Consider the following 57,671-nt stretch of genomic DNA (forward strand, 5'->3'; position numbering starts at 1 on the left):
CCACATTTGCCAAAGGCCGCTGCGGGGCTTTTACCGTGGCTGTTACCGCCGCCGGAATCGCTGCATCAGCCTTCTGCTTGGCCGTCGATGATTCGGCTTTCGTCACCGGGAGCGTCATCGGCATTCTCCCTGACCGCCAAAACCACCCAACTCCAAGAAGAAGAAAGAAAGCAACAATGAAGATGGATCGTCTCGCAGTCATAAAGAGGTTGGTGGTGACTCGTCTTTGGTTTTTAACAAAATCGGCCGACGGGGGGCAATCAGTAAACGGCTTACACCATCGGTTAACTCTGAATCCCGCAGACAGAAGCCAATGCGATCCCTGACCCGCTTCGCGGCAGGATTAGTTGCAGATGCGCTAACAAGGTCTGGCACACTCGCTGACCACAAAAGCCATCCAGCGCATACAAAAACGAAAAAGACAAAGTCGATGATCGATCGTTTCGGAGTCATAAATCAGAAGAGTGGCTGGGGAACTTTGAACTTATCATAAAGGCAACATCTGTTTTCTGAATGTCCTCGTTTAAACATCTCCTTAATGACCGTTACTCTCAGAGCAATGAAGCCCAAACGCAGTGCCAAGCCCTCCGATGACCGCCGCTACTTCAAGGAAGTGCGGTTTCGCCAGATCCGCGCCCTGTTTGAAATCGCCAGGCACGGCACCTTTGCGGCGGCGTCACGCAGTCTCGGCATGGCCACGCCCTCGGTCTGGCGGCAGGTGCGGGCGCTGGAGGACGACTACGGCGTGCAACTCGTCACCGCCAAAGGCCATGACGTGCGCCTTACCGAGGACGGCGAGCGGCTGCTGGACCTCGCCGCGCCGCTGGTGGAAGGCTTTGACTCGCTCAAGAAGGTCTTCCACGACCAGCACGGCAAGGCCGAGCGGCATCTCCGCATGGCTGCGCCCGCCACCGTGCTCAACAGCACCCTGCGCCATGTCATCGCCCGCTATCGTGAGTCCCATCCGCAGGTGCGCCTCTCGCTCATCGACGCGCCATCGCGCATCGCTTGGCAGCTCCTGGAGGCCGAAAAAGCCGACCTCGCCATCGTTGGCACGCCGCAGGCCGTGACGTTGCCCACACGCTTCGAGGCCACACCACTCGTGCGCTACCCCTTTGAGGTCGTGTGCCTTGCCAGCCATCCCTTTGCCCAGATCAAAGCCCCCAAACTGCGCGACATCGTCAAGCAGCCGCTCATCCTCGCCGGGGAAGACTCCAGCTCACGCATACAGTTTGATCACCTCGTCGCTAAAGCCGGCCTGAGCGCCCAGGTGAACGTCATCATGACGGCGGGCAACGTCACCTCCATTCTCAACTACGTCGCTCTCGGCATGGGCGTGGCCATTCTCACCCGACCCGCAAGTGAAGCCCTGCCAGTGCCCGCCGATGTGAAAGCCCGCTTCATCCACCGCGATGTCTCCAGCTTCCTCGGCCACGACCAAGTCGCCCTCCTCCACCCCAAAGGCCGCCACGAACTCGCCCACGTCCGCGCCTTTCGCGAGATGGTGATGAAGGGCCTGAAGGCGGAAGGTTGAGGACGACCACTCGGAAGCGCCATGCCAAGCGCAAAGCTGGCGCAGTTGCGGTGCTAATCTCATCGCTGCGCGCCATGTTCAACCTCCCACTAGGCCATCGACACGGAGAGGAAGAGCACGTCGGTGGCGGGGATGTCGAAAGGGGGGCGGGATTCACCCCAGGTCAGGTAGATGAAGCCGCCTTTGATCCTGCGGATGTATTCCCGGCTGATGCCACTCTCACGAGCCCCGGCTGACGTCGCTCAAACCCATCGCTTCCCGGAGTTCCTGCAAGCGCCACCGGTAGCCGCCAGCGGATGCGCTCGGCCTGATCGTGGGCGTCGTTTCGTTGAGTGAGATCGGCCATAGGTGTGCCGAATCATGGCACAGAAGGCTGGAGCAGGTGGAGCAGGCCTATTTGAACAAATGCAGTGGATTCGGGATAAGCGTTCCAATCCAGTGTGTCTTCCATTCCGTCATTGTCGGTGTCGGTGACGCGGTTGTTCACGGCACCGAGTTCGTTGATCAAACGAACGTGGAGTGGGTTGTTACCGCAGTAATAGGCGAGGATGGCGTTGGCGCGTCCGGCATAGCGCGGTTCATTTGTTGCTGAATGAAGGACTGCGAGCGCGTGCAGCCAGTGCCCGCCAATGTAGAGGGAAACATGCGCATGCTCACTTTTGCCAAGATGAAAGGTCAGTCCTCCCTCTTTGGTCATGTGACCGAACATCGGTGTTGGTGTGGGTCGCTCTGACGACACCGGTTTCAGGGCGAGCCAAACATCAGCGGCTTTCATGGCAGCCGCTTTCCAAATCGGCGCGTTCTTTTCGGAAGCGAGCACCCGCACTCCTTCTGCGAGCGCGGCAATGTTCATGGCTGTCGCATTGGCGTAGCGTGACCAGTTGCCGTCGGCTTGTGCCGATTCCGCGAGCGCGTTGAGAGCGTCAATCGTGATGAGCCGCAAGGAACGCGGAGCCTCATGCTCGCCAAGTTGGACCGGCAGATCAGGCCTGACTTCGCAGGCGGCCAGCATGCCCAGCAGGAGGTAGGCGTGTTCGCCGGCGGTGCGGCTCCACAGTGGCAGGCCGGACTTGCTGCGCAGGGTGTAGCCGTGCTCGAAACCATCGTGCAAACAGAAGCGCAGGGTCAGCGCGATGGCATCGCTCACTTTGTCTGCAATCGGGCCATGCGGATCGGCCTTCAAGGATTCCCCGAGAGCCCAGACGGCGCGACCGTTGAGGACGCCACCCCGGGCGAAGTCGCGGAATGCTGGATTCGCAAACCAGCCTTTCCCTTCCGTCAACCACTCACCCGTCTCGAACATGCCGTAACGAAAGGCACCTGCGGTGTAGTGCTCCTGTTTCCCGGAAGCTTCCCGCAGGGCAAAGTTATCCGCGTCGCGATGCTGCATGGCGAGAAGGTTGGCAAGCACCTCGTCCGCGAGCAAACGCCGGTTATCGACCACCGACGGGCTTAGGCGTTGGCGCATCCGGTAGAGCACGAGAATGTCCGCCGGGTCATTGGTGAAGGTGTAGGGCCTGTAGTTTTTGGGATCACGGTTGGCGGGATTGCCATCCCACGGATGGTCGTTGCTCGGGTTGAACCAGGGATTCCAAACGGCCTGCCAAAAGCCGCGGGCAACGCGATGATTCATCGGCTGGGACCAGTCGCGGTCGCGGTGGTCGAAATCATAAAGCGTGGCGTGCTCCTTGAACCAGGCGAGGTCGCCGGGACGAGCGAGGTCGAAGGCTGGCTGTTGAATGCGCATGAGCTTAGCCGCGCGGCTGTGCATGAACAGGTTCACCAGACCGCGCATTTGCGGCCAGTGCGCAGACTCGGCATCCTTGCGGGCATTGGCATCAATGAAGTCATCCATGAATGCGAGCGGCAGATCGGGTTGTGCGCCGTGTCCGCCTGAAACAATGAGCAGGGCCTCCGCCTGGTGGTGCACGAAGTCTTTGCCGCCGAAGTCAGCGGCATCCGTCGCGTCCACATAGAGCAGCATCGGCGAAAGCACTGGCGCACCGGCAAAGTCCTGCGGGAAGCGGCAGGTGAAGCTCTTGTTGCTCACGGGTGCACGGGTTTCGAAAGTCTGGCCGGATGAGGTTGTCACCCGCACCCGAACAAACGTTTGGTTAGCACTATCCGCAGTGCCACGAATCGTCACCGCACCGGTCGCGACATCCGTTATCGGTGATGGCTGCAAGCTCGGGCGGAGATCCACACTCGGAGTGACCAACGGCGCGGTTGCCATCGACCGCGGCTTCTCCGCAGACCACTTCACCGCATTGCCAAGGATCTTGGCGAAGTCAGCGTGCTCGTGGGCTTCTTTGCCGTGGCCGAGGGCGATGCTGATGATGCGGGCGGTGGGGTGTGGAGTGAGCCAGACGCTGGGATGTCTGGCGCTGGTGATGGTGGACACGGCTTCGGCGAGCACTTCGCAGCGAGGGTCGAGGTTCACGAGGTAGAGTTCGTCTTTGATGGTGAAGGGGCTGCTTACGCCTTGCATCACGGGGTGCTGGGGCTTGAGGGCGTGGACTTGAAATTCACGATACGGCTCGTGCTTGCTGGCTCCGCCGCCGACGAGGTCTTGGTTGTAAGCGGGCCAGCCGGGCCAGTTATACCAGGTGCCTGGGTGCAGCAGCACGAGGCCGCCTCCACGTTTCACATGCTGCATGAGCGCGGCACGGAAGGGCAGATGCGCGGAGTAGGCCTGGTCATTGGCGCTGAGCACGACGACTTCGGCAAACGGAAGTTCGGCGGCGGCGACCTGTGGGGCACTGGTGTAGGCGAGGTGATAGCTGCCGGAGTCGGCGAGAATGCGGCGGTCGTGCGTGTCGAAGAACTTCGCGAAGTCATGCGAAACACCGCCGCCGATGAGCAGGACGCGCGGCTTGCCGTTCTCCGCGTTGCGCGGCAGGAGGGGTGCAGCAGGTGAGGCGGACGAAGGGCTGGCCGCAGCCGTCGTGGCGATGTTCACCGGCCCTCCATCGAAGGGTGCGGGACTGGCTTTGCCATCGGTGCCGACACTTTCCAGGGTGATGGCGGCGATCATGGGCGCGGCTTTTCTCGCTGTGCTGGCCAGCGTGAGCTTCGTGATGGTTTGCGCGGGCTTGGAGAGTGGCCGCCAGAGGTAGCGCATCTGGCCACGGGCGACGAGCTGCGTGTTGGCGGAACCGGGGACATCGATGGGGCCGGCGTGGTCGGCGATGTCCACACCGTTGATGAAGGTGAGCGCTTCGTCGCTGCCGTCGGCATAGTGCACGGTGATGGTGAAAAGCGGTTCTTTTTCCTTCATTGCTGGCCAGCCCCAGCCTGCGACGGCACCGAGCAGGTGCAGGCGCGCGGCGGTTTGATTCACGGGCAAGTCCACGCTCTGCGGCATGGTGCGGCTGACGGCTGCTGGCTGGGCTCCGCCTTTGAGGACGATGACGTTTTTTGCCGACGGCAGGCTGGCGGGATTTGGGAGTGTGAAGGGGACGCCGTTCACGAGCGTGTCGCCGTAGCGACGGATGGAGACGCGGTCCATCTCCGTAGCGTTGGTGAGATAGACGCCCTGGCGGCCATCGGCGGTGGCGGCTGTGCCAAAGGTGAGCGGATGAAAGCTCTGCAAGCGCCGCTTTGACCAGGAGACGAGTTCATCGTGCGTCCACGGCTGCTTGCGATCCGCGCTGGCCTGGCGAGCGCGGGTGATCTCGCGCGCATCGGCTGGCTGCGGCCAGGCATGCCAGCTCGTGCCGATGTAGCTGAGCACGGCGGCGATCTGTTCGTCACTGTGGGTGCCCTCCAGCGGCAGCATGAGCCCTTCGCCGAAGGTCTGACCTTCGATGGGGCCGGTCTGGCCTTTGAGCACGAGGCGCGCGAGCGCGGGCACGTTGCCACCATTGGCGAACCACGCGGACTTCACCAGCGAGGGGGCGAGCATCTTGTCGCCTTGCTTCACGCCGTGACCATCCGGGCCGTGGCAGGCGATGCAGAGTGTCTCATAGACTTGTTTTCCCTTCTCGGCGGCCTGGCTGAGATTCTTGCGCAAAGCGTCGCGGTCCTGTTTCAAGATGAGATCCACGAGTGGCAGCCGGCTTCCCGCGCTGGCAAGCGACTGTGGCAGAGGGAGGCTCCCGGCCTGATCGGCAGCGCGGAAGGCAAGGAAGACTTGCAGGGCCACGTGGGCATCCGCATCCGATGCCATCGCGAGCAACCGCTGCTGGATGTCGATTTCCTTTTTGATCAAAAGAGGCTCCGCGAGCTGCACGGCGGCGCGTCGCACACGAGGATGCGAATGAGCGAGCGCGGTGATAATTTGCCCGCGCTGCAAGGCCCCCAGCCCCTGCAAACTCCAGAGCGCACAAATGCGCGCATCGGGCGATTCGTGCTCCGCGGCCATGCGATTCAAGGCAGGCACGGCTTCATTGCCGCCACGCGTGACGATGAGTTTCTGTGCCTGATCACGCCACCAGCCATTTGGATGCGCCAGATGCGCGACGAGCTGCTCGGTCGTTTCATCGAGCATTTTCGGCGCGGGCTGTTTCGGTGCATCGTCCGGCACAAGGCGGTAGATGCGGCCATGGCGCACCACCTTGGTCATGCCCCACTTTTTTACGCGCTCATAGCGTGCCACCCAGCGCTCGAGCTTCTCATCGCGCCAGTCGCCATGCTTTTCCGCGAGCGCGGTGGGGAACCACGTCTTCTCCTGGATGATGCCGCGATACATGTCCGCGAAGTAGAAGGCCCCATCCGGTCCGGTCTCTGTCCACACAGGCCGAAAATACGCGTCACTGCTGCGGATGAATTCGCTGCCGGGAAAAGCATTGTGTGCGATGCCGAGGCCGTCCTTCCACTCCACGCGCGTCATGCGCAGCAGGCGGCCCACCGGCTCGCAAGTGACCGCGCAGCCATACCACTGCGGCATGAGATGCGAGCGCAGCACCGTCTGGCCACAGGAGGCCGTGAAGCGCTTCAGCACGGCGCGGCGCTCCACGTCATACTCGCCATCGCTCTCGTCCCACACCGGACAGATGCCCCAGGTGCGGTCGTAATCCGGCGCGTGCTCCTGCACATTCAGCACCGGATAACCTGAAGGAAGCTGGAAGGAGTGCGCCGGATTGTTTCCGCCGCCATAGCTGCAGAACAGCCGCCCATCGTCGTCACGCGCCAGACCATACTGGCTGAGGCGGCCGCGAGCGTGAGGCTGCGCGGTGAGCTTGCCTGCATTCCATGTGAGGCGGCGGTCATTAGTGCAGATGGTGTTGTCCAGATTCCACAGGAAGCCGCTTTGCTGGTGCTCGTTGTTGCCGTGGTCGTCCGCCCCCTGCCACGCGACCTCGAGGCGATCGGCGACACCGTCGTGGTTGTCATCGTAATAAGCGTAGATGGTCGAGGACTCCGTGAAATAGACCAGCACACGATCCTGCATCGGCATGATCGCGCGCGGCAGGATGACGTTGTCGATAAACACCGTGCGCTTGTCCATGACGCCATCGCCGTCTGTGTCCTCCAGCTTCACCACCCGGCAGATGGGCTTGAGCTGATCCGTGCCATGCTCGTCCTGCATGTAGGTGCGCCATTCGCAGACGTAGAGCGCCCCGTTTCCATCAAAGGCAAACATCACCGGCTCCTCCACCATCGGCTCCGAGGCCACGCATTGCAGATGATGGCCCTTTGGCACCTCGAACGTCTTCATCGCCTCCGCAGGTAGCAGCGGTGGATAAGTCACATCCGGGTTCCATTCGCCTTCAGCCTGGAGCGGCGAGAAAGGCAACGTGAGAGTGATCAGCAGCGAGCCGAGACAAGCGAAAGGAGAAGATGAAAAGTGCGAGGCGATCATGACGTGGAGCATACGGATGCCAACCTGACATCTCCATGAGCACAGCGGGCGAGTGCATTCGCAAAACGGGCATTTGTGCAATGGGAGGAGAGCGGCAGGCGAATGGGAGCAGCATGATGGGCCGTTTTCCTGCCCTCATTTTTCCGCTTACTTGCGCTGCCGTTTCCGAGCACCGTCTGCATCATTCCGAGCCGCATAACTCGAAGGCGGCCAGCCGATGACTTTCTTGAACGTGGTGGAGAAAACGAACGGGTTAGCGTAGCCCACGACCTCGGCGATGCGTTTGATCGGCCAATCCGTGCTCAGCAGCAGTTCTGCCGCGCGTTTCATCCGCAGGTGCATCAAATGCGCATGGGGTGAGCGTCCCGTTGCTGCACGCGAAAGCCTGCGCAGATGCTCTGCACTTAAAGACGCCACCTGCGCCATCTCTGACATCGTCCACGGCTCCGCCAAATGCTTTTCCACCGCCTCCCAGAGCCGCACGACACGCGCATCAGGATCAAACGAACGCCGAAACTCCTCCACGCTGACCAGCACCAGCTCCGCCCAGCGATGCAGCACCGGCGGTGGCGCACCCGCCAGCGCCGCCTCGCGCAGCCCCAGCACGGCATGACTCAGCGGTGCCGCATTCCACCGCGTCATCACCTGCATTCGATCCGCTGGCCCGCGAAGCACCTCAGCCCCCTCTGCCACACGCACCCAACAGTGGCTCCACGGGCGGCCTTTCTCAGCATAAAAAGCATTCAACACACCCGGCATCAGCAAGACAGCCTGCCCCTCGCCGCAGGCCTGCCAGCGGCCATTCAAAAACACCTGCCCACCGCCCGACAGAGTGGCCATGAAGTAAGCGCCGCTCAACTTCGTGCGCACAATGCGGTAAGGATGCGAAGTCGTCAGCACGCCCGCATGAGCCAACCCCAACGCCCCAAGTGCCGCCACCACGGGCGAACCTGCCAGCCACGAGCGGGAATCCCCTTTGGCACCCCGCACCCCCAGCGTGACCGTCTCCGCCGGACGAATGTCCTCAGCCTCCCAGAGTTCTGGATTGCATGAGGCTGAAGAACGGGCTGGCATGGGGTGACAAATGAATGCGCACGGGAAACAACGACCCGCAAGACACCGCACGATCACGGAGAATCATTTTTGCTTCAAGCCAGACGATTTCGCCATCGGGCCAAACTCCTTGTCCAACATGCCGTGCAGGCGTTTCACCAGCGAGGCGTGGTCGGGGTTGGCTTCCGTCTATTTACGTTCGCTCCGAACCGGTGTGATGACAAATACATCGCCTTCCACCGTCAGCTTGCAGCCGGCGACTTCGGCGACGTAGCGCAGGGCTTCGTAGGCGGGAACATCTTTGAGCTGCATGGTGATCTTGGCCATGGGATCGCCGCCGGGTTTGATGAGGATGTTCAAGCCCTTCTTTTCAGGATCGAAGTCTCGGCTTTTGATGCGCAGAAATTCACCCGCTTCTGCCAAGGTGGCCTCATGGAACTGCACCTTGGGGATGATGATTTCGCCGGCGGCGGATTTCGGTCTGGTGTTCGATTTGATCGCGGCCTTTTCTGCCGAAATTCTCCCCTGAGGAGTTTCGAACTTCACATCGCCAACCGCTGTGACCACTCCGGAAACCTTGTCATGGGTGAGGGAGTCTGAGGTAACAACCATGCCTTGATTGCCGGAAACGGGCGCCCCCGCCTGGTTTTGCTGCGCTTCAAAGTCGGCCTGCGAGATCAGGGTTACGGCGTAACGCTCGACCACGAGGCGCAGGTTGGAGAGCTGGGCCACATACTTCAGTGCCTCACCCAGAGGGATGTTTTTCAGATCCAGTGTGATTCTTGCCTCCGCGATGTTGCCGCCCGCTTTGACGATCATGTTCACCCCTTTCTGGTTCGGGTCCGTCGTGGTGGTATCGAGATCAAGGCTCTTGTGTCGAAGGAACTCCACTGCCTCGGAGAGCGTGGCGTCAGCGAAAACCACGCTGGGCAGAATGATGGAGTCGAGCTTGGCCTGAAGCGGGCTCATCCCGGCTGCAGTTTTGGGATCAACCGGTTTGCCGGTGGCGGGATTGAACAGTCGAGCGGTGACAAAGACCAGCGCGTGCCTGGTGACGTTTTCCGTCTTTGCGGTGACGCGCCCTGCCGAGCGGTCTTCGGTGTTTTGCTTCGTGGAGGTGGAAGCCAAGCCAAGCACGACGGTTTGCCCGGGCATCATCGTGACGCTCGCCGTCGCTTTGCGTTCCTTGAAGACAGGTTGCTCCACTCCGCTCTTTGCATCCTTGATCATGCCTTCCAGCTCTACGATTTGCGGTGACAGCTCAAGATCGATGTCGTTCTCTCCACCCTTCGTGGCAACCATCGTGAGCGTGGTGCCGAGTTGTTTCGTGGCAGGCTTGCCGGTGGCGTCCTTGTAGGCGAACTCGCGACCAATCTCGATCCTGGCCTCCTGGCCGGATCGGGTTGTCACTCGCGGCATCGAAAGGACATCTACCCCTTTAGTTGTCTCGATCTTCTTCCACAGAGCGCTGAGTTGCTCGTCATTGAGCATTCCGCTGACACTGGGTGACTTCCCAGTCGTCGCAAAGGAATCAAGCAGGTCCGTCGCCCCATCAGTGACCTCGATGAACTTGGCTTCGATCAACATCTGAGGAGCGTTCTTGTCAGGCGGCGCGGCTTTGGTGATGCCGAGGAAGGTGAGAAGCGCAATGCTGAGACTGAGCGTGGTTTTCATTGTTACCGTTTGGGTGGGTGATTTGGCGATGGATTGAATGCGAGAACGAAGCGCGCTGCCGCGCTGGAAGATGCCGACAAAGCCGAGGCTGAGACCGTGGTGGCTGAAGGTGCTCTGCACTTTCAGCAAGGTGTGCCCGTAGGCGACTCGCTCGGCCTGCGGCTCGCGGTCGAGCACCTGGGCATCGCACGCGGCCTCGCGGTCGAGCCGTACTTTGAAGAAGGCGAGCCAAAGCAGCGGATTGAACCAATGCAGCGAGAGGAGCAGGCAAAGCAGCGCGTTGAGCCGCAGGTCGCCGCGCTTGAGGTGAGTGAGTTCATGCCTGAGGACGAGCCGCGCCTCTTGAGCCGAGAGGGATTCATCGAACCCCACCGGCAGCAGCAGCACGGGTCGCCACAAACCGGTCACGGCAGGACTGCGGACGACCGGCGACATCCACACATGCGGCACACGGCGAAGACCGATGACCTGGGCCAGCGCAGCGATTTCATGCAGCAAAGCATCGTTCACCGGCACGCGGTTGTGTTTGATCCGCCAAAGCGCCAGCGCATAGGAACCGAGACAGATCACGATCATGCCCGCAGCACCGAGTAGCCAGGCCGGGAGCATGATTTGGCTCCAGGAAATGGGTGCAGATGTTTCAGCTGCTCCGACAGCTGATGGCGCGACGCTGAAAGCCGGCTCCTGCGCCACCCTCACCGGCGCGGGTAATGGCGCGGGCGCTGTGCGAACGATGGAGCCGACACTCCACTGACTCTCAGGGAACGCGGGTGTCAGAAGCACCAACAGCACCGGCAACCACAGAGCATAGCGCCAGCGGGCGGGCACGCGATGGCGCAGCAACACCTGCAAGCCCAGCACCGCGACAGAGAGCAACGAGGCACGGGCGCTGGCGGTGAGGAGCCAGTCAAAGAGATGTGCGAGTGTTTCCATGGCAGGTCAGGAGTTCAGGGATTGATCGAGGATTTTCTTCAACTCGCGCACTTCCTCGGCGGTGAGTTTGCTGTTCTGCGCAAAGTGGACGAGCAGAGGCTTGGCCGCGCCGCCGAAGATGCGCTGCATGAAGGACTCGCCCTCCGCACGGACGCAGGCCTCGCGCTTCACGGCGGGCAGGTAGGTGCGTGTGCCAGAGCTGTTCTCGCCCGTCTTGATAGCGCCCTTGTCGATCAGGCGTGTGAGGAGCGTGCGCACCGTGTTCTCCGCCCAGTTCATGGTCGGGCGCAGGGTTTTCGTTAGCTCAGAAGCGGTCTGCGGAGAAGACTCCCACAGAGCTTCCATCAGGCTCCATTCGGATTCGGAAATGTCAGGCAGGGATGGCATAATGGAAGCACATCACTACATTTGTCGGGGTTTGGCAACTACAAATGTAGGGATTCGAAAAGAATCTTACATCAGCGCTCCGTCTGCCGCTGCGCCACCAGCCACTCCATGGCTTTGAGCTCGCCATCGACCTGCACACGGCGGGTGTATTGGCGCAACTCCGACTCCGTGAGCGTGGGCAGCAGTTCCGTGTGGCTTTGGATCACCGATTTGATGCGGGCGATGCGCTTGTCCATCTCGCCCAGCCTCTCCACGACGATGCGTTGATCGCCCGGCACGAAATCAAAGACATGAAGCTGGTTCAGCAGCTTGCGCTCCATGGAGACACTGATGAGCTGGTTGATGAGCAAGTCTCTATCCCCGCGTCCGCCCACCAACTCGGCGGCCTTCACGCCGGAGCGCCCCAGTGATTCCGCTTTGGTTCGATCACCCCGCTCTTTGGCGGCCACCATCGCCTCCGCGATTCCTGCGCTTAACTTCATCACCTCGCCACTCATCACGGGCGTTTGCGCCATGCCCAGCCACTCGGCCTCCATTCCCTGGTAGCCCGCACTGTGATACGCGTCGGTGATGCCGGACTGCCATGTTTCACGAAAATCATTCATGCGTGTCGATTCGAGTGCCGACAGCTCCTTCATCGCCCCATCGAGATCCCTGCCATCGAGGGCCGACTTTGCAGCCAAAAGATAGCCCAGCGAGTTGCCGGGATCGTGCTCTTTCAGGCGTGCGATCCATTCCCCGGCCTCTGGTCTGCCGCCACGCTTGATGAGCATCGCCGCGGCGACTCGCGGATCGTCAGGAAAGCGCTCCACAGCCTCGTCCAACCACTTGTCACCGCCGTCACCGAGCATGGAGGCCACGATCAAACTCAGCGCATCGCGCCCACGCGACTCCACATAGTGCTCGATCTGCTCCGGCGTGAGTTTGGCGATCTCACCGTTCAGCATGCGCTTCAGGAAATCCGGCGTCTGCCCTGCGGAGACCGTGTGGTTCACGTCCACGGTTTTTCTCGACGATTCGGGCTTCGACCGCCGTTCTTCCATCTGTGGACGAGCGGCAGGCCAAAAGACGACCGCCGCGCAACTGAGAGCGCACAGCACAGCAAGACCCAAGTAGAAGCGAGGAGACATGTTCACGAAGCAAGGACGGATGAGCGCAAGTTTATTGTCTATACCGCCGAGGTTTCGATCTCAAGGCTTGATGCTCGACTCCACCTTCACGCTGAAGTCAGGCGCTACGGTCGCGGTGACCCGGTAGTGCGGCGATGCCTCCAGGTACCCATTCTCCGGTGGGCTGTATCTTGTTCCGTTTGCTTCAAAGGCAAGCCGCAGGCCCGAATCAGCTGTCGGGCGCACTGCCGTTCTCTCGCTACCGCCTGAAACGATGTCGCGCAGCTTTTCCGAAAAGCCTTGGCCGGAGATCACCACATTCGTGATCGTAACGCCCGAGTTGTTGCGCACCGTCACCTGCGGATGTCGCGAGCAGCCCGGCACTCCCGATACCAGCAAGAGCGACAGACAAAAGCAGGCGAGGGATGATGCGTTCATCCTATTATTTTACTGCGGCCTTTCGAGGAGACAACGCTGTCATTGGGCCGAACTCCTTGTCCAACATGCTGTGCAGGCGCTCCACCAGCGGGGCATGATCGGGGTTGGCGATGACGTTGTGATACTCGGCCTCATCGGTGCTGTGGTCGTAGAGTTCCGCGGTGCCTTCGCGGCGTTCGGTGAGGCGCCAGCGTGAGGTGCGGACGGTGCGGCCGTTGCCCCATTGGCAGAAGGCACCGGGTTTGCCTGCGGCTTTCGGGTCCATGAGCAAGGGTAGGAAGCTTTTGCCATCGAGCGTTTCAGGCGCGGGGAGTGCGGCGAAGTCGCAGAAGGTGGGGAAGAGGTCGAGCAGTTCGACGATGCCGCTGGCCTTGGCGTTCTTTGCGCCCTTCGGATGGCGCACGATGAGGGGGACGCGCATGACTTGCTCATCAATGCTGTGTTTGCACCACTGGCCGCGCCAGCCGAGGTGATAACCATGATCGCTGGTGAAGACGACGAGGGTGTTGTCGAGCTGGCCTTTGGCACGGAGGTGATCGAGCAGGCGACCGATCTGCTGGTCGAGCGTGGTGACGGCGGCGTAATAGGCGCGGAGACCTTCGCGGTGATGGGCCTCGCTCATTTCCATGCCGGGCTCTTGCAGCAGAGAGCCGGGCGGCAGGGGAGTGGCATCGGCGGGTGTCGTTTCAGGGGTGAACTTCGCCGGATCATGCTGGTCGTAAATCGCGCGGGTGCTGTCCCAGGGCACATGCGGGGTGTGGAAGCCGATGGCGGCAAAGAAGGGCTTTGAGGCATCGCGTTCCTTGTCGAAGAACTGGATCAAGCGCTCGGCACGCACCCAGTCGCCCATGGCCTCTTGGGAATCGGCAAGGCGGATGAGCGAGACGCGTTTCCGCTGCTGGCCGAGGTCCTCATCGAAGAAGGTGTTTTGTGTGGGCAGCTTCGGGGCCATGTCCTCACGCTTCACTCGCAAGTCCCAGGCCTTCGGGTCGGTGTAGGCGTCGTTGGGGTCGTCGTGATCGATCTTGCCGATGGCGGCGGTTTGGTAGCCGTGCTCGCGGAACCAGCGCCCCATCGTCATCGTGTCGGGATGCTCGATAAAATGATTCGCCTTCGCATGACGAGTGTTCAGCCCGAGCATGAACGAAGTGCGGCTGGGGGTGCAGACCGCGCCCTGGCAGTAAGCCTTGGTGAACACGACACCTTCGCTGGCGAGTCGGTCGAGGTTCGGCGTGATGGCCGTCTTGTCACCGTAGCAGCCGAGACGCGTGGCGAGATCGTCGGCGATGATGAAAAGTATGTTCGGCTTTGATGGCTCGGCGGCGAGAGGCACCACTGCGGCAGCTAGGAGGAAGAGCAGGCGGAGTGGTGACATGGAAGATGGCAGATAAGTTAGGCAGGAGAATGGGGGTAGAAGAATGGTTCAGATTCTCCTGCCTAAATCCGGTTATTGACCCGCGAGGAGCGGCTTCAGCTTCTCCGCATAATCGAGTGCGGCAGCAGTGGAAATAACGAAGAGAAGGAAAGCGGATCGGATCATCCTGAGAATACGGGGAACCTTTCAAACACTCGACAAAGCGGTTTAGGCAGGAGAGCCAAACGCGATCGTGAGCGCAAGCGGCGACGAGGACCGGCACACCGTAAATGAAAGTTTCCGTTTTAATGATCGTCAAATCCCGCCAGCAGGCCGCTGGTCGCAAGCGCTGCCAGGGCCATGAGGCCACCGGGCATGAACTTTCGACTCACCCACCAGCGGTAGCCAAAGAGGCAAAAGAGACATCCGACAATGAATCTCGCGACCGAGCGGGAAGTGGTTGTGCCGAAAAATCCCCAAGCGGCGAACGCCAGGAGGGCCGCGATAAGGCCACTCGTAAGCAGCGACACCCGACTCCCAGCTTTAAAGTAACCGACCAGCCCCCCAGTGAGAAGCACTGCGATAAACCCCCATAACACCATATCAAAATTGGTCATGGTGGGGAGATTTCCTGTTTCACCAATCCATTGCAAGGAGAAAGGAATGCTGGCCGAAAGGGACTGAAATGAATTGGCTGTCGTCAGCTTGCGGGTGTGGAGTTCATGGTCTTCCGCGTCGGAGAATGCTTTGTCACAGCGGATGCCCACTTACGCCACAAGACCGCGCAGACGGCCCCGGAAACAATGCCGGGAACAAGGAAGGCCGCAGCCATAAGGGCGTGATCGTAAGCAAGGACTTTTTCAGTGAGGAGAAATGCCCAAGCTGCAAGGGGCAGGGACGAAAGAAAACCGGCGCCCGCTCCCACCCGCGCAACGGAGGCCGCGCGATGGACGACATGCGGATGGCGGCCCACGACCCATGAAAACAGCAATCCGGAAACCGCCGATGGAATGAGACCATAAACATAGGCCATGAACAACGCAGCCACCGCAATGCCGATCCCCTGGGCGTCGCGATGGAAGGCGGCGAGAGTGAGGATCGTGATAAGAAACGGTACGGCTGCGGCGGCCGGGCCGATCAATGCGAAGAAGGCGATTGTTTTTGCGCGTGACATATCTTTTCGATCAGGGGCTGGAGCATATAGCCTTCAAGGGTGCGCCCTGCAGAAATGAGGTGAGCGATTTCTTTTCGCTGTCACCTACTGCGTCTCTAACAGCGGCTTCAATCGCAGCGCATACAGGGCGTAGCCTGCAGGTGAGAGATGGATGTTGTCCGGCGTGAAGAGGTCCTTCTTGATTGTGCCATCGGCGTTCGTGAAGTCGGACCAAAGGTCGAGTACCTTCACCTTGGCATCACTTTCGAGCTTTAGCGGATCGAGGGCGGCATTGGTCTTCTTGATGTCCTCGTAGAAACGATTGCCGGGAGCGTGGGCAGGCAGAATCTTCGCGACGATGATCGCGGCGGCGGGGAACTTCTCGCGCAGGTTCTTCACGCACATCTGGATGCCGAGCGCGGCTGCCTCGATGCCGGTCTCGGGGGTGAAGAACATGTTGTTGTTGCCGATCATGAGCACGATGGCCTTGGGCTGGAGTCCCTCGACACCGCCGTGATCGAGTCGCCACAGCACGTTCTGCGTTTTGTCGCCGCCGATGCCGATGTTGACGGCTTTGAGCTCGGGGAAGTGTTTTTTCCATGACTCACCCCATTGGATCGTGATGCTGTCGCCGACGAGCAGCACGTCGATGGGGCCTTGATTGGCCTGCACGGTCTTCACATGGGCTTCGTGAAGCTTCAGCCATGAATCGCCGCCGAAATGGCCAGCGCTGGGCACTTGAGGCCAAAGCTGCGGCAGATGCTTGTTCGACTCGCGACCCGGACGGCGCTCGTATTCGGGCTTGTCGATGACATAAGCACGTTCTTCCGCCGTGAGCGGCCAGCCGGTCTTTTGCGGTTCGGCGGTGACGTGCGGGTAATCGAGAGCGACGGCTGTGGAGGCAAAAAATAGGAGGAAGGTTGGACGGATCATCTTGGGAAATACGGAGAGCCTCACGAAGAATCGACAATTCATTTTAGGTAATAGAATGGGGGCAGAAGAATAAGGGCTAAAGTCTGCTTCACCGTCATTCTACTGCCCCCATTCTTCTGCCTACTGCTGATCTCACCGCTGCACGATGCGCACAGGCAAGGTGGGCTGGGTTTTCAAAGTCAGCTTCACGTTGTCAGCGGAGAGACCATCGAGCTTAGCAGGTCGAAGATTGGGTCGGGCGGCGATTTGGATGACGGCGAAATCAGCTTGAGCAGGGATGAGGCACTTCGCAGTGAGGGTGCGCACACCTTTAGCATCGGAGCCGAGCGTGGTGACCTGGGCACTGCCGCTGGCGAGGGCTTCCGGGATGCTTTGCGGCCAGGTTTGATGCAGGGAGCCGGGATCGCCTGAGAAAAGGTAGAGCTGACCGAAGAAGGACACAGAGGGTCTTGTGTTGGGGGCACGACCATCGCGAAAATCCGCACTAAGTTCGAGCACGGAATCGCCCTCCGGGCTCAGCGCGTGCCGCAGCGGGCGCAGATCGACGAGTTGGAACACATCGCAGGAGATCGCGCGACCTGTAGGATCGCCCGAATCGCTGCCGGGTGCGATGAAGCGCAGTTGGCCATCGCGGATCGCGGCCTCATCACCACTCCAAAAGCCCGCTTGGTGAGGAAAACCATGCTCCAGCCGGTTTTCATCGAACGAGCCGTTCAAGAGCGAAAAGAGCCGCTCGGTCGTCGCTTTCGGCGATGAGATGGCCCAGACAATCGACGCGCTGAAAAGGCCGATGACGAGCCCGGCGGCCATCGCGGCGATCGGGCGGGTGATCCAGGTGGTTCTTCTCTTTGGACCCGGTTCGATGCGGAATGCCTCCTGACGAAACCGATCATGCAGCGCCATCGAGCGGACCTGCATGTCGGCAAAGAGCTGTCGTTTCACCGGATCATCACGCATGGCGGTTTCGAAGGCGAGGACTTCATCCGGCGTGAGAACGCCGTCTTGGTAGCGCATGGCTTGAGCGAGAAAGTCGGTGTCGTTCATGAGGCGGATTCGGTTTGAAGGCGGGCGCGGATGCAGTCGCCGAGGGTTTTGTGAAGGCGGGCGAGCGCTTGATAGACGGTTTCGATCTTGCGGCCCATGATCGCGGCCACGTCGGTGCAATTGCGACGTTCAAAGTAACGCAGGCGCAGCACCTCGCGGTTGTTCGGCGTGATCTGCGTGATGCAGTAATCCAGCGCCTCCTGCATCGCATCGGTCTTCGATTCATTCGGCCAGTCCTCTGCCAGCAGCGCCAGCATTTCATCGCTGAGGCCAACGTAACGACCATCCCGCGCCCGCAGAATGTCGATGGCGCGATTTTTCCCGGCGAGCCGTGCCCAGTTCATGAGATGCGCCGTCGTCTCGAAGCTCTCCGCCCGCGCCACCGCCTTCACGCACACCTCTTGAAAGACATCCTCCGCCAGATGAAAATCCCGCGTCACGCTGGCAAAAAACGCCGTGAGCGGCAGCCGCTCAGCGAGCAAGGTGGCGGTGAGGGATTCGGGTGTGAGCATGGTGGTCCCAAGACTACGAGGCGACCAGACTGATCTCGACATGGCCTGTGAGGAGGATATCTGTGTGCTCTTGTAAGGCTTTGTGCAGGTAACATTATCGGTCACGTAGCAAAGCCAGCGCCTTGTGTTGCGCAATGCCCGATGCCCAGGCGCGGAATTCACGGGTCGGATCGAACTCGCCGAACTTCTGCCATAGAACGATGATCGTCTCCTGAAGCGCCTCGCTGGCGTCTTCACGGGATGGCAGCAGTGGCCCCGCAGCAAGGTGTGCAGTGCCGCCTCATGCTCCGCAAAGAGGCGGAGAAATTGGTCATGGTGCTGGTCGTCGAGGTTCGGCATGGAGTGTGTCTTTCTATTTCCAGGAACGGCGCTCATTTGCCGAAAATAGTTTCAGGCAGAGATAATGAGGTGGCGCGCCTTTGGGACAACCGAGGCGCTGCTTTCGTGAGCTTGTGTGATGCAATCGTGGTTCTCCTGCGGCAGTGTCCCCATCATGAATCCACGCTATATCGCCGAAACCACCAAATCACCGGCCCAGGCCGTGATCGATCTCGAAGCCTCGGTCAAACAGCACGGCTACGGCGTGTTGCACACTTACGACCTCAAACAGACCCTCGCGAGCAAGGGCTTCGACCTGCCGAATGCCTGCCACATCCTCGAAGTCTGCAATCCCCAGCAAGCCGCCGCCGTGCTGACTGCCGACATGGGCATGAACATCGCTCTGCCATGTCGCATCTCCGTTTATCAAGACGGCGGCAAGACTTTGATTGGAATGGTGCGTCCTTCGGCGCTGCTGGCTTCTCTGTCTGAGTCAGCCGAGTTGAAAACCATCGCTGAACAGGTGGAGAAGGACACCATTGCCATCATCGAAGCGACGAAGTGACTCGCCGAGTTATGATTTGAGCCCTCGTCATCGTTTGGGATTGGGTGCTGCCAGTGCGGCGTCAGGGCACATAAAAGCGGCATCCCGTTGCCAGGATACCGCCGTGAATTTTGGGGGTTGGGAGGGAATCAGGGGCGCTTAGTAGCGACCGCCGCCGCCACCACCGCCGCCTTTGCCGCCGTAGCCGCCGCGACCACCACCACCGCCGCCGCCGCCGCCACCTGCATAGGCTGGGCGATCTTCCTTCGGACGGGCTTCGTTGATGGTCAGGTTGCGACCGCCGTAGTCTTTCTCATTGAGGCCACGGATGGCTTCGTTCATGGCCATGGTAGAATCCATGGTGACAAAGGCAAAGCCACGGGGGCGGCCCGATTCGCGGTCCATGGGCAGGTGGACGTCGGTGACAGTGCCGTAGTCGGTGAAGAGCGTGCGGATGTCGTCTTCGGTGGCATTGAAGGGCAGGTTGCCCACATACATTTTCGTGTTCATATCTTTTATTGGGTCGCAGTTCCCCTGTGAGAGGCCAGACAGAGCTCCGATATCGGATTTCAGAACACCAACGAATCAAAAAGAATCACCTGATGAACAACTTAGTTGGCATGCACCAGGTTAACTTGCGGTGCTCCTATCGTCGCCAGGGCCGCAATAGCAAACGATTGCTCAAATGGTTTTGGTTTTCCCCGTGAGCCATGAAAAAGCGGCATCCCGTTGCCAGGATGCCGCCAAGATTGGTTTAAAATAGGATGCGCTGCGAATTAGTAGCGATCACGGCCACCGCCGCCGCCACCACCACCGCCGCCGCCGTAGCCGCCGCGACCACCGCCGCCGCCACCGCCCTTGCCGCCGTAGCCGCCGCGACCACCGCCGCCGCCACCACCACCGCCGTAGCCACCACCGCCGCCGCCACCAGGACGTTCTTCCTTCGGACGGGCTTCATTGATGGCGAGGTTGCGACCGCCGAAGTCCTTGCCGTTCTGGCCGCGGATGGCTGCTTCCATCGAGGAGGCAGAGTCCATGGTGACAAAGGCAAAGCCGCGTGGGCGGCCGGTGTCGCGATCCATGGGGAGGAAGACATCAGTCACCACACCGTGCTCGGAGAACAGGCTGCGGATATCATCTTCGGTGGCGCTAAAGGGCAGATTGCCCACATACATTTTCGTGTTCATTTTCGTTTATTGGGTTCGGTCAGCCTGCGCCAAGGCTTGAGTAAGCTCCGTTATCGGATTTCAGAACACCAAAGAAACGACCTGATGAACGACTTAGCTTAGCCTTTATCAGGTTAACTTGCGGCCCGTATGTCGGTCTAGTCCGGCAAATAGCAAACGATAGTTTCGACGCGCCACAGCGCGTCAAACTCGCAAACTGCCATTGGGAACCCCTGGTTAATGCATCTCCACCTCGCAGTGGCCCAGGCCGCCGCGGTAGTAGTTGAACTGCACATTGGGGTGATCCGCGAGCAAGGACATCGGCACCGAGCTGTCGGCCAGGCGTTTGGAGATCATCAGCGCGGTGAGGCGCTGGCCCAGGGGATTGTCATGCAGGCCGGCGTGCCAGATGCTCACCTTCTCGGCCATCCAGGTTTCCTTCGGGCCGACGGTGATGGCCATCTTGGGCACCATGGTGATGTTTCCACCGCCGGAAGTGCGGGCGTTTTGCGCGAGCGTGATGGGATGCAACTCGACGACGCGAGTGCTGAGCTTGCGGTATTCGGCAGGGGGCGGCGGCTCGTTTTTCCATTTGCCGGTACGCTTGAGGGGGTCGTTGAAGGCCCAGTGCTTGATGTCGCCCTGGCCGCCCTGCATGACGACGCAGCGCACGCCGCTCTGCCAGCTTTTCACATATTCAGCCACGTCCGCTTTTGGGAAATGCAGGTGGGAGTCCGGCATGCAGAGCTTTTTCTGCATGCGGTCGAAGCAGAGCTGGCGGTCCGCCCGCTCAAAGGACAGCGGATGCTCCATGCTGACCTCTTTCTTGGTGTTTTCGTCGTACCACTCGTCCATGCCCCAAAAATGGCCGTCTTTGATGGAAATGCCGAGGTCGTTGATGAGACGCGCCACGAGCGGGAGCTGCTCCGTGGGGCCGATGGGGCCGCAGATGCCTGTGGGATTGTCCGGCGTGGCCTGACGCCAGGCGTGGATGTATTCCAGGGCCTCGGCGAGGTAAAAATCCTCCAGCGTGTCGTACATGACGACCTTGAAGCCGGGCCGCGAAAGCTGGCGCAGATCGCGCTCGGTGAGCCTTGCGGCGTCGTTGATGAGGTCGAAGTCCAGGGTGGTGTAATCCCACCAATCCGGGGCGATGTGACTGAGTTTGCGCGACATGGCTGGTTGTTTGAGTTGAGAAGTGATTCTCAGGGAAAACGTTCCGTTTGCCAAGCCCTCATCATCTGGCGCGGGAAATTTCTTCCATGCGCCTTAAAACTTCAGCGCAAAATGATGACAAGTGATGTCCAGGCCCTTGTGCAGGTAAAACCGATGCGCACCAAAGCGTTGCACGCCGGAATCGATGTGGAGTTGAGCGCAGCCGACCAGTTTCGCCTCCCTGATGAGCCAGTCGAGCAAAGCGCTGCCAAAACCGCCGCCGTGGTCGGCGCCGCAGGTCACGAGATCGTCCACATGCATGATGCGGCCCCAGGCGAGGGTTTCGAGCAGCCGGTAGCCGGTGACGGAACGCACGACGCCCTCGCATTCGAGAAACGCCAGATGATAACCCTGCGCGCGCTGTCGTGCGACTCGCGCGAGGAACTCCTGCCGCGTCAGATGCGGGCGCAGTTCATGCATGACATCGAAGCAGCGCAGCGTGTCAGCCTCAGTTTCGGCGATTTGAATGAGCCGCGTCATGCCAAGACCTCCAACAGCGCTTTTTGGATGCCGTTGCGACCGGATTTCGGAAACGGACGCGGCATCGGCTGAGCGGCTCCGTTCGCATCAATCGTGCGGCAGCGCAGCTCATGCTTGCCGACGGGGATTTTGAGCGGTTTCGCGGTCCAGCGGCAAAGCGTGTGCCGCAGCGGCCATTCGCGTGGTTTTCTCGTCACGGGATCAAACTGCGCCGGATGCAGCGGCGCGCCTTTGAAGCCTGCGATGCCGCCGCCATCGAATGGAACGATCTGCGCGTCCTGCCACGGCGCTTTGGTGAGGTGTGGATCGTTCGCCGGAAGCGGTTGGTTCACATCACGCAGCCAGTATTGCACCTTCTTGAGGCCGGAGATGCCGACTTGGACATTGCCGTGGATCGTCAGCGGCTCACCCGCCTTGATCTGCGATGGCAGGTCGCCGAATCGCGCGAAGGTCTTGAGCCAGGAGTTGATGTCGTTGTTGCCGTTCGCGTAGGTGTCGTCGGACTGATGTTCGTTGGTGAAGCCGACACGTTGCAGCCACTTCACCGATTTGAAGCCGTATGCCTCCGGCACGATCATGCGCACCGGACCGCCGCGCTCGCCGGTGAGGAACTCGCCATTGAGCTTGTAGCAAAGGATCACGGGCTGCTCGCCCGGCGGATCTTCAAAGACACGGTTCATCGGCAGGTAGCATTTGAAGATCTGCTTCGGGTCTTCGTTATGATGCCCATGATACCAGATGTGGCGCAGGTTTTCGACCGGGCCGCAGTGCCACAGCACATCACGCAACGGCACGCCTTCCCACAAACCGTGACCGAGCGGGTCGGAGAGGTTGTTACAGGTGATGACCTTCAAGTAACTCACCGCCTTCGTCTTCGCGATCTCCATCAGTTTCTCGAACGTGAGCGCTGTGCCATCGCTACGCAGCATCGGGCGCTCGATTTTAGAGTTGCTGGCCGGATCGGCGACGATCTCAAGCTGCCACGTCTCGCGCAACATGCCGATCTCACGCTGTTTTTCGACGGGCAGCTTGTACGGCAGCGGATTGCCGCGCTCGACGTTGTAAAAATCACCCGAGGGAGTGATGCAGCAGCCTCCTTCCTCGCAAACCGGCCCGGCCTTCTTCCCGGCGGCCTGCGTTTCCGTTCCAGCCAGCGCCGTGGCGCCCGCGGTGCCGAGTTTGAGCAGATCGCGGCGGCTGAACGATTTTGGTTTCATGGCGGCATTCAAACGACCGCCTCCATGCCTATTTTGCCTGGAAATAGCCGCGCTGCTTCTCGCTGATGGGCAGGCCGAGCTTTTCCATGACCTTGAGCATGTCCTCCCACACCTGGCGCTTGGCGCGAATGCCGTCGCCCATCTTTTCCTCACGCAACAGATACGACGGATGATAAGTCACCATCGTGGGAATGCCGCTGGTGCTGTGAAAACGACCGCGCAGCCCTCCCACACTGCCGGGCATACCGAGTCCTTCCGCTGCCGTGGCACCGAGGGCCACGATGACCTGCGGCTTGATGAGATCGATCTCTGTGAGCACGAAGGGCAGGCACGCCTTCATCTCCTCGGCGGTCGGCTTGCGGTTGCCGCTGCCCTGATTGTCCATCGCAGGGCGGAATTTGCAGATGTTGCTGATGTACACCTGCGGACGATCGAGTCCCATCGCCTTGATGATGGCCGTGAGCTTTTGCCCGGCAGGTCCGACGAAAGGCTCGCGCAGCTTTTCCTCCTCCGCGCCCGGTGCCTCGCCCACAAACATCAATTTCGCGTGTGGATCACCTACCGCAAAGACCATCGTCTGGCGCAGGCTTTCCAAAGCACGCGCCGGTTCCCACGTTTCCGCCATCGTGCGCAGCGCGGCGAGTTTTTCCTCGATGGTGTCACCCGCGACCTCGATCAAACCGGGCTTCTTGGTCTCCGGCGGCGGATTGTCGAGAATCGCTCGTGCTCCGGGCGCGGATTCGACGCTGATCGGCTTTGTCTCAGGAATCTCGCGCGTCACCGGCTTGCGGTCCAGGCCGCTCAATTTATCCAGTGCATCGGGCCGCAGCGGAATGTGCGTCACGCCGAGAAGTTGGCGCTGCTGCAGGTGTTGTTTGAGAAGATTCGAGGCGGCGGACATGTGGGTAAATGACGAAGCCAGAATGGCGAATGACGAATGAATGTCGAATGCCGAAATGAACCATCATTACTGTTGCAGCAGGCTCCATCTCAAAATTTTGATGGGATGGAGAAACCAACCGTTGGTTGTGGTGGGTGCATGAATCTTAATGACCTTCAATTTGCCAGGGTCTGCCTCAATCCAGGTTTCATCGCCAAGATAAGCCATGATGTGAACACCATCATCGGTGACAGCGATGTCTCCAGCCTGCAATTTCTTGTGATCGAGAGTCTTCAGGTCAGGACCGTCGAACAAATGTTTTGTCAGTCCCTGGTGCTCCTCACCCAGGGCTTTGGCACTCGTGTCATTCCACCAAAGCGTCAAACCGTGCTGGATCAGGCCCAAGTCTGCGTTAGCCACACCACTGTAAAAACAAGCGTCGATCAAACCTCTTCTGATCAAACCGGAGCAGTCGATGCCACGGTGAGACTCTCCTCCCCAATAATACAAACAGCCCTCATATGTTTGCAGCCGCTCCACATAACTTGAGCGCAAAGTTTGGATGGGAGTGTGGATGCTCCAAGGCCATGCAACGAGCGACGCCAAAGCACCGAGCCCAGCGAGGCACGCCATTCTTGCTCTTCTTTTGGACCAAAGGCACGCAACACAAGTTACGAGGAGGCCAAGAACCAACCCCACGGTGTTGAGGCGAGATGCCCGGTTTGCTTCCGGCTGGAATGCGATTACAGCCATGGCAACAAGAGCCAGGCACCAAAGGGCCACAAAGACGCGTGAAATGCTGAGCGGCTTGCCTGTGCTCATATTAATGGTGTGAGAATTGTTGCCTGTAACCAAGCCGCATGTCCATTCAAATGGCGAGAATCAACAAGACGTCGCAGGCGATGAATTTGCGCTTTGGAGGCGGCGGACATGTAGGGAGAATGGCGAATGACGCATGAATGTCGAATGCGGAGATGGTCATGTCCGCCGCAGCAGGCGGGTGAATTTTAGCCTTTGCATTTGACGGTAGAGTCCTAACATCCGCTCCAACTATCCACCTACGCCATGAACCGAATCTTCACTCTCGCGGTCAGTGTGCTCCTCATCGTCGTCACCTGCGCATCAGGGGCCGACAAGTCCAAATCGAAGTCGACCAAGCTGCCGGAGTATCCGAAACAGTCGCGCATCAATGGTGCCCTCAAGAATCTAGCCAAAGCCCAGGAACTCGCCAAAGGCAGCGCCAAAGAAGTGGGTGACGCCATCATCTATCTCAAAAAGGCCGAGATTGAATTGTCGAAGGACAAGGGGAACAAGCACGGCTCCTTCAAAGAAAGTGCCCACCGCCTCAGCGGCCAGGCCGCCAAGGATCTGGAGAACGGCCTCTCTGACAAGGCTCTGCACAACATCGAGGAGGCCATCGAAGCCACCCACAAGGCTGGCAAGGCCGGAGAGAACTGAAATCACGCACGGTATGGCCTCGTTTCATGACGCTGGTAGCCTCCAACCCGGCTCAAACATCCTGTGCGCATGAGTAACGATTCCTCCCACCTCAGACCCGTCGGTCGCTGGCAGTCGCCTTTGACCGAGGAAATGCAGGCTTGGTTGCCGCAGTATCGGTTTGAGGCGTTGCTCGGCTGCGGTGGCATGGGGGCGGTGTATCAGGCGGCGCAGATCACGCCGGAGCGCCCGGTGGCGGTCAGGGTGCTGCTGGCGGATCGACTGGACGACGCGAATGAACTGGACGCGTTCAAGCAGCAGGTGCTCGCGCTCTCGGAGTTGGAACATCCAGGCATTGTGAAAGTCTTGGATGCGGGTGTTCTTGAGCATGAGAACAGCAAGGACGGCCACAGGCTGTTTTACCTCGTCATGGAGTACCTGGACGGGACGGATCTGGCGCGGTTGCTCATCACGCTGGGCCGACTGACAGAGGCACAGGCGCTGACGATCACCGCGCATGTGTGCGACGCGCTGGCCTGCGCGCACCAGCAGGGCTTCGCGCATGGTGATCTCAGGCCCTCGAACCTTTTGATCAACCTGTCAGGCGTGGTGAAAGTGGCAGGCTTTGGGCTGGCACGCCTGGTGGACAGCACCCAGGCGATGGCGGACCTCCAGGCCGATCTCCATGCGGTCGGCGTGATGTTGTACGAGATGCTCACGGGCGAGGTTCCGCGCGGCAGCTTTCGCATGCCGAGCGTGTTGTCCGGCACTGATCCGCGTTTCGACGCGATCATCTCCAAGGCGATGGAGACAGACCTCGAGCAGGGTTATCCGACGGTGTCCGACTTTCGGCGCGATCTTGACGCGATTTTGCCCACGCCGCCCATTCAAACCGGCGGCGAGGCGCTCGCGGCGGTGCCGCCATCGCTGCTGCTGACGCTGGATGACCCTGGAGCCACGAGTTCTCCTTCGGCGCGGAAATCGAAGGGACTGCTGGTTTACAGCCTCGCCACTGTCGCCGCGCTGACTGCCTTGGTGGTCGTGCTGTCCGGCGGATCTCAAGAGCAGGAAGTCACCACGCCCGCAGCGCTGATTGCTGAGGCAGTGCCGGAAACGCTGCCTCCGCCCGCGGCCACACCAGTTCCCGTGATCGTCGAGAAGCCATCACCTCCAATCGCTGACATTGCCAGTCCTGCTGCCGCGCTCGTTTTCGGCGGCCATCGCTACCAGTTGGTGGAAGAAAAATTGAAATGGGTCGAGGCGCGGAAGAAAGCCAAGGACATGGGCGGTTATCTGGCCGCGATCACAACTCCGCAGGAGTGGGAATGGCTGCGCCGGACGCTGACGGTGGGCGCGACCGGCCACAAGGGCCATGTGTTCCTCGGCGGCGTCAAAGTGCGTCGTGAATGGTCCTGGGTCACGGGTGAAACCTTTGATTGGAAGTTCGCGGGAGGTCAGGAGGTGAAGGGCAAGGGCCAGGCTCTTTGCTTCCACACCGTGCGGCAAGAACTGGGCGTCGCACCTCAGGCGGGCCAGCCTATGCCTTTCCTCGTCGAATGGGATGCTGCCAAGCCCTGACGGGTGTCATTGCCTGCGGCTCAGCCGCATGTCCATCCACACGGCGAGGATCAGCACGACACCACGAGCGATGAATTTGCGCTCTGGCGGCACGGACATAAGCGTCATGCCGTTGAGCAGGCAGGCGATGATCAATGCGCCGAGCAGCACGCCCAAAACGGTGCCGCGGCCGCCGCGCAGACTCACGCCGCCGATCACACAGGCGGCCACGGCGTCGAGTTCCATCAAATCGCCGACCGTGGTTGTGGAGGAACCCGCATACGCGGTTTGCATGAAGCCGGTGATGGCCACGATGGCCCCCATGCCGCTGTAAGCCGCGATCACTGTGCGTTTCATCGGCACACCGGAGACAAACGCGGCCTCGGTGTTCCCGCCGATGGCATACAAATGCCGTCCGAGGCTCGTGTGCTGCGTGACGGCATACACAATCATCGTCACACCGCCGAGAATGAGTGAGGGCAGGGGAATGCCGCGAAACTGGCCGGTAACGAGCACAAAAAGCGCGATGGCCTGTGCCGTGATGAACAACCGCAGGAAGGCCATCTCTTTGCTGTCCACGGCAAAGCCGTTCTCCAGGCGGCGCTTGCGGGCGCTGATGGTGGTAAAGATCAACGCCGCGACAAGAATGGCGGCCAGCAGCCAGCCGAATCGTTGCGGCAGGTAGTAAGTGGTGAGCAGTGAGTAGAGATTGCTCTGACCACCGGGAGCCACGGGAACGGTGGCGTTGTCGATGACGAGCCAGAACAGCCCTTTGAAAATTAAGAGCGCTCCAAGCGTGACGATGAAGGACGGCATGCGCTCGCGCACGATGAACGCGCCCATCGCCATCCAGATCAGTACGCCGCACAACAATCCCAAGCCGAGCGCGGCGGGCGCAGGCAGTTGATGATGAAACACCAGCACGCTGGCGATGCCGCCCAGCAAACCCACGCCGCTGCCAGCGGACAAATCAATGTGCCCCGGCAGCAGGATGAGCAGCATGCCCATCGCCAGCGTCGCAGTGATGGAGAGCTCCGTCGCCAACATCGACAAATTGCGCGCCCCGAGGAACGCCGGCTCGTTGATCGCGAAAAACACGACAATCGCGAGCAGCGCGATGGCGATGGGTAGTTCTCGGAATTTGAAGTTCACAACGGCTCAGTTCTGAAACGAAAGGATGATGCCCAGGATGATCAAACCGATCACAATCGCGATGGTGATCTTCACCCAGCTCAGCGGATACTCGCCGGTGATCTTGCCGGTGGCCCCGTTCACGGCCACTTGGTAATTCTTGGTGCCGTAGGTGTAAGTCAACAGCCAGACCGGCAGCAGCACATGCTTGAAGGTCTGGGCGCTGTAGTCGGGGGAGATTTTCAGATTGCGGCTCGTGTCTCCAGGAATTTGTGCGGTGCATTGATCCCTCAACTGGCCATCCATGCGGCCGCGTGAATCCTGCGCCGCGTTGATGAGATCAATCTGATACTGCTCCACGACCCAGCCGGAGAGATAGCCGGGGTCATACGGCAGCAGATCGGTCGTGGTCGGGAAGGGTTGCAGTTTTTCGAGCAGGTTCGGATGCACACCCTTCGACGCGGGCACGAGCACGTCGTCGAAGTCGGTGCTGACATGGCCGGAGGCGTATTCCCAGCGCGTGTGGCGCGTGCGCTCGCCCTTGCTGTTGGTCGTGTAGTAATAGTAACCGGCCTCCGCCTCCCACGGGCACTCGGCGTGCGCGTCGAAGGTCCAGTAAGGCAGGTAGAGGCCGTGCAGCGTGTCGGTGAGCGCTTTCTGGCCCAGTTTGTTCGGCGCCCAGAAGTGGCTGCCATACCAGCGGCGGATGTCCTCGCGCACCTGGCTTTGCGCGATCTTGAAGGGAAGCTGGCTGCCGGGCCGGATCGGCGCGCCCACATCATCCACCGCCAGCATCGCAGGCGAGCCGCAGAAATCGCAGTTCTGCGCCACGCGCTTTTCATCGAAGACCGAAATCGCATGGCAGCTCTGGCACTTCACCGTCTTGCGTACCGCCGCCCAGCCGCGTTGATCATCGGGAATGGCCCGCAGCATGGCGACGAGGTCGTTTTCTTCCACCAGCGTGCCATCGCTTTTAAGTTCGGCGGGCGACTCGGTGCCGCAGTAAGGGCAGACCAGCGCGTGTTTCGACGGCGTCCACACGGCCTCCGCGCCGCAGGCAGGACAGGCAAACTTGGAGATGGCAGTTACTTCGGGCATGAATGCTGGGCTTGGGTGAGCTGGCCGCGATTAACCGAATGAAACGGCCTTCTGTCCATTCCAAAAACCGCACGGCAAATTTTCCTGGCTTGCCAACGGGGCGACGACCTTGGCAGAATTTAAAGCATGAAGCCCAAATCACTCGTTCCGGCCCTCTGGCTGACTTTTGCCACGCTCCCTCATGCTGAAACCGTCAAAGACCGCGAAGGCGCGGTGCGCGGCGAGAAGGCGAAGATGGAAAACGACACGCGCTGGAACTGGAATGACATCGACAGCGGTTTCCGTCTTGCCAAGACCACCGGCAAGCCGCTGCTCGTTGTGCTGCGCTGCGTGCCCTGCATGTCCTGTGCCGGGATCGACGCCAGCGTGCTCCAGGAGCCGGAACTCGTGCCGCTGCTGGACCAATTTGTCTGCGTCCGCGTCATCAACGCCAACGCGCTCGACCTCGCCAAGTTCCAGTTTGATTACGATCTCTCGTTTTCGGCGATCATGTTCAACGGCGATGGCACGATCTACGGCCGCTACGGCTCCTGGCTGCATCAAAAAGATCCGCTGAACAAAACCACCGCCAGCTTCAAGAAGGCGCTCGATGCCGTGCTGGCCATCCACCAAGGCTATCCGGCCAACAAAACCACGCTCACCGGCAAGCAGGGCGGTCCCGTGCCCTACCAGAAGCCCGTCGAGTTTCCCACGCTCGCCGCCAAGTATCCCAGCAAACTCGACTGGGACGGCAAGGTCATGCAGAGCTGCGTCCACTGCCACATGGTCGGAGACGCCTTCCGCGCGCACTACCGCGCCCAAAGCCAGCCCATGCCGGTGGAATGGATCTATCCGCAGCCGTCCATCGAGACGCTCGGCATCACGCTGGCCACGGATGACATCGCCAAAGTCGAGGCGGTGACCGCTGGGTCGTCCGGAGAGACCGCAGGCGTCAAAGCCGGTGACGTTTTCATTTTACTCAACCACCAACCGCTCGTCTCCATCGCCGACGTGAGCTGGATTTTGCACCGTGCGCCTGACTCAGGCTCGATTCCGGCCACGATTCAGCGCGATGGCAAAGAAACCGCCCTCACGCTCGAACTGCCCGCTGGCTGGCGCTTGAAGGCAGACATCGGCAAACGTGCTGGCACTTGGCCCATGCGAGCCATGGCCTTCGGCGGCATGAAGATGGATGACATCCCCGATGAAGAACGCGCCGGCCTCGGACTCGACAAAGAACAGATGGCCCTGCGCATCTTCCATGTCGGCCAGTACGGCCCGCATGCCGCCGCCAAGAAGGAGGGATTCCAGAAAGACGACATCCTCGTGCAGATCGGCGATCTGAAACAGCGCATCACCGAGAGCGCCATCATCGGCCATCTGCTTCAGCAGCATCGCCCCGGTGAAAAACTCGTCGCCATCGTCCAGCGCGGCGGTAAGCGTGTCGAATTGAAGCTGCCGCAGCAGTAAGGCGGAAGATCGGGCGGCCACGGCATGCGGCCTGCTTTTCTAGCAGGCTGAAATGACCTTTTTCAGGGTTGCACGGTTCGCGCGACATCCCATACTCCGCCCCCCGCAATATGTCCGCCCAAGTCAAAGTCGCCGTCGTAGGAGCCAGTGGTTATTCAGGAGCCGAACTCCTGCGCCTGCTGCTGCGCCATCCAAACGCAGAACTCGTGGCGGTGACTTCGCGTTCGCTCGTAGGTAAAGCACTCTCCAAAGAGTTTCCGCGCTTCCGGGGCGTCGGTGTCGCCGATTCACTGACCTTCACCGCCCCTGACGCGGCCGCACTGAAAGCCGCAGGCGCTGAGATCGCGTTTCTTGCGGTGCCGCACGGAGTTGCCTCTGAATACGCGAAGCCCTTGCTCGAACTCGGCTTGAAGGTCATCGACCTGAGCGCCGACTTCCGCCTGCGCAGCGCCGCGTTGTATGAAGAATTTTACGGTCATGCGCATCCCGCGCCTGAACTGCTCGATGAAGCCGTTTATGCGCTGCCCGAGGTGCGTGCGGAGCAGATCAAGTCCGCGCGGCTCATCGCCTGCCCGGGTTGTTATCCCACCAGCATCCTGCTGCCGCTCATTCCATTGCTCAAAGCGGACCTGCTGGCCGATTCGCCACTTTCCGTCGCCAGCATGAGCGGCGCGAGTGGCGCTGGGCGTAAAGAGAGCATCCCGCTCTTGTTCTGCGAGGTGCAAAACAGCGTGCGCAGCTACAGCGTTCCGCTGCATCGGCATTTGAGCGAGATCGGACAAGAACTCGCGCTTGCCGCCGGTCGTGAGGTGAAGCTCTCCTTTGTGCCGCATCTCATGCCGACGCATTCCGGCATCTGCACGACGACGTTTGCTCAGCTCAAGCCCGGCTCGACCATCGAGCAGGTTGGTGATGTTTTGCATGCGGCCTATGACAAGCAGCCCTTCGTGCGTTTGCTCGGGGTGAACCAGTCTCCCGACACCAAGAACGTCACCGGCACGAATTTCGTCGATGTCGGCTGGTCCTATGACGCACGGGCGGGACAACTCATTTTGATGAGCACGGAAGACAACATCGGCAAAGGCGCTTCAGGCCAGGCCGTGCAAAACATGAACCTCATCTGCGGTTTTGAAGCCACCGCAGGCCTCATGAACATCTGATATGCCCCTCAAGCACGACGACGATCCCTGCAAAGGCCGGACCCCGTTCAAAGTCATCGACGGCGGTGTCACCGCCGCGAAAGGCTTTCGCGCCTCCGCCGTGACCTGCGGCATCAAAAATCCCGAGGCCACGCGCCTCGACCTCGCGCTCATCGTTTCCGACACGCCGACTGTGACTGACGCGGTCTTCACGACGAACAAAGTCCGCGCCGCCTGTGTCCGCGTCTGCCAGCAGCACATCAAGGAAAGCGATACGCGCGCTATCATCGCCAACAGCGGCAATGCGAACGCCTGCACCGGCGTTCAGGGCATTCATGATGCGAAAGCGATGACCAAGGCGGTCGCCGAAGAACTGGGTGTGAAAATGCGCCAGGTGCTCGTCTGCTCCACCGGCATCATCGGCATGCCGCTGCCCATCGAGCGCATCACTCCGAAAGTGACCGACGCTGTCGCCAAACTGCACGATCAGGGCTCCGAGGAGGCCATGCGCGCGATCATGACGAGCGACACGCAGCCTAAGACCTTCGCGGTCGAGGTGCCCTGCGGCAAAGGCAGCTTCCGCATCGGCGGCATCGCCAAAGGCGCGGGCATGATCTGCCCAAACATGGCCACCATGCTTTGCTTCATCACCACCGACGCCAAGATCGGCAAGGACGAACTGCACCGAAGCATGCGCTACGCCGTGGAAAAGTCCTTCAACTGCATCACCATCGACGGCGACACCAGCACGAACGACACCGTCATCGTGATGAGCAACGGCCAGTCCGACGTGCCGACGATCCGCAAGAACTCGCCCGAGGCCGAACTGTTTCGCTGCGCGCTGCACAAGGTGATGCTCGAACTCGCCAAGATGATCGTCTGCGACGGCGAGCGCGTGACCAAGTTTGTCGAAATCCGCGTCCGCAACGCCCGCACACTGGCCGACGCCCGCAAGGTGGCCGAGACCGTCGCGAAATCACTTCTCGTGAAGTGTAGCTTCCACGGTTGTGACCCGAACTGGGGCCGCATCATCCACGCCGTCGGTTATTCCGGCGCAAGAATCCGTGAGGAACTCATCGACATCTACTTCGGCGGCTTGCTGGCCTGCAAAGGTGGCCTCGCCAACCACACGCCTGTCACCGAATTGGAGAAGATCGTCAAGGAGCCGAAGTTCACTGTCACCATCGACCTCAATCTTGGCACCAGCGGCTACACCGTCTATACCAGCGACCTCTCTGAGGAGTATGTCGATTTCAACAGCGCCGAATACTCCGCCGCCATCCACGCGAAACGCCAGAAGGGCTTCGCCTGATCGGCGCGCGTATTTCTTTTCACCTCGATGAATCCCCTCGACGTCCAAATCACCAAATCCGCCGTACTTCTCGAAGCCCTGCCTTACATGCAGAGCTTCCGAGGCTGCACGTTTTTGATCAAGGTCGGCGGCAGCGCCATGGAAGACCCCGTGCAGGTCGATTCCTTCCTGCGTGACGTCGTCTTCCTCGAAGCCGTGGGCATCAACCCTGTCATTGTCCACGGTGGCGGCAAGGCGATCTCCAAGGCGATGACCGAGTCCGGCCTCCAGGCCAAGTTCATCAACGGCATGCGCGTCACCGACGACGAGACGATCAAGATCGTCGAGGAAACACTCGCCCGCGTGATCAACCCTGAGATCGTGACCAAGATCAATGCCTTTGGCGGCAAGGCAGTCGGCATTCCCGGCACCGAAGTGTTCCTGGGTGAGAAAATGAAGGGTGACCTCGGCTGGGTCGGCGAAGTGAACGACTGCAAGCTCGGTTTGATCCAGGCCGCCGTGGCCGGAGAGTTCGTGCCCGTTGTCTCTCCCGTCGCCCGCGAACTCGCCAGCGGCAAAACGCTCAACGTGAACGCCGATCTCGCCGCCTGTGGCCTCGCCAAGCGACTTAAGGCCACCAAGCTCATCTTCCTCAGCGATGTGCGTGGCGTGATGCGTGATCCGAAAGATGACTCAACGCTTATCCCGAGCCTTGATGAAGCCTCCATCACCAAACTGAAGGCCGAAGGCATCATCAGCGGCGGTATGATCCCGAAAGTGGACTCCTCTCTCGACTCGCTGCGCGGTGGCGTGGGCAAAGTCCACCTCATCGACGGTCGCCTGCCGCATGCGCTGATCCTTGAAATCTTCACCGACGGCGGCATCGGCACGGAAATCCACCTTTAAAAGCCGGGTTGCCGTTTCATCTGCGGGTATTATTCTCCAGCCATGAGTACCGTCGCCAAAGAAAAGCTTGCTGACATCGTCACCCTCTCGCCCGAAGAGATGCGCGAGATCATGCTCGGGATTCACGAGGCTCTTGAAGAGATCGAGGACATTGAAGATGTGAAACGTATCCGTGGCGAGATCGAGCGCGGGGAAACGGACGTCGTGCCTCTGGAGGAAGTCATGAAGGAGCTGGGGATTACCGATGCCGACCTACAAGACTAGTCTCTCCCGTTCGGCGCGGAAAGAATTCGACCAGTTGGATCGGGCACTTCAAACCCGGATCATCAAGAAGCTCAAGGTGCTTGAGTCAGATCCGCGTGGTGCGGATGCGATCAAGATGAGCGGCAATGATTCCTGGCGCGTGCGCGTGGGCGACTACCGCATCATTTACGACATCCTAGACTCGCAACTCATCGTCATGGTTATCAAAATCGGTCACCGCCGCGAAGTTTACCGCTAACCATCACTCCACGACACTAAACCTCCATGTCCGCTCCTCACCCTGAAACCCAATGGCTCTCCCAATACGTCCTGCCAAACTACGGCCGTTACGACGTGTGGCCGGTGCGTGGTGAAGGTCCGTATGTTTGGGATCGCGATGGGAAGAAGTATCTCGACTTCGCTGGCGGCGTGGCCGTGTGCCCGCTTGGTCATTGCCCGCCGCCGGTGGTGAAAGCGCTCACGGAGCAGGCGAACACGCTCATCCATGTCTCAAACTGGTATTGCATCGACAAACAGGCCGAACTCGCGCGCATTTTGGTCGAGGAATGCGTGCAGATCCCCGGCAAGTGCTTCTTCTGCAACAGCGGCGCGGAAGCGAATGAAGGACTGCTCAAACTGGCGCGGAAATACGGCCAGCAGACTGGCGGACGCTACGAGATCATCACCTTCACCGGCTCGTTTCATGGCCGCACGTTCGGCGCGATGACCGCCACGGCGCAGGAGAAGATCCATGGCGGCTTTGGTCCGCTGCCACCCGGATTCGTCTATGTGCCGTTTAATGATTTGCAGGCTCTCGAAGCCGCAATCACGGACAAAACCGTCGCGATTCTCGTGGAGCCGGTTCAGGGCGAAAGCGGTGTGCATGCCGTCACCGCCGAGTTTTTGCGCGGAGCACAGCGTTTGTGCCGCGAGAAAGACCTGCTGCTGCTGTTGGATGAAGTGCAGGTCGGTTTCGGCCGCGCCGGTGAGATGGCCGGCTGGCGCAGCATCATTCCTGGCGATGAAATTCAGCCCGATGGCATCAGTTGGGCCAAGGCGATCGGCAGCGGCTTCCCGCTCGGCTCGTTCTGGGTCAATGATCGTCGCGATCTGAGCAAGGTGCTCGGCCCCGGCACGCATGGCACGACCTACGGTGGCTCTCCGCTCGCCTGCGCTGTCGGCATCGCCACGCTGCGCACGATCTTGGATGAAAAACTCTGCGACAACGCCAAAACACGCGGCGCTGCCATCGCGGCCGCAGGGCGTGCTTGGAATCAGCCGCTGATCAAAGAGGTTCGCCAACTCGGCCTCTTCATCGGCTGGGAACTCAACGCCGAGGCCTTCAAAGCCAAAGCCGGTGACAAACCCGCCTCCATCTTCCTCGCGCAAAAGCTCCTCGACGCCGGCATGATGGTCACACCGGCCGGTCCGAACGTTGTCCGCTGGCTCTCGCCGCTGAACATCACGGCCCAGCACGCGGAGGAAGGACTGTCCATCTTCAAAGGCGTGCTGGATTCCATCGCCGCGTCTTGACCTTCTTGACCAATCCTTGACCCTTTTGACAAGCCCGCCCATGAAACACCTCCTTTCCATCGAAGAACTCAGCCAGGAACAGATCGAAAAGATCGTCGATCTCGCGTGCGTGCTGAAAAAGGACCGTAAATCGTCGCCGCAGGTGCTCACCGGGCAGCAGTGGGCGCTGATTTTCACCAAGTCGTCCACGCGCACCCGCGTGAGCTTTGAGGTGGGCATTCGCGAACTCGGCGGTCAGGTCATGTTCCTTTCCGGGGCCGACATCCAGCTTGGCCGTGGCGAGCCGATCAAGGACACGGCGCGCGTCATGGGCCGCATGATTCATGGCGCGGTCATCCGCACCTTCGCGCAGCAGGATGTGGTCGATTTCGCCAAGTTCAGCGGCATCCCCACGATCAACGCGCTCACCGACGACGAGCATCCCTGCCAGATCCTGGCCGACTTGCAGACGATCAAAGAGCGGCTCGGCGGCTGGGCGGGCAAACGCGTCTGTTTCCTTGGCGATGGCGACTGCAACGTGGCCCGTTCATGGATTTGGGCCAGCGCCCGGCTCGGCTTTGAACTCATCATTGGCGCTCCAAAGGCCTTTCAGCCGCAGGAGAGCTTCATGCGCCATGTGCCATCCGGCAGCATCCGTGTCGTCGATGATCCTGCCGAGGCGGTGAAAGGCTGCGATGTGCTCTACACCGACGTGTGGGTCAGCATGGGCAAGGAAGCCGAAAGCGCCGACCGCATCGAGACCCTGAAGCCCTGGCAGATCAACGACGCGCTCCTGAAGCACGCCAAGGCCGGCGCCATCGTCATGCACTGCCTCCCCGCCTATCGCGGCAAGGAAATCACGGAGGAAGTCATGGAAGCGAATGCCGACGTGATCTTCGACCAAGCCGAGAACCGCCTGCACGCGCAGAAGGCGGTGATCGTGGAGCTCACGAGAAAATGACGAATGCAGAATGCGGAAAGACGAATTCTGATTTCGTCATTGATTCGTCATTCGTCATTCGTCATTCGTCATTCGTCATTCGTCATTCGTCATTCGTCATTCGTCATTCCTATGAGCCCCCCCGTCACCGCAAACAGTCCCCTCGGCGTTTTTGACTCCGGCGTGGGCGGGTTAACCGTGGTGCGGGCGTTGCGCGACCTGCTGCCGAACGAGTCCATCATCTATCTTGGAGACACGGCCCGCGTGCCGTATGGCTCAAAGTCGCCGGACACGATCCGGCGCTTCTCGATGGAGGACACGCAGTTTCTCGTGTCGAATGGTGTCAAAGCGGTGGTGGTGGCGTGCAACACCGCCACGGCGCATGCGCTGCCCGTTTTGCAGGCCACGTTCCGCGTGCCGGTGATCGGTGTGCTCGGCCCTGGGGTCGAGGCGACGCTTGCGGAGCCGAATTGCGAGCGCGTGGGCATCATCGGCACAGCGGGCACCATTCGGAGCCATGCGTATCAGCATGAGATCGCCATGAGGCGGCCGGACATCATGATTGAGGCGCGGGCGACGCCGCTGCTCGTTCCGTTTGTCGAGGAGGGCTGGATTGATCATCCGGCGCTCAAATCCGTGCTGCGCGAGTATTTGAAACCGCTGCTCGACAAGGGTATCGACACGCTCGTGCTCGGCTGCACGCACTATCCGCTGCTCATTCCCGTGCTGAAACGCATGCTTGGCCAGAAAGTGCGCTTGGTGGACTCTGCCAGCACCTGCGCCGCTCATGTGAAAGCGAAGCTGGAGCAGGACGGGCTGCTGCGGACGATCAAGTCGAAGCCCTCGCTGGAGATTTACCTTACCGACCACTCCGAGCAGGCTGAGAATCTCGCCAAGCGTTTCCTCGGCACGGACTTCGGCAAGGTGAAGAAGGCGGTGGTTTGAAGCGACAAATGCCGAGCCTCAAGGCCTGCGCGTCTGCGCCAGCGCCTCGGCCTTAAGCTTCTGAATGACCTCATCACCCTGGGCGATGAGCGGGTCGAACATCGGAATTTCCTTCGCATTCTGGCCCTGCTCGTGTTTGCGGAAGCCGAAAAGGTAGGTCTCGTTGTGCGGGCGCCAGCGATTGAAGAACAGCGTGTCCTTGGCGATGACGGCGCGGCGCAGGTTTTCCAGCGCGGGGGAGGGCGCGTCAGGCATTTTCAGGCCGAGGCCCTCGATCAGCTTGGCGCTGAGTTTTTCGTAGCCTTCACGCGTGTAATGCACGCCGTTTTCGGTGAGCGGCTTCGCGGTGTTGCCCGGCTTGGGCAGGCCGCCCATGAGCTCAAACCAATCGACGAAGAACGCGTTTTGCATGCCGGCGAACTTGCGCAGCGCGTCGCGCAGGCTGGAGAGGTTCTTGTTTTCCATGCTGAGCTCCGGCAGCGGCGGCGGGAGGTTTTCCAACGGTGGAGGCGTGGCGATGATGACACGCACGCCGGGCGACTTGGCGCGGATCATTTCAATGAGACTGCGGTAGCCGCTCAAGAAGTCCGGCAGGCCGCCGAGGCGCTCGAAGGCCAGCTCGGAGCCGTAGCACAGGATCACGACCGTAGGTTTCAGCATTTCCAGGTGGGTGGCCATGCGTTGCAGCCCCTCCTCCGGCGGCCCGAAATACGAACGCGCATGGCCAAACACGGTGTCCCCGCTCCACGCGAGGTTCCGCACGCTGACTTTCGTTTCTCCCAACGCCATAGCCAGCCGTGGCTCGAATGAGCCGTAGCGCTGCTCACGCTCCAGCACCGTGTTGCCGATGAGAACCAGCCGGTCACCGTCCTGGAACTCAAAGGACGCCGGCTGCGGCGGAGCGACCGATGTCTCAGATGTCTGGGAAGATGCAATGGAGGCGCAGGCGAGCGCCAGAAGGCCGGCGAGGAGATTCAAATTCATGCGGATTGTATTGGAGCGGAAAGCAGCGGGATTGTCCAGCGGGCAAACGCGGTCCAGGTCACTCCCCCATCAGCTTCTTCACCGTCGGCTCGATGGCCTCGGCCCAGATGCGGTAGCCTTTTTCGTTGGGGTGCAGGAAGTCGGGCATGATATCCTTCGTGATCAGGCCCTCGGGAGTGAGAAATTTCGCGCCGATGTCGAGGAAGGTGACATTTTGCTCACCATCGAGCTGGGCCAGGAGTTGATTGATCACCGCGATCTTTTCACGCTGCGGGTTTGGCTTCTCCCCACGAGGAAAGATGCCGAGCAGGAGGATTTTCGACTGCGGGAGGCGCTGGTTCAGCTCGGAGACGATGGCGATGATCCCCTGCGCGATGTCGGCCGCCGAGCCGTCCCCGGTGTTGTTCGTGCCGATCATCATGACGACGAGCTTCGGCGCGATGCCGTCGATCGCGCCGTGCTGGAGCCGCCAGAGCACGTTCTCGGTCTTGTCCCAGCCAAAACCGAGATTTCCGGCCTTTCGCGGCGCGTAGAATTCGTCCCAGGTGTTTTTGCCGCGCAGTGCGTAGCCGTCGAACTGCTCACCGCCGAAGAAATGGGTGATGGAGTCGCCGATGAAGAGAATCTGCGGCTTCGCACGCTTCACGGCGGCGCTGGTGAGCTCGTGGCGCTTCCGCCAGTCGTAGCTGGGCCAGCTCCGATCCTGCGTGACGGGCACGACGGTGCTCGGCAGCGGCTGATGGCCCGGCAACGGCTCGTAAACCATCGTCGCGATCTCGCTCATGCGTTTGCGATCCTTGGAAAATGAACGCGCCTTCACCGTGCCCCCGCTGGCGAGCGCGATTGGCGCGAGATACGGATTGGATTTCGCCACCGGATCAGTGCCGTCGAGCGTGTAGAGCACGTTTTCACCTTCCAAGGTCACGCTGCCTTTGGGATGACGTAAGATCACCGGCTTTGGCGGCGGCATGGCATTCAGTGCCTCCACTCCCGCCGCGACATGCAGGGTTTGGATCTCCGCGTCGCTCAAAGCACGATTAAAAACAGCGAGGCCGCCGAACTTGCCAATGGTCGCCTCACCGGTCATCGAACCGACGGCCATGCGGGCACCGACGGTGAAATCGGACGGCGCGATCTTTGTCTTCGCGTGCAGAGCCGGGTCATACTTGAAGATGCCGCGGCCGTGGTAGTAGGGGTTCATGCCGCGATCTTTGCCTTCGGGGCCTTCTTTGGTGAAATACGGGTCGTTGCGCTTGTCTTTGACGGCATCGAGCTGCCGCTCGTCGAGCCCGCCGTTGATGTAGGCGCGGAGGTATTTGGCATCGTAGGTGAAGGCGAGCGTACACCACTCCTCCTCCGGCACTTCGCGTTTCGTGGCGGCGTAATCAGCGCACCACGGGAACTTTGTGCCGTCGGCGCGCATCGTCACACCGCCCTCGCTGCTGATGTGCGGCACGAGCTGGCGGCTGCCGCCGTAGGTTGGCATATTCATGAGCAGCGCGTATTGCCGCGTGCCGGTGTCGTCGTTCGCGCCTTTCCCCTCGCTCCACATGCCGGCGATGGTGCGGCTCTTTTTGAGATCCACGATGCGTACGACGGCAAACATCGAGACCTGCGCGTCCTTGCCGTTGATGTTCAAATCGCCCGTCTCGCTGTGCTTGATCTCGAAATACTGGCTGCCATTCAAATCAGCAGCGTAACCGGAGAACGGACCGCCGGTGCTGCGTTTGATCGGGCCGTTCACCTCGCTGAGCGGATGTTTTTCCTTCGTGCCCTGCGAGACGCGTTTTTGCCCGGGCTCCTCGCCAAACGTCCAGAAGCCGACAAGTCCGGGTGTTTTTTCGATGACGGTGGCGTCTCCGGCGAAAACCGATGACAGCGTGAGAGCGGCAAAAAGGAGCGGGCGCATGAGGAAATCAGGATGGCAGACGCTCCAAGGCTTGGGAAGTCAGTTTTTGGACAGCAAAGAGTTCTTATTCTGGCGGCGTAATGTCTCGGTCGCCTTGCCCATGAAGAATGCCACTCCCAATCCACTTCCGCGTGTTTTCCTGACACGAGGAATTCTTGCGCTCGCTTGGCTGGCACCTCCTGCGCTGGCAGTGGATTATGAGAAGGAGATCAAGCCGTTGCTCAAAGAGCGCTGCTACGCCTGCCACGGTGCTTTGAAGCAGAAGGCTGATCTGCGGCTCGACACCGCCACCGCGATGCGCAAGGGCGGCGATGGTGGAGACATCCTCGCAGGCGATCATTCACTCTTGCTCGAACGCGTCACCACCACCGACAAGGATGATCGCATGCCGCCTGAAGGTGAGGGCTCGATGCTCAACACCGAGCAGGTCGCCAAACTCAAAGCCTGGCTCGCGGCTGGAGCGCCCGCAATTGCGAATGAAGAGCCCGAGGCCGATCCGCGCGCGCATTGGGCCTACCAATTGCCAAAGTCGTCCGGCAAGTCGGTCGATGCGCTGCTCGCAGCACGTCTCGCCTCGAAGAATCTCAAACCGCAACCCGAAGCCACGCCGGAGATCTGGCTCCGCCGCGTGTATCTCGATCTCATCGGCCTGCCGCCGTCGCAGGAACAGATTGCGGCGTTTTTGAAGGACACGTCGATGCCTGCACGGCAGCGTGTGGTGGATCATCTGCTTGGCACGCCGCAATACGGCGAACGCTGGGCCCGCCACTTCATGGACATCTGGCGCTACTGCGACTGGTATGGCCTCGGCGCTCAGCTCCGTCATTCGCAGAAGCACATCTGGCACTGGCGCGACTGGATCGTTGAGTCGCTGAACGCCGACAAAGGCTACGACCAGATGATCGTGCAGATGCTCGCCGCCGATGAACTCGCGCCCGAGGACCGCGACAACCTGCGCGCCACTGGCTTCCTCGCGCGAAGCTACTATCTCTTCAACCGCACCACTTGGCTCGACGAAACCATCGAGCACACCTGCCGCGCCTTCCTCGGCCTGACGATGCAGTGCGTGAAGTGCCACGACCACAAATACGATCCCATCGAGCAGGGCGACTATTATCGCATGCGCGCCATCTTCGAGCCGCTGCATGTGCGCCTCGATCCGTGGCAAGGCGAGACAGACCTCGAAAAAAATGGCCTGCCGCGTGTCTTCGACCTCCACCTCGACAAACCAACCTTCCGCCATGTGCGCGGGGATGAGAAGAACGAGGACAAATCCAGGCCGCTGACGCCCGGCATTCCGCAAGTGCTGGAGTTCGCTTCTTTCCAACCGGCATCCGTCAAACTGCCGCCAGCCTCCGCCAAACCGGCGCTGCTGCCGTTTGTCCTCGAAGATCAGCTTCGTGCGGCTGAGCGCGACATCACCGCCGCGCAGAAGGCGCTAGATCAAGCACGGCAGGCGCTCGCCAAATCACCTCAGCCTGCTGCGAAGTCGGTGACAACGCCCAAGGTGCTCATCAGCGATGACTTCACCGCCGCGAAGCCCGAGCAATGGGAGATCCTCAAAGGAGACTGGAAGCATTCAGCCACAGGTGTGCGCCAGCATGAAACCGGAGCCGCGCGCCGCGCGCTGCGCCTAAAGATCTCACCACCATCCGACTTCGAGGCCAGTTTGAGCTTCACCATTCGCGGCGGGCAGAAATGGAAATCCGTCGGCATCGCCTTCGACAACGCGGATGGTGACGATGTGATGGTTTACATGAGCGCCGTCAGCGGCGGATCGAAGATTCAGGTGGCGGTCGCCAACGACGGCAAGTCCAGCTATCCCGCCGCAGGCACCGTGGCTCGAACCATCTCGCAGGACGTGCGCTACACGCTCGATCTGCGTGTGCGCGGCCAGCTCATCAACGCCAGCATCAATGGCGAGCCGGTGCTGGCGTATCGTTTGCCGCAGAACCGCCGCGAAGGCAGTCTCGCGCTCACCGCCTTCGATGCCGATGTCGAGTTTCACAGTTTCAAGCTCGCGGAACTGGCTGCCGATGCCGTTTTGCGCGAGCCTGCCGCTGACAAGTCAGTGCCGCTCGCGGATGCGAAAGCTGCCGTCGCTCTGGCTGAAAAACAATTCGCTGCCGCCAAGGCCAAGCCCGCGATGATTCGCGCCGTTTTCGCCGCGGATAAGGACAAACAGGACAAATCACTCGCCCAGGCCGCTGCTGCCGCCGAGGCAAATTACAAACTGGCACAGGCCGAGGTCGATCTTGTCAAAGCGGAGGCCGACCCGAAGGCCAAGGACGCTGAGAAGAAGATCAAAGCCACCCGCGAAGCACTGGAGAAGGCCAAGAAGAAAGCTGCGGCACCCGGCGAGGCTTACACGTCCTTGCCCGCGAGCTTGAAAGCGCAGGAAGGCCCGGAGGAAAGCACCAACGCGACCGTGCAGACCTATCCCGACACCAGCACGGGCCGCAGACTCGCCTTCGCCAAATGGATCGCCGACAAGCGCAATCCGCTCACCGCTCGCGTGATGGTGAACCAAGTATGGATGCGGCACTTCGGCGCGCCGCTCGTGGCGAACATGGATGACTTCGGTCGCCGCTCGCTGGCGCCGCTGCATCAGGACATCCTCGACACGCTCACGGTCGATTTCATGAACAGCGGCTGGAGCATGAAGCATCTGCATCGCGCCATGGTGCTGTCCGAATTGTATCGCCGCAGTTCCTCGAATGCTGAGGCCGATGCCGCCACCGTGGCTGCTGATCCTGACAACGTGAACTACTGGCGCATGAATCCGCGGCGCATGGAAAGCCAGGTCGTGCGCGACAGCCTGCTGCATCTCGCCGGGAAGCTCGATCTCACGCTCGGCGGTCCCAGCCTTGATCCCGCATCATCTGAGACCAGCCCACGCCGCTCGCTCTACTTTGTGCAGAACGCCGATACCGAGCACCGCTTCCTCGCCGTCTTCGACAACAGCAATGTCCTCGAATGCTATCGCCGCAACGAAAGCGTCGTGCCGCAGCAGGCGCTCGCGCTCACGAACAGCAAGCTCAGCCGCGAATGCGCCGACGCCTTGGCCGCAAAGCTCGGCAAGCTCGATGCGGAGCCTTTTGTGACGCAATCCTTTCTCGCCGTGCTCGGTCGTCCGCCCTCGGAAGCAGAGCGGCTGGCGAGTTTGGAGGGCTTCGCGGCGTTGAAACAGAACCGCAGCCTGTTTTTGCAGGCGCTCATCAATCACAACGACTTCGTCACCCTACGATGAACTTTATGCATCAGCCGACACCTTTCCTCCGCCGCGACATCCTCGGCGGTCTCGGCAGCATCGCGGTCGCGTCCATGCTGAAGGCCGAGGAAGGCTGGCAGCCGCCGAGCGGGCTGCCGGTGATCCCACAAAAAGCGAAGCGCGTGATCTGGCTGTTCATGCGCGGCGGGGTGAGCCACATGGAGAGCTTTGATCCGAAGCCAATGCTCACGAAGTATGCGGGCAAGTCGATCAGCGACACTCCCTACAAGTCCGTGATGGATCCGGAGAAGCTCAAAAAGGTGCGCGTGGTCGTGGTGAACGATGCGAACGGCAAGCAGCGCACGACGATTTACCCGCTGCAAGTCGGCCGCAAAAAGTACGGCCAGTGCGGCATCGAAATCAGCGACTGGTTCCCGCACATCGGTTCCTGCGCCGATGAGATCGCCTTCATCCGCAGCATGTGGACCACGGATGACAACCACGGCGCGCAGGTGCAGTTCCACAGCGGCCGCCACATGCTGGAGCCGCGCGTGCCGACGCTCGGCGCATGGGTGACGTATGGTCTTGGCTCGATGACGGACAATCTGCCTTCGTTCATCAACATGGGGCCGCGCTATTTTGATATTCGAGACGGGCACTATCTCGGCCCGGCCTATGACGCGGTGAACATCAAGGTCGATCCGAAGAATCCGCTCACCTTTGCCGCACCTGAGATCGCCGTCGGCAAAACCGAGCAAGCGGTGCAGTTCGACCTCATCCACAAGCTCAACACACTCAACGCCGAGCAGTATCCCGGCGACAAGACGCTCGCCGCTCGCATGAAGAGCTACCAGCTCGCCTTTAACATGCAGACCGCTGTTCCCGAGACGATGAATCTCGACACGGAGAGCGACGAGACCAAGAAGCTCTATGGTCTCGATGACAAGGTGACCGAGCCATTCGCGCGACAACTCATCGTCGCTCGCCGTCTCGCCGAACGCGGCGTGCGCTTCATCCAGCTTCAGCATGGCGATGGCGCTGCAGGTGCTTGGGATTCGCATTCTGGTTTGAAGAAGAACCACTCCATGCTTGCGCAGCAGGTGGACAAGCCGATCTCCGGCCTGCTCAAAGACCTCAAGCAGCGCGGCATGCTCGACGACACGCTCGTCGTCTTCGCCACTGAGTTCGGCCGCACACCGGGATCACAAGGCAGCGATGGCCGCGATCATCATCCGTATGGCTTCAGTATCTGGATGGCCGGCGGCGGCGTCAAAGGCGGCACCATCCACGGCAGAACCGATGAACTCGGCTTCCATGCCGTCGAGCATCCGCATTACGTCACCGACGTGCATGCCACGATCCTGCACTTGCTCGGCCTTGATCCTCATCAGTTGGAAATTCCTGGCCGCAAGCGTCTGGAGCGTGATTTTGGGCATGTGATCGGCCAAGTGCTGGCCTGAGCCAAAAAATCCGGTTGCCGATTTATTGGATTCATGTCCAATATACCGCCATAACCATGAAAGCACTCGTCAAAGCACGCTCGGAGCGCGGACTCTGGCTCCAGGATGTCCCGGAGCCGCAGGTCGGCATCAATGATGTCCTCATCAAGGTTCGAAAAACCGGCATCTGCGGGACCGACCTGCACATCTACAAGTGGGATGCCTGGGCGCAGAAAACGATCCCCGTGCCGATGGTCGTCGGGCATGAGTTCGTGGGTGAGGTCGTCGCCGTCGGCAGCAACGTGAATGACTTCCATCCCGGCGAAATCGTCAGCGCCGAAGGCCACGTCGTCTGCGGGCGATGCCGCAACTGCCTCGCTGGACGACGCCACCTTTGCAAAGACACCGTCGGCATCGGCGTGAACCGCACCGGTGCCTTCGCCGAATACATCAGCGTGCCGATGACAAACGTCTGGCATCACCGCGAAGGTGTGGACGAGGAAGTCGCGAGCATTTTCGACCCGTTTGGCAACGCCGTGCATACCGCGCTCGCTTTTGAATGCATGGGTGAAGACGTTCTCATCACCGGTGCAGGTCCGATTGGCATCATGGCGATTCCAGTGGTGAAGCATGCGGGCGCGCGTCATGTCATCATCACCGATGTGAACGAGTATCGCCTCGATCTCGCGCGGAAAATGGGCGCGACGGTTGCTCTCAATGTCAAAACCGGCACCATCGCCGACGTGCAAAAGCAGCTCGGCATGAAGGAAGGCTTCGATGTCGGCCTCGAGATGAGCGGCAACGCCGCCGCCTTCCGCGAAATGATCGACAACATGTGCCACGGCGGCAAGATCGCGATGCTCGGCATCCCCAGCGAGAGCATCGCCATCGACTGGAACAAGGTCATCTTCAACATGCTCACCATCCACGGCATCTACGGCCGCGAGATGTACGAGACCTGGTATCAGATGAGCGTGATGCTGGAAAGTGGCGTGAACATCAAACCCGTCATCACCCACCGCTTCCACTACACCGAGTTCGAACAAGGCTTCGCCGCCATGGAAAGCGGCAACTGCGGCAAGGTCGTGCTGGATTGGACAAATTGAATGCCATGAACTCCGCCTTTCAAACTCATCTCATCGCGCAACTCGACGCCATTCGCGCCGCAGGCACTTACAAGCGCGAGCGCGTGCTCTCGACGCCGCAGGGCACGCTCGTGCGTGCGAATGGCGGCGCGGCGGTGCTGAACATGTGCGCGAACAACTACCTCGGCCTCGCCCAGCATCCGAAGGTGCGCCAGGCGGCGCATGAGGCGCTGGAACAGTGGGGATATGGACTGGCGAGCGTGCGCTTCATCTGCGGCACGCAGAGCGTGCATAAGGAGCTGGAGGCCAGTCTGAGTGACTTTCTCGGCACGGAAGACACGATCCTCTACGGTTCCTGCTTTGACGCGAACGGCGGCCTGTTTGAAACCATCCTTGGCCACGAGGATGCGATCATCAGCGACGAGCTCAACCATGCGTCGATCATCGACGGTGTGCGCCTGTGCAAAGCGCAGCGCTATCGCTACAAAAACTGCGACATGGCCGACCTGGAGGCGCAATTGATCGCCGCTGATGCCATAGGCGCTCGTTTCAAGCTCATCGCCACCGATGGCGTGTTCTCGATGGACGGCTTTATCGCCCCGCTGAAGGCGATTTGTGATCTGGCGGACAAACACGGTGCTTTGGTGATGGTGGATGACTCCCACGCCGTCGGCTTCATGGGCAAGACGGGGCGCGGCACGCATGAACATTGTGATGTCATGGGCCGCATCGACATCCTGACTGGAACGCTCGGCAAAGCTCTCGGCGGTGCCAGCGGCGGCTACACGAGCGGCAAGAAAGAGATCGTTGAGCTGCTGCGGCAGCGTTCCCGGCCTTACTTGTTCTCGAACACGCTTTGTCCTTCGATTGCCGGTGCTTCCATCGCCGCGCTGAACCTGCTCAAGCGGTCCACCAAGCTGCGCGACACCCTGGGGGAGAACACCCGCTTCTTCCGCGCCGAAATGACCGTCGCTGGCTTCAATATCGTGCCCGGAGAGCATCCCATCGTGCCGGTGATGCTAGGAGATGCAGCTTTGGCGTCGAAGTTCGCCGATGCGATGCTGGAGCGCGGTGTCTATGTCATCGGCTTCAGCTTCCCTGTCGTACCGCAGGGCAAAGCCCGCATTCGTACGCAGATCAGCGCCGCGCACACGCGGGAGGACCTGGAGAAGGCGGTGAAAGCGTTTACAGAAGTGAAACAACAACTCGGCATTTAACCTTGAAAACAACCCTGACATTCCTTGCATTGCTCCTCTCATCAGGCTTTGCCGAAGATCTCTGCAAACAACCTTCCCCTGAGGAAATGGCGAAGGCTGCGGGAGTCACGTTGCCGCCATCGCCGTGGCATGTGGCGAATGTTTGGTGGGACTTTGAGAAACCGGTGGATCATTTCGCTTCGCTAGAGGTCGATGTGACGATCGACCGGGATGTGCCGAGCGATTACAATCTCTACATCTCGCCCTGCGGCATCGCGAAGATTAATGGCCTGCAATTCTACGGGGGCATCCAGACCAACATCAACGGCTGGGCCACGAAGGAGAGCCGCGAGCGGGTGCATCGCGGCAAGGGTGGCATTTTCTCACGCTGGTCGAGTGACAAGACGACGCCCATTGGCCTCGATCATGTGCGAACAGCGGCAGCAGACTGCATCCTCGAAAGCGCAGGTTACGAAGGTGAGTTCGCCAGCGTGCGCAGGCCATTTGCGTGGACTAAGGGCACCTACACTTGGTGCATCACGAAAGGTGCGAAGGAAGGTGATAGCACCTGGTTCACCTGCACGATCCGCGATGCGAAGGGCGCGGTGCATGAGGTTGGCGGTTTGCGCTTTGAGGGCAGCGATTTCACCTTCTGGGAGAAGCACTCCGCCTTCGTCGAAGTGTATAGCACGTCGAAGATTCCGAGGTCGGGCATTCCCAAGGTGAATGTGACGTTTGGCTGGCCTCGACTGAACGGCGCGAAGGTGGCGCTCAAAAAGGCGCACGCTTATTATCCCGACAATGGCGGCCCGGATTCGCCGGATTGCGCTTGGGTGAAAGCCGATGGTGAAAACTGCGTGGTTGAGGTCGGCCCGATCTTCAAACGAGATGAAGCGAAGCGACGTCATGATCTCGTGCTGGTCGCGAAAACGCGCACGGTGTCGAAAATCGCTTCAATAAAAGCCGTAGCATTGGTGGACACGAATGACGCAGCGGATTTGAAGGAGTGGGGCGGCAAGGCAGGCACGCTGTGCGTGGAGTGGTTTCCGAAAATCGCCGCGCTGTTGCCTTCGGAAGGCTTCACATCGCCGAAGGAGGTCACGCTGTACTTTGATCCGGCGATGAAAGGCGTGGCGCATGCCGCCAATTGCAAGATCACGATCTCGGCGGCCTTTGTGCGTTCGCATCCCGATGACTGCGGCATGGTGGTGCATGAGTTGACGCATGTGGTGCAAGCGTATCCAGCAGGTGGTCCAGGATGGCTCGTAGAGGGCATCGCGGACTGGGTGCGCATCGTTCATTTCGAGCCGCAGGCACCGAGGCCGAAGCTGACGCGACTGGCGAGCTACAAGGATGCCTACAAGACGACGGCGATCTTTCTCGAATGGTGCGAGAAGCAACATGGAGCGGGCTTGGTGGTGAAACTGAACGCGGCGTTGCGTGCGGGGAAGTATCGCGATGAGATGTGGAAGGAGATCACCGGAAAGATGGTGGGTGATTTGTGGGCTGATTTCTCGAAAACCTTGTCGAACTGAGCGTGGACACACTTTCCGCCACTTTGCTGCTGCTGACGATCATGGATCCGCTGGGAAACGTGGCGACGTTTGTGTCCGCGTTGCGACCAGTGCCGGCGGAGAAGCGGCTGCAGGTGATTGCACGAGAGCTGGTGGTTGCGCTGGTGATTCTGGTGGCATTCTTGTTTGCCGGGCCGTGGCTGCTGGGCCTGCTGCATTTGAAGCAGGAGGCGCTGTTCATCAGCGGGGGCATCGTGCTGTTTCTGATCGCGCTGAAGATGATCTTCCCACCGTCGAGGCGTGACGAAGAGCCGATGAGCGAGCCGTTCATCGTGCCGCTGGCCACGCCGATGGTTGCCGGGCCGTCAGTGCTGGCGACGCTGCTGGTGCTGGTGAGCACACAGCCGGAGATGCTGTGGAGGTGGTTCGCGGCGCTGATGATCGCATGGGCAATCACTGCGGCTGTCTTGTTGTGCTCGCCTGCCATCGCACGGGTGTTGAGGGAGAAAGGGGCCATGGCGGTGGAGCGACTCATGGGCATGCTACTGGTCATGGTGGCCGTGCAGATGTTCCTGAACGGCATCGAGCATTATTTGAACCATTAAACCCACATGACTTGGTCACGACTTCTCACCTGGATACTCACGCTGGCTTTCAATGGTGGTGCGCTTGCACATGGTCCAGGCAAAGAGGGAGCGTTTGGTGGCAAGCGCGTGCTTTTCATCGGCATCGATGGCTGCCGCGCGGATGCGGTTGTGGCGGCGATGGAGCGTGGGATGGCTCCGCAGATGAAAGCGCTCAGTGAAGACGATAAAGGGCTGCTGACACGCCAATGCTACGCTGGCGGGGAGTTGGGGACGCCGACGCATCAACCGACGGTGAGCGGGCCAGGCTGGACGAGCCTCTTAACGGGCGTGTGGACGAACAAGCACGGCGTGAAGGACAATCGATTCATCGGTGGTCGATTTCAAAGCTACTCGCACTTCATGCGGCACCTCAAGGAGGTGAAGCCGAAAGCGTTTTGCGCATCGTTCGCTGACTGGCCGCCGATTCACGACTTCATCGCGGATGGTTCACGCGTGGAAGGCAAAGAGTACCTCGATGTGAAGTTCACCTGTGTGCCGGATGCGAAGCGGCACTTCATCGACAACCCGGAGAAGGACATCGAGGTGCGCGACGAGGCGCTGAAGACACTGCGCACGCAGAACCCGGACACGATTTTCGTTTATTTTGGCCAGGTGGATGAGTTCGGGCACGGCGCGGTGGATTCACGGGCGAGTTTCTCGCCGGACAGCACGCTCTATCTCAATGCGATCAGCCATGTGGACTCGCATGTGGGCGAACTGATTCGTGCCATGCAAGCGAGGCCAAAGTTTGCCGAGGAGGACTGGCTGGTTCTCATCACCACAGATCACGGTGGCCGAGGAAACAGCCACGGTGGCGACAGCGAGGCGGAGCGGAACATCTGGCTCGTGGCGCATGGCAAAGAGCTATCGCGTGATAAATTGCTAAACGAGCCTGTGCCGCAGACGGCACTGGTGCCGATGATTTACGAGCACCTCGGTATCACGCCGAAAGCCGAATGGAATCCCGAACCGCCGAAGCCACCTATCGAAGTCAAAAGCATCGACCCCAAGAAACCATGAAACGAATCATTCATTCCCTCATTCTCCTGCTGAGTCTCGCAGTCACTTCCGGCCAAAGCGCGGAGCCGACGGCGGCGTGTTCGATTCACTTCGGTTGGCCAGCACCGGCTTCGACATGGTTTTACAATGAAGCCACGGTGAAGAAAAGCACGCGCGGCAGTTACTTCATGGTTTGCGGTTGGAACACGGGCTACTTCGGCATCCAGGAGCTCGGCGATGGTCGCAAAGTGGCGATCTTTTCCGTGTGGGACCCGGCGGAAGGCGACAATCCTGAACACGTGCCGTTGGAGCAGCGCGTGGAAGTGCTTCATGAGGGCAAGGGCGTCGAAGTCTCGCGCTTTGGCGGCGAAGGCACGGGCGGCAAGAGCATGACGGCCTTCGATTGGAAGATCGGCGAAAAGGTCCGCTGCATCGTGCAGGCCACGATCGAGGGCGGGAAGACCGCGTATGCTGGATGGCTGTATCAGCCTGTGAAGCGCCAGTGGAAGCATCTTGTCACATTCCGCGTGACGACCGGCGGGAAGCCGTTGTCGGGGCTCTATTCGTTCGTGGAAGACTTTCGTCGCGACACAAAAAGTGTGACGGAGGAGCGCCGCTGCGAGTTCGGCAATGGCTGGGTGAAAACCGTGGACGGCAAGCTGCAAGCCATCACCGAGGGGAAGTTCACCTGCTCGCGGGCGAAGAGCGAAGCGCAGGAACTCATCAATGCCGGACAAACGGAGGGCGCGTTGTTTCTTGCGACTGGTGGCGAGGTGAGGCGTGTGGCTCAAGTGAACTCTACCTTGAAGCTCCCATCTGTTTCTACGCAGCCGCCACAGGATCTGCCAGCGGAACTTTTGAAATGAACATGCCTGCCTGGATCGAATACTTCGCTGTCGCCGTGTGTGCGATCGCCGCTGTGCTTGCCGCGGAGGGAAAGCGGATGGATTTGTTTGGCGTGATGGTGCTGGCATTGGTGACAGCGGTGGGTGGCGGGACGATTCGGGATTTGTGTCTCGGCGTGCGCCCGGTGTTTTGGATCGAGCAGCCACATCACGTCTGGACGGCGCTGATCGCGGCGGTGGTGACGTTTGTGGCGGCTCGGTTCGTTCACATGCCTGAAAAGATGCTTGCCATCGCCGATGCGTTTGGTTTGGCCTTGTTTGGCATCGCGGGCACGGAGAAGGCGCTCGCGTTTGGTGCGCCGGGCATCGTGGCGATTCTGCTGGGCATTGTCACCGGAGTGGCAGGCGGCATTTTGCGTGATGTGCTGCGCGGCGTGCTCCCGCTGGTGTTTCAGCCGGATGTGAATCTGTATGCGACGGCGGTGTTTGTTGGCGCACTGGTGTTTGTGCTGCTGCAAAAGTGGCTGCCGGTATCAGAAAACCATCGCTACATCGGCATGGCGGTTATTTTGGTGCTGCGACTGGCGGCGATGCGGTGGAAACTGCGGCTTCCAACTTATCGGACACGAGCCGAGGGTTAAGGTGAGCTGAGAGACTGACTCGACGCGAGGCGTAGTCTGCGCCGATGTTTTCTGGTCATCCAACCACCCCGTTCAACCGCCGCGAATGGCTTCGCGTCGGCGGACTGGGCTGTTTGGGGCTTTCGTTGCCGTCGCTGCTTCAGGCGAAGGGGCTCAAGAGCAAGGATGGTTCGTTTGGCCGGGCGAAGAGCTGCATCATCCTGTTTCTGAGCGGCGGACCGCCGCAGCATGAGACCTTTGATCCAAAGCCGGACGCGCCGCTGGAGATTCGCGGGGACTTCAAGTCGATCCCGACCTCGGTGCCGGGCGTACATTTCTCGGAGACGCTGCCGCGCACGGCGAAGCGGATGCATCAGATCGCGGTGATTCGGTCGATGACGACGGGCATCAATGCGCACTCGACGAGCGGTGCGTTCATGCTCACGGGCTATGAGCCGCTGTCGAAAGCGGAGAGCGTGCCGCCGAGCGGCAACGACTGGCCGAGCATCGCGGCGGCGGTGGGGGCGCTGAAACCGAGCGAGCGCTCACCGCTGTCGTCGGTCGTTTTGCCAGAGCGAATCGAAAACAACGGCAACATCGTGTGGCCGGGCCAGAATGGCGGCTTCATGGGCGCACCGTGGCATCCGCAGCTCATCAAGTGTGATCCGGCGGCGGAACGCATGCGCATCGAGGGCATGAGCCTGGCCGACGGCATGACGGATGTGCGCTTCTCCGAGCGCGGCAGCCTGCTGCGGCAGATGGACTCGAGTTTTCGTGCTGCGTTGGCGAATCCATTGATCAATGAAACGGACGCGATGCATCAGCGGGCCTTTGATTTGATCCACTCGGCGGAAAGCCGTGCCGCGCTGGAGATCGAGCGCGAGCCAGCGGCGATGCGGGATCGCTATGGGCGTGGCAAATTCGGCCAGAGCGTGCTTCTGGCGCGTCGGCTCGTCGAGGCAGGCACGCGGCTGGTGCAGGTGAACTGGCCGCGCGAGCCGGGGGATTTCAATGAAGGCAGTCCGCTGTGGGACACGCATCAGCGCAATGGTCCACGCGTGCGTGACGTGCTCGCGCCGCAGTTTGACGTGGCCTATTCGGCGCTGATCCAGGATTTGCAGTCGCGCGGTTTGCTGGATGAGACGCTCGTGGTCGTGATGGGCGAGTTTGGGCGCTCGCCCACGATCAACAAAAGCGGTGGTCGCGATCACTGGGGCAATGTGTTCTCCGTCGCCATGGCCGGTGCAGGTATCGCGGGCGGTCAGATCATCGGCGCGAGCGACAAGATTGGCGCGTTCCCGGCGGACAGGCCTGTGCGACCGCCGGATCTGGCCGCGACGATGTTTCATCTGCTCGGCATCCGGCCGAATCACGAATTCCTTGATCCCATCCAGCGCCCGCGCCCTGTGACGGACGCCGGCACGCCGCTGCGCGAACTCGTCGGCATCTAATTTCATTCTCATGCGTCCTCTCCTCCTCTCCCTCCTCCTCGCCACCGGCCTATGCGCCGCTGAACTGCCCCAAGAACAACGCATCCTCTTCCTCGGTGATTCGATCACACAAGGCGGCGGCTATATTGAGGTGATCGAGGCCGCGCTCGTCGCGCAGCATCCCGACTCGGACAAGATCATCATCCCGCTGGGCCTGAGCAGTGAAACGGTGAGCGGTTTGAGCGAGGAAGGCCACGCGGGTGGCAAGTTCCCGCGTCCCGATCTGCATGAGCGACTCGACCGTGCTTTGGAGAAAGCCAAGCCGCAGCTCGTCTTCGCGTGCTACGGCATGAACGACGGCATCTACCTCCCGCTCGGTGCCGTGCGCACAAAAGCCTTTCAGGATGGCATGAAGAAGCTGCATGACAAAGTCACCGCCGCCGGTGCCCGCATCATTCACCTCACGCCGCCGGTGTTTGATCCGGTGCCCATCGCACAGAAAGTAGCCCCAGCGGACAAGGTGGACGGTTCACATCCATACAAAGGCTACAACGAGGTGCTCGACTTCTACGCCGACTGGCTGCTCGACATGCGCAGCGAGGCGAAGTGGACCGTTTATGACATCCACGGCCCGATGAATGCCGCCATCGCGGAGAAGCGGAAGACCGATCCGCAGTTCACCTTCTCCAAAGATGGTGTGCATCCCGGCCCGGAAGGTCATGTGCTCATGGCGCAGGCTGTTCTCGATGCTTGGGGCTTGAAAGTGAAGGCGGATGGCACGCCGGATCATCCGAATGGCGCGGCGATTCTCGCGGTGATCAAAAAGAAGCACGCCATTCTGCGTCCTGCGTGGCTCAGTCACGTCGGGCACAAGCGTCCTGGCAATGCGCCCGGTCTACCGATTGAAGAAGCGCTGAAAAAGACTGCGGAACTCGACGCGGAGGCCCGCACATTGGCGAAATCAAAGGAGATCGTCTTCCCCAACCGTGCTGGCGAGTGGAACGGCTACGCGAAGCACGAACTCACCATCGCGGGCAAGTCCGTGACTGTCGTCGCGCCGAAAACAGCCGCCGCAGGCCGTCCGTGGGTTTGGCATGGCGAGTTCTTCGGTCACAAGCCCGCGCCAGACATCGCGTTGCTCGGCAAGGGCTTCCACATCGTCTATATGAAGATCAATGACATGCTCGGCTGCCCTGATGCGGTGAAGCTGTGGAACCAATGCTACGCCGAACTCACGACAAACTATGGCTTGAGCACAAAGCCCAGCCTCGTCGGTCTGAGCCGCGGCGGCCTGTATTGCTACAACTGGGCCACCGCGAACCCCGACAAGGTCTCCTGCATCTACGGCGACGCGCCCGTGTGCGACTTCAAGAGCTGGCCCGGCGGCAAAGGTAAGGGCAAAGGTGATCCGCGTAACTGGGGCTTTGTGCTGAAGCTGTGGGGTTTCAAAGACGAGGCTGAGGCGCTCGCCTACAAGGGCAATCCGGTGGACAGCCTCGCTCCACTCGCAAAGTCAGGCGTGCCGCTGCTGCATGTCTTTGGTGATGCCGATGACGTGGTGCCCTGGGATGAGAACACGGGCCTGATCGAATCACGCTACAAGGCGCTCGGTGGCAGCATCACGATGATCCGCAAGCCAAGCGTGGGGCATCATCCGCATGGGTTGGAGGATTCGACACCGATCGTCGATTTCATCGCGAAGCATGCGAAGTGATCGAACGTGAGCACTCGCGTGGTGCGAAGATAGTTCCGAGCACGGCACCGACCATCCCTCCGAAAACGATCAGAATGGGCCAGAATAGCGGGCCGCCCGTATCGCCAGACAAGGCGGTGATTACGAAAAGCAGCAGTGGCAGTAAACATCCGCAGCCAAGTGAACCACGAATGCAGCCAGCCCTCCTGCGAAGGGGCTGCTTCGTCGGAATAGTCGAGCCTGATGACTGCGGCGGGTGGTAGGGATTGAATTCCTCGTCCATCGTTTTGAAGTCACCAAATACCCCCAGCCACGTTGCCTCATCTGGGATGTGAAATGATGCTCAATGGTGATAGGCGCCCATCCCGCAGGCCGGTTGCTTACGCATCCAAACCAAACGCCGTGTGGACGACGCGGGCGGCGTTTTCCACTTCGGCTTCATCAACAATGACGGCGGTCTTGATCTCGCTGGTGGAGATCATCTGGATGTTGATCTTCGCGTCGGCGAGGGCCTTGAACATCTTGGCGGCGACGCCGCTGTGGCTGCGCATGCCGATGCCGACGACGCTGAGCTTGGCGATGCTGCTTTGCGTGCGAAGCTGGGCTTTGTCACCGATGCCAGGAAGCACGGCTTTGAGGGCGGCCTCGGCCTTCGGGAGGTCGGCAGCGCTCAGGGTGAAAGAGATGTCCGTGATGCCGTCGAAGCTGACGTTCTGCACGATCATGTCGATCGTGATGTTCGCGCTGGCAATGGCACCGAAGATGGCGGCGCTGATGCCGGGGCGGTCGGCGACGTCGTCGATGGTGACCTTGGCCTGATTGCGCTCGAGGCTGACGCCGCGGACGACGACTGATTCCATGCCGGGGGATTCTTCTTTCACGATGGTTCCGGGGTTGTTGTTCATGCTGTTGCGCACTTCAAAGCGCACACCAAATTTGTTGGCAAACTCGACGCTGCGGCTTTGCATCACCTTGGAGCCGGAGGAGGCCATTTCGAGCATCTCCTCGTAGCTGATCTCGGGGATCTTCTGCGCGGTCTTCACCACGCGTGGGTCGCAGGTGAAGACGCCGTCCACGTCGGTGTAGATCTGGCAGAGGTCGGCCTTGATGGCGGCTGCCATGGCGATGGCGGTTAAATCGCTGCCACCGCGACCCAGCGTGGTGATTTCGCCGCTAGCCGTCTCGCCCTGGAAGCCGGCGAGCATGACGATGTTGCCCTCGTTGAGCATTTTCTTCACGGCATCGGGCGTGATGTTCACAATGCGGGCCTTCGTATGCACGCCATCGGTCGAAATACCTGCTTGCGCGCCGGTGAGGGACACCGCTTTGCCGCCAAGGGCGTTGATGGCCATGGCGGTGAGGGCTATGGTGGTCTGCTCGCCGGTGGCGAGGAGCACGTCCATCTCGCGCTCGATGGGGTCACGTTCGGGAGAGACTTCCTTGGCCAGCTTGATGAGGTTGTCGGTCACACCGGACATGGCGGAGACGACGGCGACGACCTGATTGCCCGCGCGCTGCGTTTCCAGAATGCGGCGTGCGCAATTGCGGATTCGTTCGGGATTGCCGACGGAGGTGCCGCCGTATTTCTGGACGATGAGGGCCATGCTGGGGTTGGGGAAAGGGCGCGGAAAGTGGCACGCGAGGCCAGGGGCGCAAGTGGGGAAATGGGGAGGCAGTCAAGAGGTCAAGGAGTGGTCAAGTTGGCCGTCTTGAAGACCTTGACTCTATTTTGACAGCTGGATGACCTTCCGCTGCTCCTCGGCGGTCAATTCCCGCCATTGGCCTTCCTTGATCCCCAAATTGGCCAGCCTCAGCCCGCCGATGCTCACTCGGACGAGCCGCAGCGTGGGGAAGCCAACGGCAGCGGTCATGCGGCGGACCTGGCGGTTTTTTCCTTCGGTGAGGGTGAGTTCGAGCCAGGAGGTGGGGATATTTTTGCGGAAGCGGATGGGCGGATCACGCGGCGGATGGGCGGGTTCGATGTCGAGGCGCTGCGCTTTGCACGGGAGGGACCGGAACTCCTTCAAATCGACGCCGGAGCGGAGTTTGCGCAGCGCTTCGTCGCTGATCACGCCGTCCACCTGGGCGTGATAGGTGCGCGGGTGGGCGTGGCGGGGATTGAGGAGCTGGTCGTTCCAATGTGCCTCGTCGCTGAGCAATAAAAGACCTTCGGAATCGCGATCCAGGCGGCCGATGGCATAGACATGCGGTGGAAAGCCGAACTCGGCGAGCGTGCGGTGCGAGGGATGCTCCTGCGTGAACTGGGAGAGCACGTCGAAGGGCTTGTGAAAGGCGATGAGCATTACTTTTGCCTCAACTCCTCCAGCCGACGTTCCAGTTCCTCACGACGCTCTTGGTATTTGGAGCGGTCCGCTTCGCGATTCACACCGCCGATCAAAGCCGAACCCGCCATCACAAGGCCAAAGATGCCCATGCCCACGGGCACGATGGTGAACATGCCCGCGCCTGCGGAGGAGAATCCCGAGGCCATGAGGAAGCAGACCACCGCAAAGAAGAGCCCAAACGCGGCCCCCGCGATGCCTCCGGCAAGACCGCCGCCGCCTTTTTTCGTTGCCGGCACCTGTCCCAGGCCTATTTCGCGGTCCAGTTTCTCGATCTCATTCTGCACGGTGATGACCTCAAGGCTCTCGGCCATCTTGCCGGTGTTCGCGGCGATTTTCGCGACCTCCTCGGTGAAGATCGAGGACTCGGTGCGCTTCACCTC

The 57,671-nt window shown here is 60.5% G+C and carries 52 protein-coding genes (1 of these 52 running past the window's edge); 25 read left to right on the forward strand and 27 right to left on the reverse strand.

Features of this window, described 5'->3' with window-relative positions:
- Both ACILSI_RS05795 and ACILSI_RS05800 read left to right on the forward strand, forming a co-directional pair.
- Window positions 1–326: hypothetical protein (locus ACILSI_RS05795; RefSeq protein WP_395720907.1), on the forward strand; the 326-nt coding region annotated here is incomplete at its 5' end.
- 233 nt (window positions 327–559) lie between these two features.
- Window positions 560–1,534, forward strand: a complete 975-nt coding sequence (locus tag ACILSI_RS05800) for a LysR family transcriptional regulator (protein ID WP_395720908.1) — start codon at window positions 560–562, stop codon at window positions 1,532–1,534.
- Window positions 1,535–1,892: 358 nt separating this feature from the next.
- Here ACILSI_RS05800 and ACILSI_RS05805 read toward each other — a convergent pair whose 3' ends face one another.
- From ACILSI_RS05805 to ACILSI_RS05865, 13 genes are all read right to left on the reverse strand, one after another.
- A complete protein-coding gene (locus tag ACILSI_RS05805) occupies window positions 1,893–7,337 on the reverse strand; it encodes a ThuA domain-containing protein (protein ID WP_395720909.1) in 5,445 nt (1,814 codons plus the stop codon).
- Window positions 7,338–7,484: 147 nt separating this feature from the next.
- On the reverse strand, window positions 7,485–8,411 hold the full coding sequence (locus ACILSI_RS05810; RefSeq protein WP_395720910.1) for an AraC family transcriptional regulator: 927 nt from the start codon (window positions 8,409–8,411) through the stop codon (window positions 7,485–7,487).
- A 168-nt stretch (window positions 8,412–8,579) separates the two neighbouring features.
- Window positions 8,580–10,997 (reverse strand): M56 family metallopeptidase, encoded by a 2,418-nt coding sequence (locus tag ACILSI_RS05815; protein ID WP_395720911.1) that lies wholly within the window; start codon window positions 10,995–10,997, stop codon window positions 8,580–8,582.
- Window positions 10,998–11,003: 6 nt separating this feature from the next.
- Entirely contained in the window at window positions 11,004–11,384 is a 381-nt protein-coding gene (locus ACILSI_RS05820; RefSeq protein WP_395720912.1) for a BlaI/MecI/CopY family transcriptional regulator, read from the reverse strand.
- Between the two features lie 71 nt (window positions 11,385–11,455).
- Entirely contained in the window at window positions 11,456–12,514 is a 1,059-nt protein-coding gene (locus tag ACILSI_RS05825) for a hypothetical protein (RefSeq protein WP_395720913.1), read from the reverse strand.
- Window positions 12,515–12,574: 60 nt separating this feature from the next.
- Window positions 12,575–12,931, reverse strand: coding sequence for a hypothetical protein (locus tag ACILSI_RS05830; RefSeq protein ID WP_395720914.1), 357 nt, complete (start codon window positions 12,929–12,931; stop codon window positions 12,575–12,577).
- A gap of 4 nt (window positions 12,932–12,935) precedes the next feature.
- Complete coding sequence (locus ACILSI_RS05835; RefSeq protein WP_395720915.1) at window positions 12,936–14,306, reverse strand: sulfatase; 1,371 nt, start codon at window positions 14,304–14,306, stop codon at window positions 12,936–12,938.
- A gap of 284 nt (window positions 14,307–14,590) precedes the next feature.
- Window positions 14,591–15,052, reverse strand: a complete 462-nt coding sequence (locus ACILSI_RS05840) for a TMEM14 family protein (protein WP_395720916.1) — start codon at window positions 15,050–15,052, stop codon at window positions 14,591–14,593.
- On the reverse strand, window positions 14,986–15,459 hold the full coding sequence (locus ACILSI_RS05845; protein WP_395720917.1) for a hypothetical protein: 474 nt from the start codon (window positions 15,457–15,459) through the stop codon (window positions 14,986–14,988). The genes ACILSI_RS05840 and ACILSI_RS05845 overlap by 67 nt, the downstream gene beginning before the upstream one ends.
- 84 nt (window positions 15,460–15,543) lie before the next feature.
- Complete coding sequence (locus ACILSI_RS05850) at window positions 15,544–16,371, reverse strand: GDSL-type esterase/lipase family protein (protein WP_395720918.1); 828 nt, start codon at window positions 16,369–16,371, stop codon at window positions 15,544–15,546.
- Between the two features lie 132 nt (window positions 16,372–16,503).
- Entirely contained in the window at window positions 16,504–17,415 is a 912-nt protein-coding gene (locus ACILSI_RS05855) for a hypothetical protein (RefSeq protein ID WP_395720919.1), read from the reverse strand.
- Window positions 17,412–17,927 (reverse strand): RNA polymerase sigma factor, encoded by a 516-nt coding sequence (locus ACILSI_RS05860; RefSeq protein ID WP_395720920.1) that lies wholly within the window; start codon window positions 17,925–17,927, stop codon window positions 17,412–17,414. The genes ACILSI_RS05855 and ACILSI_RS05860 overlap by 4 nt, the downstream gene beginning before the upstream one ends.
- Before the next feature lie 94 nt (window positions 17,928–18,021).
- On the reverse strand, window positions 18,022–18,177 hold the full coding sequence (locus ACILSI_RS05865) for a sigma factor (protein ID WP_395720986.1): 156 nt from the start codon (window positions 18,175–18,177) through the stop codon (window positions 18,022–18,024).
- A 243-nt stretch (window positions 18,178–18,420) separates the two neighbouring features.
- Here ACILSI_RS05865 and ACILSI_RS05870 point away from each other — a divergent pair, with 243 nt between their 5' ends.
- Entirely contained in the window at window positions 18,421–18,810 is a 390-nt protein-coding gene (locus ACILSI_RS05870) for a DUF302 domain-containing protein (protein WP_395720921.1), read from the forward strand.
- A gap of 138 nt (window positions 18,811–18,948) precedes the next feature.
- On the opposite strand, the gene ACILSI_RS05875 is transcribed toward ACILSI_RS05870, so the two are convergent.
- The 7 genes from ACILSI_RS05875 to ACILSI_RS05905 form a co-directional block, all read right to left on the reverse strand.
- On the reverse strand, window positions 18,949–19,299 hold the full coding sequence (locus ACILSI_RS05875; RefSeq protein ID WP_395720922.1) for an RNA recognition motif domain-containing protein: 351 nt from the start codon (window positions 19,297–19,299) through the stop codon (window positions 18,949–18,951).
- A 266-nt stretch (window positions 19,300–19,565) separates the two neighbouring features.
- Entirely contained in the window at window positions 19,566–19,976 is a 411-nt protein-coding gene (locus tag ACILSI_RS05880; protein ID WP_395720923.1) for an RNA recognition motif domain-containing protein, read from the reverse strand.
- A 216-nt stretch (window positions 19,977–20,192) separates the two neighbouring features.
- Window positions 20,193–21,131 carry a glucosamine-6-phosphate isomerase gene (locus tag ACILSI_RS05885; RefSeq protein WP_395720924.1) on the reverse strand — a complete coding sequence of 313 codons (939 nt, stop codon included), beginning with the start codon at window positions 21,129–21,131 and terminating at the stop codon, window positions 20,193–20,195.
- Between the two features lie 93 nt (window positions 21,132–21,224).
- A complete protein-coding gene (locus tag ACILSI_RS05890; RefSeq protein ID WP_395720925.1) occupies window positions 21,225–21,650 on the reverse strand; it encodes a GNAT family N-acetyltransferase in 426 nt (141 codons plus the stop codon).
- Window positions 21,647–22,867, reverse strand: coding sequence for a molybdopterin-dependent oxidoreductase (locus tag ACILSI_RS05895; RefSeq protein WP_395720926.1), 1,221 nt, complete (start codon window positions 22,865–22,867; stop codon window positions 21,647–21,649). The genes ACILSI_RS05890 and ACILSI_RS05895 overlap by 4 nt, the downstream gene beginning before the upstream one ends.
- Before the next feature lie 28 nt (window positions 22,868–22,895).
- Window positions 22,896–23,768, reverse strand: a complete 873-nt coding sequence (locus ACILSI_RS05900) for a uracil-DNA glycosylase (RefSeq protein WP_395720927.1) — start codon at window positions 23,766–23,768, stop codon at window positions 22,896–22,898.
- Window positions 23,769–23,834: 66 nt separating this feature from the next.
- Window positions 23,835–24,569 carry a hypothetical protein gene (locus ACILSI_RS05905; protein ID WP_395720928.1) on the reverse strand — a complete coding sequence of 245 codons (735 nt, stop codon included), beginning with the start codon at window positions 24,567–24,569 and terminating at the stop codon, window positions 23,835–23,837.
- Window positions 24,570–24,812: 243 nt separating this feature from the next.
- Here ACILSI_RS05905 and ACILSI_RS05910 point away from each other — a divergent pair, with 243 nt between their 5' ends.
- Window positions 24,813–25,205 (forward strand): hypothetical protein, encoded by a 393-nt coding sequence (locus ACILSI_RS05910; RefSeq protein ID WP_395720929.1) that lies wholly within the window; start codon window positions 24,813–24,815, stop codon window positions 25,203–25,205.
- 69 nt (window positions 25,206–25,274) lie between these two features.
- Window positions 25,275–26,762, forward strand: a complete 1,488-nt coding sequence (locus ACILSI_RS05915; RefSeq protein WP_395720930.1) for a protein kinase domain-containing protein — start codon at window positions 25,275–25,277, stop codon at window positions 26,760–26,762.
- Window positions 26,763–26,768: 6 nt separating this feature from the next.
- Here the strand turns inward: ACILSI_RS05915 and ACILSI_RS05920 are convergent, their stop codons facing one another.
- Window positions 26,769–27,893 (reverse strand): sugar ABC transporter permease, encoded by a 1,125-nt coding sequence (locus tag ACILSI_RS05920; RefSeq protein WP_395720931.1) that lies wholly within the window; start codon window positions 27,891–27,893, stop codon window positions 26,769–26,771.
- A 6-nt stretch (window positions 27,894–27,899) separates the two neighbouring features.
- Window positions 27,900–28,970 (reverse strand): zinc ribbon domain-containing protein, encoded by a 1,071-nt coding sequence (locus tag ACILSI_RS05925; RefSeq protein ID WP_395720932.1) that lies wholly within the window; start codon window positions 28,968–28,970, stop codon window positions 27,900–27,902.
- A gap of 126 nt (window positions 28,971–29,096) precedes the next feature.
- On the opposite strand from ACILSI_RS05925, the gene ACILSI_RS05930 reads away from it, so the two are divergent.
- From ACILSI_RS05930 to murI, 9 genes are all read left to right on the forward strand, one after another.
- Entirely contained in the window at window positions 29,097–30,419 is a 1,323-nt protein-coding gene (locus ACILSI_RS05930) for a Trx7/PDZ domain-containing (seleno)protein (protein ID WP_395720933.1), read from the forward strand.
- Window positions 30,420–30,529: 110 nt separating this feature from the next.
- Entirely contained in the window at window positions 30,530–31,579 is a 1,050-nt protein-coding gene (argC, locus tag ACILSI_RS05935; protein ID WP_395720934.1) for an N-acetyl-gamma-glutamyl-phosphate reductase, read from the forward strand.
- A gap of 1 nt (window position 31,580) precedes the next feature.
- Complete coding sequence (argJ, locus tag ACILSI_RS05940; RefSeq protein WP_395720935.1) at window positions 31,581–32,870, forward strand: bifunctional glutamate N-acetyltransferase/amino-acid acetyltransferase ArgJ; 1,290 nt, start codon at window positions 31,581–31,583, stop codon at window positions 32,868–32,870.
- Between the two features lie 27 nt (window positions 32,871–32,897).
- The gene (gene argB, locus ACILSI_RS05945; protein WP_395720936.1) at window positions 32,898–33,755 is read left to right on the forward strand and encodes an acetylglutamate kinase; all 858 of its coding nucleotides are present in this window, start codon (window positions 32,898–32,900) and stop codon (window positions 33,753–33,755) included.
- Between the two features lie 42 nt (window positions 33,756–33,797).
- Window positions 33,798–34,019, forward strand: coding sequence for a hypothetical protein (locus ACILSI_RS05950; RefSeq protein ID WP_395720937.1), 222 nt, complete (start codon window positions 33,798–33,800; stop codon window positions 34,017–34,019).
- Window positions 34,000–34,257: a type II toxin-antitoxin system RelE/ParE family toxin gene (locus ACILSI_RS05955; protein WP_395720938.1), complete on the forward strand. Its 258-nt coding sequence runs from the start codon at window positions 34,000–34,002 to the stop codon at window positions 34,255–34,257. The genes ACILSI_RS05950 and ACILSI_RS05955 overlap by 20 nt, the downstream gene beginning before the upstream one ends.
- A gap of 26 nt (window positions 34,258–34,283) precedes the next feature.
- Window positions 34,284–35,531 carry an aspartate aminotransferase family protein gene (locus ACILSI_RS05960; RefSeq protein ID WP_395720939.1) on the forward strand — a complete coding sequence of 416 codons (1,248 nt, stop codon included), beginning with the start codon at window positions 34,284–34,286 and terminating at the stop codon, window positions 35,529–35,531.
- Between the two features lie 40 nt (window positions 35,532–35,571).
- The gene (gene argF / locus ACILSI_RS05965) at window positions 35,572–36,471 is read left to right on the forward strand and encodes an ornithine carbamoyltransferase (RefSeq protein WP_395720940.1); all 900 of its coding nucleotides are present in this window, start codon (window positions 35,572–35,574) and stop codon (window positions 36,469–36,471) included.
- 111 nt (window positions 36,472–36,582) lie between these two features.
- Entirely contained in the window at window positions 36,583–37,395 is an 813-nt protein-coding gene (gene murI, locus ACILSI_RS05970; RefSeq protein ID WP_395720941.1) for a glutamate racemase, read from the forward strand.
- Between the two features lie 18 nt (window positions 37,396–37,413).
- On the opposite strand, the gene ACILSI_RS05975 is transcribed toward murI, so the two are convergent.
- Window positions 37,414–38,379 carry a GDSL-type esterase/lipase family protein gene (locus ACILSI_RS05975; RefSeq protein ID WP_395720942.1) on the reverse strand — a complete coding sequence of 322 codons (966 nt, stop codon included), beginning with the start codon at window positions 38,377–38,379 and terminating at the stop codon, window positions 37,414–37,416.
- 58 nt (window positions 38,380–38,437) lie between these two features.
- On the reverse strand, window positions 38,438–40,288 hold the full coding sequence (locus ACILSI_RS05980) for a GDSL-type esterase/lipase family protein (protein WP_395720943.1): 1,851 nt from the start codon (window positions 40,286–40,288) through the stop codon (window positions 38,438–38,440).
- A 100-nt stretch (window positions 40,289–40,388) separates the two neighbouring features.
- On the opposite strand from ACILSI_RS05980, the gene ACILSI_RS05985 reads away from it, so the two are divergent.
- The 11 genes from ACILSI_RS05985 to ACILSI_RS06035 all read left to right on the forward strand — a co-directional run bounded on the left by ACILSI_RS05985 (window position 40,389) and on the right by ACILSI_RS06035 (window position 54,967).
- Window positions 40,389–43,538 (forward strand): PSD1 and planctomycete cytochrome C domain-containing protein, encoded by a 3,150-nt coding sequence (locus ACILSI_RS05985; protein WP_395720944.1) that lies wholly within the window; start codon window positions 40,389–40,391, stop codon window positions 43,536–43,538.
- A gap of 5 nt (window positions 43,539–43,543) precedes the next feature.
- Window positions 43,544–44,959 (forward strand): DUF1501 domain-containing protein, encoded by a 1,416-nt coding sequence (locus ACILSI_RS05990; protein WP_395720945.1) that lies wholly within the window; start codon window positions 43,544–43,546, stop codon window positions 44,957–44,959.
- Window positions 44,960–45,015: 56 nt separating this feature from the next.
- Window positions 45,016–46,044, forward strand: coding sequence for an L-threonine 3-dehydrogenase (gene tdh / locus ACILSI_RS05995; RefSeq protein ID WP_395720946.1), 1,029 nt, complete (start codon window positions 45,016–45,018; stop codon window positions 46,042–46,044).
- 5 nt (window positions 46,045–46,049) lie between these two features.
- The gene (locus tag ACILSI_RS06000) at window positions 46,050–47,240 is read left to right on the forward strand and encodes a glycine C-acetyltransferase (protein WP_395720947.1); all 1,191 of its coding nucleotides are present in this window, start codon (window positions 46,050–46,052) and stop codon (window positions 47,238–47,240) included.
- A 29-nt stretch (window positions 47,241–47,269) separates the two neighbouring features.
- Window positions 47,270–48,754, forward strand: coding sequence for a basic secretory protein-like protein (locus tag ACILSI_RS06005; protein ID WP_395720948.1), 1,485 nt, complete (start codon window positions 47,270–47,272; stop codon window positions 48,752–48,754).
- 2 nt (window positions 48,755–48,756) lie between these two features.
- Window positions 48,757–49,338, forward strand: a complete 582-nt coding sequence (locus ACILSI_RS06010) for a MarC family protein (protein WP_395720949.1) — start codon at window positions 48,757–48,759, stop codon at window positions 49,336–49,338.
- A gap of 6 nt (window positions 49,339–49,344) precedes the next feature.
- Window positions 49,345–50,379, forward strand: a complete 1,035-nt coding sequence (locus ACILSI_RS06015) for an alkaline phosphatase family protein (protein WP_395720950.1) — start codon at window positions 49,345–49,347, stop codon at window positions 50,377–50,379.
- On the forward strand, window positions 50,376–51,224 hold the full coding sequence (locus ACILSI_RS06020; RefSeq protein WP_395720951.1) for a DUF3472 domain-containing protein: 849 nt from the start codon (window positions 50,376–50,378) through the stop codon (window positions 51,222–51,224). Before ACILSI_RS06015 ends, ACILSI_RS06020 begins: the two co-directional genes overlap by 4 nt.
- Complete coding sequence (locus ACILSI_RS06025; protein ID WP_395720952.1) at window positions 51,221–51,844, forward strand: trimeric intracellular cation channel family protein; 624 nt, start codon at window positions 51,221–51,223, stop codon at window positions 51,842–51,844. The genes ACILSI_RS06020 and ACILSI_RS06025 overlap by 4 nt, the downstream gene beginning before the upstream one ends.
- 125 nt (window positions 51,845–51,969) lie before the next feature.
- Window positions 51,970–53,274 (forward strand): DUF1501 domain-containing protein, encoded by a 1,305-nt coding sequence (locus ACILSI_RS06030; protein WP_395720953.1) that lies wholly within the window; start codon window positions 51,970–51,972, stop codon window positions 53,272–53,274.
- Window positions 53,275–53,284: 10 nt separating this feature from the next.
- On the forward strand, window positions 53,285–54,967 hold the full coding sequence (locus tag ACILSI_RS06035; protein ID WP_395720954.1) for a GDSL-type esterase/lipase family protein: 1,683 nt from the start codon (window positions 53,285–53,287) through the stop codon (window positions 54,965–54,967).
- 359 nt (window positions 54,968–55,326) lie between these two features.
- Here ACILSI_RS06035 and ACILSI_RS06040 read toward each other — a convergent pair whose 3' ends face one another.
- The 3 genes from ACILSI_RS06040 to ACILSI_RS06050 all read right to left on the reverse strand — a co-directional run.
- Window positions 55,327–56,550, reverse strand: coding sequence for an aspartate kinase (locus tag ACILSI_RS06040; RefSeq protein ID WP_395720955.1), 1,224 nt, complete (start codon window positions 56,548–56,550; stop codon window positions 55,327–55,329).
- 120 nt (window positions 56,551–56,670) lie between these two features.
- The gene (locus ACILSI_RS06045) at window positions 56,671–57,249 is read right to left on the reverse strand and encodes a pseudouridine synthase (protein ID WP_395720956.1); all 579 of its coding nucleotides are present in this window, start codon (window positions 57,247–57,249) and stop codon (window positions 56,671–56,673) included.
- Window positions 57,249–57,671, reverse strand: partial view of a hypothetical protein gene (locus tag ACILSI_RS06050; RefSeq protein ID WP_395720957.1) — the 3' portion only. Its footprint extends 99 nt past the window's final position; 423 of the gene's 522 nt are visible here — the last part of the coding sequence; the start codon falls outside the window, past its right edge; the stop codon is at window positions 57,249–57,251. Before ACILSI_RS06050 ends, ACILSI_RS06045 begins: the two co-directional genes overlap by 1 nt.

Source organism: Prosthecobacter sp. (assembly GCF_044232965.1).
Lineage (GTDB): Bacteria > Verrucomicrobiota > Verrucomicrobiia > Verrucomicrobiales > Verrucomicrobiaceae > Prosthecobacter.

Bases quoted from the DNA above. Each gene is read 5' to 3' on its own strand.
- ACILSI_RS05800 (WP_395720908.1), top strand. From the start codon at position 560: ATGAAGCCCAAACGCAGTGCCAAGCCCTCCGATGACCGCCGCTACTTC.
- ACILSI_RS05805 (WP_395720909.1), bottom strand. From the start codon at position 7,337: ATGATCGCCTCGCACTTTTCATCTTCTCCTTTCGCTTGTCTCGGCTCG.
- ACILSI_RS05810 (WP_395720910.1), bottom strand. From the start codon at position 8,411: ATGCCAGCCCGTTCTTCAGCCTCATGCAATCCAGAACTCTGGGAGGCT.
- ACILSI_RS05815 (WP_395720911.1), bottom strand. From the start codon at position 10,997: ATGGAAACACTCGCACATCTCTTTGACTGGCTCCTCACCGCCAGCGCC.
- ACILSI_RS05820 (WP_395720912.1), bottom strand. From the start codon at position 11,384: ATGCCATCCCTGCCTGACATTTCCGAATCCGAATGGAGCCTGATGGAA.
- ACILSI_RS05825 (WP_395720913.1), bottom strand. From the start codon at position 12,514: ATGTCTCCTCGCTTCTACTTGGGTCTTGCTGTGCTGTGCGCTCTCAGT.
- ACILSI_RS05830 (WP_395720914.1), bottom strand. From the start codon at position 12,931: ATGAACGCATCATCCCTCGCCTGCTTTTGTCTGTCGCTCTTGCTGGTA.
- ACILSI_RS05835 (WP_395720915.1), bottom strand. From the start codon at position 14,306: ATGTCACCACTCCGCCTGCTCTTCCTCCTAGCTGCCGCAGTGGTGCCT.
- ACILSI_RS05845 (WP_395720917.1), bottom strand. From the start codon at position 15,459: ATGTCACGCGCAAAAACAATCGCCTTCTTCGCATTGATCGGCCCGGCC.
- ACILSI_RS05850 (WP_395720918.1), bottom strand. From the start codon at position 16,371: ATGATCCGTCCAACCTTCCTCCTATTTTTTGCCTCCACAGCCGTCGCT.
- ACILSI_RS05855 (WP_395720919.1), bottom strand. From the start codon at position 17,415: ATGAACGACACCGACTTTCTCGCTCAAGCCATGCGCTACCAAGACGGC.
- ACILSI_RS05860 (WP_395720920.1), bottom strand. From the start codon at position 17,927: ATGCTCACACCCGAATCCCTCACCGCCACCTTGCTCGCTGAGCGGCTG.
- ACILSI_RS05870 (WP_395720921.1), top strand. From the start codon at position 18,421: ATGAATCCACGCTATATCGCCGAAACCACCAAATCACCGGCCCAGGCC.
- ACILSI_RS05875 (WP_395720922.1), bottom strand. From the start codon at position 19,299: ATGAACACGAAAATGTATGTGGGCAACCTGCCCTTCAATGCCACCGAA.
- ACILSI_RS05880 (WP_395720923.1), bottom strand. From the start codon at position 19,976: ATGAACACGAAAATGTATGTGGGCAATCTGCCCTTTAGCGCCACCGAA.
- ACILSI_RS05885 (WP_395720924.1), bottom strand. From the start codon at position 21,131: ATGTCGCGCAAACTCAGTCACATCGCCCCGGATTGGTGGGATTACACC.
- ACILSI_RS05890 (WP_395720925.1), bottom strand. From the start codon at position 21,650: ATGACGCGGCTCATTCAAATCGCCGAAACTGAGGCTGACACGCTGCGC.
- ACILSI_RS05895 (WP_395720926.1), bottom strand. From the start codon at position 22,867: ATGAAACCAAAATCGTTCAGCCGCCGCGATCTGCTCAAACTCGGCACC.
- ACILSI_RS05900 (WP_395720927.1), bottom strand. From the start codon at position 23,768: ATGTCCGCCGCCTCGAATCTTCTCAAACAACACCTGCAGCAGCGCCAA.
- ACILSI_RS05905 (WP_395720928.1), bottom strand. From the start codon at position 24,569: ATGAGCACAGGCAAGCCGCTCAGCATTTCACGCGTCTTTGTGGCCCTT.
- ACILSI_RS05910 (WP_395720929.1), top strand. From the start codon at position 24,813: ATGAACCGAATCTTCACTCTCGCGGTCAGTGTGCTCCTCATCGTCGTC.
- ACILSI_RS05915 (WP_395720930.1), top strand. From the start codon at position 25,275: ATGAGTAACGATTCCTCCCACCTCAGACCCGTCGGTCGCTGGCAGTCG.
- ACILSI_RS05925 (WP_395720932.1), bottom strand. From the start codon at position 28,970: ATGCCCGAAGTAACTGCCATCTCCAAGTTTGCCTGTCCTGCCTGCGGC.
- ACILSI_RS05930 (WP_395720933.1), top strand. From the start codon at position 29,097: ATGAAGCCCAAATCACTCGTTCCGGCCCTCTGGCTGACTTTTGCCACG.
- argC (WP_395720934.1), top strand. From the start codon at position 30,530: ATGTCCGCCCAAGTCAAAGTCGCCGTCGTAGGAGCCAGTGGTTATTCA.
- argJ (WP_395720935.1), top strand. From the start codon at position 31,581: ATGCCCCTCAAGCACGACGACGATCCCTGCAAAGGCCGGACCCCGTTC.
- argB (WP_395720936.1), top strand. From the start codon at position 32,898: ATGAATCCCCTCGACGTCCAAATCACCAAATCCGCCGTACTTCTCGAA.
- ACILSI_RS05950 (WP_395720937.1), top strand. From the start codon at position 33,798: ATGAGTACCGTCGCCAAAGAAAAGCTTGCTGACATCGTCACCCTCTCG.
- ACILSI_RS05955 (WP_395720938.1), top strand. From the start codon at position 34,000: ATGCCGACCTACAAGACTAGTCTCTCCCGTTCGGCGCGGAAAGAATTC.
- ACILSI_RS05960 (WP_395720939.1), top strand. From the start codon at position 34,284: ATGTCCGCTCCTCACCCTGAAACCCAATGGCTCTCCCAATACGTCCTG.
- argF (WP_395720940.1), top strand. From the start codon at position 35,572: ATGAAACACCTCCTTTCCATCGAAGAACTCAGCCAGGAACAGATCGAA.
- murI (WP_395720941.1), top strand. From the start codon at position 36,583: ATGAGCCCCCCCGTCACCGCAAACAGTCCCCTCGGCGTTTTTGACTCC.
- ACILSI_RS05975 (WP_395720942.1), bottom strand. From the start codon at position 38,379: ATGAATTTGAATCTCCTCGCCGGCCTTCTGGCGCTCGCCTGCGCCTCC.
- ACILSI_RS05980 (WP_395720943.1), bottom strand. From the start codon at position 40,288: ATGCGCCCGCTCCTTTTTGCCGCTCTCACGCTGTCATCGGTTTTCGCC.
- ACILSI_RS05985 (WP_395720944.1), top strand. From the start codon at position 40,389: ATGAAGAATGCCACTCCCAATCCACTTCCGCGTGTTTTCCTGACACGA.
- ACILSI_RS05990 (WP_395720945.1), top strand. From the start codon at position 43,544: ATGCATCAGCCGACACCTTTCCTCCGCCGCGACATCCTCGGCGGTCTC.
- tdh (WP_395720946.1), top strand. From the start codon at position 45,016: ATGAAAGCACTCGTCAAAGCACGCTCGGAGCGCGGACTCTGGCTCCAG.
- ACILSI_RS06000 (WP_395720947.1), top strand. From the start codon at position 46,050: ATGAACTCCGCCTTTCAAACTCATCTCATCGCGCAACTCGACGCCATT.
- ACILSI_RS06015 (WP_395720950.1), top strand. From the start codon at position 49,345: ATGACTTGGTCACGACTTCTCACCTGGATACTCACGCTGGCTTTCAAT.
- ACILSI_RS06020 (WP_395720951.1), top strand. From the start codon at position 50,376: ATGAAACGAATCATTCATTCCCTCATTCTCCTGCTGAGTCTCGCAGTC.
- ACILSI_RS06025 (WP_395720952.1), top strand. From the start codon at position 51,221: ATGAACATGCCTGCCTGGATCGAATACTTCGCTGTCGCCGTGTGTGCG.
- ACILSI_RS06035 (WP_395720954.1), top strand. From the start codon at position 53,285: ATGCGTCCTCTCCTCCTCTCCCTCCTCCTCGCCACCGGCCTATGCGCC.
- ACILSI_RS06040 (WP_395720955.1), bottom strand. From the start codon at position 56,550: ATGGCCCTCATCGTCCAGAAATACGGCGGCACCTCCGTCGGCAATCCC.
- ACILSI_RS06045 (WP_395720956.1), bottom strand. From the start codon at position 57,249: ATGCTCATCGCCTTTCACAAGCCCTTCGACGTGCTCTCCCAGTTCACG.